This window comes from Proteiniborus sp. (genome assembly GCF_040308045.1).
Lineage (GTDB): Bacteria > Bacillota > Clostridia > Tissierellales > Proteiniboraceae > Proteiniborus.
In genome coordinates this window covers 57672-115342 of the sequence record NZ_JAWRHZ010000022.1, presented here as the reverse complement: position 1 = coordinate 115342, position 57671 = coordinate 57672, and the positions used below count along the sequence as shown (strand labels likewise).

The window sequence follows — 57671 nt, the reverse complement described above, 5'->3', positions numbered from 1 at the left end:
AATACTAGACTATTGATACTCTATTATTTTCTAGATATTCTAAAAGCTAGTATTAATCAGTTTACATATAAACTCAATATCCTTATCTTCTAAGTTGTTATATAAAGGTAGGCATAGGATTCTTCTTGAAATATTCTCTGCTATAGGCAAGTTGTAGGTACTGCTGGTAGATATTTTTAGATTATTTAACGACGGATAAAAATACCTTCTCGGGAAAATGCTATTTTTATTTAACTTATCTAGAACCGATAAGAGAATAGTTTCATCTGAAAATATCACTGGCATATAACTATAATTATATTGCTCAGTATTTATCTTTTGAAATTTAATGTTTTTATTATTTGATAGTAGCTTCTTATATATATTATATTTATCTTTTCTTTTTTTTCTAATTTCTTCGATGTATTTTAGCGATGCTAGCCCCATGGCAGCATGTAGTTCTGACATTTTCGCATTTATGCCAATATCAGTAACCTGGCCATTTTCATTAAATCCGAAGTTCCTTATTTGCCTAATCCTTTCAGCTAATTCCTTAGATTGAGTTATACAGGCACCACCTTCTACTGTATTAAAAAACTTTACTGCATGAAAGCTTACTACTGAAATATCTCCATAGTCTAATATCGATTTATCCTCATAATCTACAAATAAAGAATGAGCTGCATCGTATATGACCTTTAAATTATGTTTTTTTGATATGTTATTTATCGATTTGACATCACAGGGATTGCTAAAAACATGTACACCTAATATTGCAGAAGTTTTTCTTGTTATTTTAGGTTCAATTTTGTCTGAATCAATGTTAAGCGTTTCAGGATCTATATCAACAAATATTGGTGTACAGTTTTGCCATATAATAGATGAGCAAGTTGCAATAAAAGTGAACGGGGTAGTAATTATTTCTCCTACTAAGTCAAGAGCTTTTATTGCAATTTGAATCCCTAGTGTCCCATTAGCTACTGCAATTAGATTACTTAACTTTAGGATGCTGGATAATTCTTTTTCTAATCGTTTCACTAACTCCCCATTATTAGTAACAATTCCACTTTCCCATATTTTCTTTAAATATATTATGTACTCTTCTATTGGTGGAAGAAAAGGCTTAGTAACATATATATTTTTTCCCATATTAGCACCTGCCTTATATTAAAAAATTACACTTAGTAAAAAATTCCTTTATTTATAATATTTTAAATATAAAGTTATGTTACAAAATAATATAATTAATCACTAAATTCTCATTTATTGTTTTATTCCAAAGAAAGGCTTATTAAAATTAATATTAATAAATATAATATGCACACTATTAATAGCTAAGCATATGATAATATTGAAAAGCTTTTGTACCTTGACACTCTAAAAATTTACTCCCTAAGTTTTAGAGCAGAAAAGAAAACATCTGGGCTAGAACCCAGATGTTTTAGTGAAGCAGCTGTTATACATGATTTTTTATTCATAATTAGATGGGCAAGTAGTGCCTCCTGTTGCTCCTATAGCTACTTGACGTTTTTGTAATATCTTTAATGTTATGAATATAACCATTTTTTCTTCAATGTTCTTAAATATTCTTTCTTCAAATGGAACTGTTACCTTATGAGGCTTAGTTGGATTTAGAAACTCATCAAACTCAACGATTCTGCTACTAATTAGTTCACAGAAAGGTAGTTCGTTGAAAAACTCAGTTGTTGTTTGATTAAACTCAGAAAGATCACCAGATAATAACTTATCTTTATCTGCAAACTCTGGTCCAAATAGATCTCTTTGTCTGAAATACTGGAATTCTGATTCTGACCTGTTTCTAATACGAGCAGGAGCTATTCCATTAAATTTAACTGGTGTTGTAAATTTAAATGGTACATCTATTGTGCAATGCTTAATATCGCCACATATTCCTTTAGCATTTGAACAGCCAAGTGTAGCAAATTCAATATTCTTTCTGACAAAACCTTTTACAAATAGCATGTTAGTGTCTTGTAATAGTAAACATTGAGTAATCTTTAGATGCTTTTTAATATTTTTAATTTCTATAGCTGGCTCAGGTAGTTCGATAATAGAATCCACATTTACTTGTACTGTAAGCTCAGCTAAGACAACTGGTATCTTTGCTACTACTCCACTTACAATAGGTGCTAAGTCCACAGGATAGTTTTCAGCGTCAACTAGTGTTGTAGATGTAACATCTGTACATACTGATTTTCCAGGCTTACATACACTATTAGTTTCTTGTTTGCCATAGTTTACCTTTGATCCATATTGATTATTGTCTTGATAAGACATTAGTTTACCTCCTTAATACTATTTTCAGGTATGAGACTTATTTTCCTAGTCCCATTTCCTAGTACATAGTATTCAGGTGAATAATTTTCGTTACACTAGTTTTATAAATTATTATATTAACATTTGAAAAAGTTTCTTTTCCATTTAGTCTGTCTATTTTCATGATCAAGCTATTTTTATGGTGTCATAGGAATAGATACTATCTGGTTTTGCAGAATCCTAATTGTGATATATAAGATTCCTTCACCTTCTATTGCATAAATTCCCTTCCGTATAGACTCATTATCTGTACTTACTCTATTCTCTACAAATCTTTCAGCTTCTACTATTTTGCTACCAATAGCTTCGCAGTATGGTGCTTCGTTATAGTATTCAGTTACTATTTGATCAATATAATTAACATCCTCATATACTATTTCTTCGTTTTCTATTGTATCATTATTTAAATAATCACTCTTTCTAATACATTTAAATTCTTTTAATGTACTATTTATGGCTTTCTCTGGTTTAGTTATATTATATTCAAAAATGGTAGTACATTTAAAAGGAATATCAACTACTAGAGTTTCTACATCTCCATATGTTTCATTGTTTCTTAAAAAATTATTTACGTAATATTTAATATTCTTTCTTATGACACCTTTTATAAAGAGCACATCTGTATCTTGAATTAAAGTACATTGCTGAATTTTAATTCTTTTTATTATCTCTTTTATCTGAAATATAGACTCATCAAACTCAATTGAAGAGCTTATATTGATACGAACTGTAAAAGCCGCAAGAACAACAGGGATTTTTACCACTGCACCTGATGTTAGAGCTGTTATTTCCACCTTTTCATTAGGACAATTTTCTATAACTTTTTCTTCTTGCCAATTTACTTCTTCAAGTTCCTTATTGCCTAGCTCTTTTGACTCTTGTGATGTTGTATGTACGACATTTGGAGTCTCATATATTAATTTATGACCTTCTGGATATTCAGCTTTAACATTTACCATTATATTTCACCTCTTTCCATAGAAGCTAAATAATTAAAAATACTTTCTATATTTATAATATTCAATTATACTTATTAAGTTACAATTATTGCAAAAAAATAAATAAGGAACTATAGACCAGTTCCTTGTTCATTGTAAATTTATTTTTATAACAAACCTTCTAACCTTTCTTTTATAATTTTCTCATATCCATTTTCAGTTGGATTATAATATTTAATTCCTACAAGCTCATTAGGTAAATATTGCTGTGCAACAAATCCATTAGGATAATCATGAGGATACAAATAATCTTTGCTATTCCCTAATGAATCTTGAATATACTTATCCTCCATTTTTTTAGTAGTAGAATCTCTAAGATATGTAGGCACCTGTCCCATCTGACCCTTCTCAATATCTTCTAAAGCTTTATTAATTCCTAAATAACATGCATTACTTTTTGGAGCACATGCAACATATACCGCAGCCTGAGCAAGTGGAATCCTACCTTCAGGCATACCTATAGTATTTACTGCCTGAAATGCTGAAACGGCTAAAGTGAGAGCTTGTGGGTCAGCGTTACCTATGTCTTCTGAAGCACATATAATTATTCTTCTTGCAATAAATTTTGGATCTTCTCCTGCATATATCATTTTTGCAAGCCAGTATAAAGCAGCATCTGGATCTGAGCCTCTCATGCTCTTAATGAAAGCTGAAATAACATCATAATGCTCATCGCCATTCTTTTCATATCTTATTGCCCTTTTTTGAATACACTCTTCTATTACATTTATAGTGATTTTTATAATTCCCTCTTCATTGGGTGGTGTAGTTAATACTCCTAATTCTAAACCATTTAATGCGATTCTTGCATCTCCATTGCAAGCAATAGTTAAATGTTCAAGTGCATCACTTTCAATTTCAATATTAAATTCACCTAGCCCTTTGTCTTTATCTTTAATGGCCTTATCTAATATTATTTTAATGTGCTCGTTACTAAGAGGTTCAAGCTTAAAGACCATAGACCTAGAAATAAGTGCTTTATTTACTTCAAAAAAAGGATTTTCTGTTGTTGCACCAATCAATATTATAGTTCCATTTTCAACATATGGTAAAAGTGCATCTTGCTGACTTTTATTAAACCTATGGATCTCATCAATAAAAAGTATTGTCCTTTTATTATACATACCTAGTCTTTCTTTACTAATTTCTATAACCTCTCTAATATCTTTAATTCCTGATGTTACTGCATTTAATTGCTCAAAATATTTCTTGGTAGAATTAGCAATTATTTTAGCCAAAGTCGTTTTCCCAGTACCAGGTGGTCCATAAAAGATAATAGAGCTTAATTTGTCTGCAATAATTCCTCTATATAGAAGCTTTCCTTTCCCTACTATATGCTCCTGACCTATGAACTCTTCAAGTGTATTAGGACGCATTCTATTAGCAAGAGGTGCAGATTTTTTTAGGTTCATTTCAGCACTTATTTGAAATAAATCCATATACTTTCTCTCCTTTGTATATCTAGCTCAATTAATATTCTCTATAATATATAATTTTTAGTTGTAATTATCTACATAAGCAAATTACTTCTCTATGAATCCATATAAAAACTTAATATAGTTAATTTGTTCTTTAAGACCTTTATAAATGTCGGTTTTTCTTTCAACTGGTATTATTTCGTCCATTTTCTCTACAGATGCATGTGTAAATATCTGTTCTTCATTAATAGGATCGATATAGGCAATTTTGGCTTTTTTATTTGTTAACTCTTCAATTATTTCAATTGAATCATTTACACTTAAAGAAAATCCTCCACCTAGATTCATAATATCATATTTTTTATCATATTTTATCATCATTAAAATAACTTCGCAAATATCTTTTACATAGATAAAATCCCTTGACTGAGTTCCATCACCATATATTTTTATTTCTTCATTCATAAGTATATTCTTTATGAACTTATGAAAAGCCATGTCAGGTCTTTGGTGTGGTCCATAGACTGTAAAAAATCTAAGAATATCCACATCAATATTATATGAGCTCCCGTAATAATGACAAAGTGTTTCTCCCATTAGTTTCGATACTCCGTATAATGATATTGGTTTGGCATTATGAACCTCGGCCATAGGAATATGTTTACCATTTCCATATACTGTGGAAGAAGAAGCATAAATAAGCTTTTTTATTCCTTTATTCTTTATAGATTCTAATAATCTTTGCGTTGCTGTTATGTTATAAGTTATATACTCGTCAAAATTAACCTCGCTACATGCTGTTACTCCAGGTATATCTGCTAAATGAACTATGCACGTTATATTTAGTCCTTCAATTAATTTGCTTATGTTTGGATCTAATATATTATTTTCTAAAAAAATAAAATTAGGATTACCAGTGCAATTCCTAAGATGATAGTTTTTTATCCATTTAGGATAATTATTATAATAAGAATCTATACCCAATACTTGATGCCCAGTGTTTAATAACTGTTCGCACAGAATGCTGCCGATAAAACCTGCTGCACCTGTCACTATAATCATAAAAAATCCCCCTTCATATATTCTTATATCTAGTATATGAAGAAGGATTTATTTTGATATGAATAGTTACTAGATTTTTCTTACAATGCTACCTGAAATCGGATAAGAATAGTCTACTCCGTCTACTACCTTTATTATTGCTAGTATTGGAAAAACTACAGTTGCTATTCCAACTACTAATAATAAAGGTATTCCTATAAGAACAATAACTAGTAATCCAGAGATGATACTAGCTGCAATCATCATAATTTGAAAACCTAAAGCCTCTTTTGCTTGCATCTTTACAAAATCATCGTTTGAAACTAAAAAAGCTATTATTGGAGCTAATATTGGTATCGCAATAAATATACCAAGATGAGCTAAAGCACATAACAATTTTTGTTCAGTAGTTAGCATTCCATTATACCCTCCTTTAATGATTTTATTATATTACAATATTATGCTAATTAAAAGAAAAATAGTTAGATATCTATAAGGAAAGTAGGAATACTCAATTAATTACTTGTTAAATCAATATTTTCTTTACATATTCAGAGGTTAACGTACTTAAAATTCCTCCATAATTTAACCTAAAGAATACTTTTTCTCCAACTCTGTAATTATTTAAGCAATCTGTTACATCAATAATCAAGTGATCACTGCTACCGCCAAGAATAATGATATTATCATCTTCAGGGAATATGTTATCTATGCTTATGTCTTGTTTGCCAATAGCACAAATAGCTCTTTTCCTTATTCCTCTATCCTGGAAAACAGGCTTATTTCCAAAGGCATCCATGCCTATATCTCCAATAGGTAAAGATGGTTTCTCTTTCATTTCTATAATCTCTACTACTAATCTAAAACAATCTTCATATGTATCTTCAATTTTATTTCCATAAGCGGTTTCCCTACCTAAAACTATGGATTCTCCTAATCTAAGTTGATTTATTCCTTGAGGGATACCCTCTTTTTCTTCAAGAAGATATAAGCTACTTGAATTCCCACCAGAAACTATTTCAAGTTTTATACCAAGTTTGTTTTCAATGTTTTCTTTAATCCTTACTAGTCTATATAAATTTTCTTGATTCGGTATTACTCCACCGTAACATGTAAGATTAGTTCCTATGCCAATTAATTTTATGCCTTCTAACTTCAAAATTTCCTCTATACTTTGAAAGATCTCATTTTCATCAAAAATACCTTCTCTTAAATCTCCTAAGTCAATCATTAATATAATTTTATGTAGTAGGTCTTTTTCTATTGCTTTTTTTGAAAGCTCTTTTATAGTGTCTAGCTCAGAATTTAAGGATATATCTGCAAATTCTACTACTTCTTCAGCTTGGCTTATCATTGGAAGCCTGAGTAATAGTTTTGGAGCATCTATTGATTGCATACGCTTTAAGTTTTCAACTCTAGAGTCTGCAAGAATTGAAGCTCCAGACTCTACTAAAACTTTTGCTATTTCTGGTATTCCACAAAATACTTTAGTTACTACAGCTACATTAATACCATTATTATTACATAAAGTTATTAGTTTTTTTGCATTATGTCTTATTTTATTTAAGGATATCTCTACTCTTGGATACATTTTGTTCTCCTTTCTGTTAATGCTACTACACTAATGGCCACCCTACATTGGATTAATAGAGAACTAGCCTCTACTCAATTCCTAGACTATTTTTCATGAGTCTTATTGCAGCTTCTGGATATTTTTCTGATAGCACTCCTAATGATGCCATAATATAATTGTTGTCAACTAATATTTTTACATCTTTATTGGGCAATAGTTCATTGCCTTTATTATTCAAAGGTATACGCTTCATAATTTCTATTCTATTTGGTAATCTAGTTAGAGCTCCCCCTGTACCAACTACATATTTAACATTAGATAAATCCTTCCCCTCTGCAATTGTTTTCTTACCACTAGGTCCGTATAAATCTCTAAGTCTTCCAGCGTGTCTCTTCACTGCTGTTATTACAGCTTCAAATGTCAATTCTTCAATAAAACTTTTTTCAATATCTGAAATAGGAATAGGTTTATGGTTTTCAACTAAATTTTTAAGCTTTTCCGAATCAATATTAAGTCTACTAGCCAAGTTGTTTAATCCTATTCTTTCAACTATGTTATTTAAATTGACATATACCCCAAGATCTCCCTCTACCGTTCTTTTAGAAATTGGTTCAGGACTTACCAATATTCTATTTATTTCATCACTACCTTCTGTGACAGAGTGTACATCAGTTGTAGCGCCACCAACGTCTAAAACAAGAACATCCCCAATTTCTTCTTTTAGCAATTTTGCAGCTAGCATAACTGCTCCTGGTGTTGGAATAATTGGTCCCTTTACCATTTCTCTTACTTTCCCCATTCCTGGCGCATAAATAATGTGCTCTTCAAATACTTCTTGAATTATTTTTCTAGTTGGTTCAATATTCAGTTGGTCTATTTTAGGATAAACATTTTCAGTTATATATAGCTTCATTTTAGTGTCTTTAAATATTTCCCTAATTTCTTCTTGATTCTCTTTGTTTCCTGCATATATTATAGGAATATCAAGATTTAACCCTCTAATTAGTTCAGCATTATAAAGAGCAGTTTCTCGTTCACCATAATCTACTCCTCCAGCTATTAAAATAATATTCGGCTTAATTTCTTTAAGTTTATTTATATCAGATCTTCTCATTTTTCCTGCAGTTATTATATGAAGGTTTGCACCTGCACCTAAAGCTGCTTCCTTTGCCGCTCTTACCGTCATGTCATATACCAAACCATGAACGGTCATCTTTAATCCCCCTGCAGCACTACTAGTAGACATTAGTTCATCGTATTCTAGGTTATCTACGCTTAATCTTTCACTTAAGTCCTTAATAGCTGCCCTAAGGCCTATATTTACGTCTCCTTCCCTCACACTTGTAGGTGCTTGACCCTGCCCTATAAATATAGGGCAGTTGTCAAATATCTCATCAAAAGCATTTACTACTGTTGTTGTACTTCCTATTTCTGCAACTAAGACATTAATTTTCATTCAGCATTTCCCTTCTTTTTTTAACAAGAAAAGTAGCTACATGAACTCCTTTGGTCCCCCTACCAAATCCTGCATCTACACCTTGTTCTATAGCTAATTCATTAGATACTTGTGTTCCTCCACAAGCTAAAATAATTCTATCTCTAATTCCCTTCTCAACACAAAGCTCATGGATACGTCTCATATTCTTATAATGTATATCATCATGACTAATTATAGTTGAAGCAAGTATTGCATCAGCATTTAACTCTATAGCAGCATCTATTAGCTTATCAACTGGTACTGAAGTGCCAAGATAATGACACTCTATGCCATAGCCTTCTATCCCACCATGCTTAATATCAATAATTTCTCTCAACCCTACAGAATGCTCATCTTCCCCAACTGTCCCTGCAACTATTTTCATTGGAAGAGCCTCTATTTCTTCTCTTATTTCATCGTCTGACATAATCTCTGGTTTAGGTGGAATTACAAGTGTACTAGTGTCTATTGTAAATGGTACTTTTCCCTTTAGTTCAATCCGAGTACCTTCTGCTGCCTGCATTATTTCTTTATGAATGACTTCTACATCCTCAAGACCTAATTTCCTTCCTATTTCAATAGCAGCAAACTCTGCAGTTCTCTCTTCAGTTGGAATAAAAAGTGTTATTTGTATTATTCCATCGCCCTGCCATTCCATTTCTGGCTTAATTTTTGTACTTTCTCTAAGTTCTTTTGTCTCTTTCATTCTGACATTTACGTTGTCAGTTTCATCTAATTCATCAATATAAATTATCTTATCTGGATTTTCAAAAGTACATCCTCCAATAAGATTTGATGGATTATCTACGGCATTTCTATCATATTGTTCAATATTATTATAGCCAAAATGAGCTGTGACTGGAGCCATATAATCATCTTCTCTTTCGTATACAGTTCCTACGCCAATACCACCATCAATCTTTCTAACAATACCGTCTCCATTTCTTTCAGGGTAATATCCTGAGTCTACAAAAAATCCTTCTTCTACAGCTCTAAAATATCCACCTACTTCTAGCATTTCTTCCATAAACAATATAGCTCTTTCTTTTAATTCTCTAACCTTATCTGCTAACTCTCCTTTATCTCTTTTAATTTCAACCATTTCTGTAAGTCCATCCATACCTATTAAGGCTTGTTTTGCAGTATTAGTTCCTTCAATATTGTAAATATGCCATGGAACATTTCTTCCCTCATCAGGAGTTATGGTAGATTGAATATCTGCTCTTGTAAGCTTAGAAATCAGCAAATTAAGAGTATGGGTTACAGTAGCTTCTCTAGTTGAAGAACCCATATACTTAGTATTCTGTTGAGCTCTCATTTTATAATCCTTAAATAATTCTCTTAGTGCAACTGCATACGGTAAGTCTATTCTCATACAAGGTGCCGGTGGCGCTGTTGGCGGTACAGTAGAAAGACATATGTTTTCTTTTTTCATTCCTGCTTTTACAGAATACATCGAGTTTATAGCATGCTGCACCATTAGTTCTGGCATTACCTTCCATGCCTCTCTTGCAGTTGCATTTGCATTATGAGCGCCATCAATTTGAGCCATATCTGCCCACGTCATAACTTTCTTAGCTACTGCTGCATCTACAAACGATCTAATCATATTAATATTTCTATATAGTACATTATATTGTGGGTCTTGGTGCGCTCCATTTACTCCTTCTTCAGCAAACATAACGGCTATTTCAGGACCTGCCACTCCACTTACGTAAGAGTGATAATTTATTGGTCTTCCCACTTCATCTTCAATTAAATCTAAAGCCTTTCTTTGCGCTCTAACCTGTTTTCTAGTTATAGGTATACCACCTATACCCTGAGGTGTTCCTTCTATTAAACCGTCAAAGTGGCTTTGCCCTGCAGTTCTTATAACCATCAAATGATCTGCCCCATGCCATGCAGCCATCCTCATTCTTCTGATATCATCTTCAAATCTACCTGAAGCAATTTCTGTTGTAATAACTGAATCCGGCTGTGGATCAATATCATCAAAATAATGCGCTGATGGTAAAGGCTGACCTTGCTCTAAGTTTTCAGATGTGTCATAGTATTGGAATTTTCCTATATCTCTTTTCTGTCCTATTCCATCTCTCCAATGCCATCCTCTTCTTCTAGGTCTATAATTTTCAAGATTTTCTAATATATTTGTTATGTTTAGTTTTTCATTAGGCTTTAACTTCATTAATTATCACCTCCTGCAAATATCTTCATAACTTCATCCCACATCTGTCCTTCTACTAGTTTTAATCCTGCCTCTCTAATACTCATATCATAATCCTTAGACAATCTATATACTAAATGGCCAGCACCCTTACCTAATAAACCTCTGTCGATAGCTCCTTCAACAATAGAAGTAGCTTCTAGACTTGAAAAACCCATTCTTAGCAAAACTGATCTTTCTATTGAAGGGCTTGTTTGTTTATAAGCTAATTCCACTAATGGGTCAACTATTTTTTCTGCTAGTTCCCAAAACCTTGCTTCCAATTGATCTTCTGTTAAGTTTATTAAATGCTGTCTTCTAGTTTCAAAATCATCTTTTCTTTTCATCCTTGCACCTCCAAATTATAAAATAATCTTAGATTCTAATATTCAGACATAAATTCTAAGCTAATTACAAAGATACTTTCCGTGAAAATTTTTGCAACAATCATTACAAGCTTATACCTAGCTCTTTTAATATACTTATAACAAACTCTAGATTTGATTTGCTATCCTCAGCTAAAAATTCGATATCTTCTTTTGAAAGTGAATTTACATTCATTATTTCTATACTATTTTTAATATAGGATTTTCTAAGTTTGTTTAAATCAATATCCTTTGCCTTAATTAGGCCTGGATGCTCTGGTAATATTATGTTTTTTCCAGGAATTTCTTCATCAGGATTACCTATAATAATTTGGATATCATTTTCTCTTGCAAATGTAAGCTGAGGTTGTATATGTTTTCCTGCTCCAGTGTACTCTGTTTCTTGTACTAATACTATCTGGTCTTGATCTAACTCTTGAGCAATTGAAAATGCAGCTGCTAAGGATGTATTACCTGCAGGTCCCCTTTCTATACCTTCTATCTGTGCTAAAGCTTCAGTAATATAAAATACTTCTCCTTGATTTACAGTAACATACCTATCCATATATCTAAGCGGTCTACCAGCTGATCTAGGCACATCTGAACGATCTGGCCAAGTAGTAAAAGGTATTCCAAAACCAGTGTGTCCAGTAGTAAATGATTTTCTATTAAATTGTTTATCACTAGCCATATGAAGCCCCTTTAAGTTTACACTTGCACCAACAATTTGAGTATTTAACGCTCCTGCCTTTATAAGTCCTCTAGCAGTGCCTGTTAGATTTCCACCACCTGCATTTGTTGCAACTACTACATCTGGATCTTTTCCCTCTTTTTCCCTTAACTGCACAGCTATCTCATATCCTAATGTTTCTACCCCAGCAATTCCAAATGGAGTATATAAAGAAGCATTGAAGTACCCTGTATCTTCTAACATTCTTAAAAAAGTATAGAAAAGCTCAGGTCCTACAGATAATTGAGCTACTTCAGCTCCTAGTGCTTCACACTTTCTCGCTTTTTCAATTATTTCAGGCTGTCCTATACCTCTTGAATCATAACACTCTTGAACAATAATACATTTGAGTCCTCTCATAGCAGCTTGACTAGCCACTCCTGCTCCATAATTACCGCTTGTAGCAGCTATTACACCTTTGTAGCCAAGCTTTTTCGCATGATAGACACTCACTGCAGCTCTTCTAGCTTTAAAACTACCAGATGGATTAGCAGCTTCATCTTTTATAAATATTCTTGCCCCTTTCCCCTTTGGAGCTAACTGTCTTGCAAGTTTAGTAAGATTTTTAAGTTCTAGAATAGGAGTGTTCCCTACACCTGTCTCTCTTTGAATTTTTTGCATCTCTTCTAATGTATATCCTGTCTCTCTCATCATTCTTTCATAGTCAAATGCTATTCCACCAGTTTCAAATTCATCGTAATCTATGCCTATAGCCTGTTTCATAATCTCCTTTTTTCTTGCCATGACTCCATCGTAGCTTATATCTTTATTCATTTTTTTCACCACCTTTGAGAATATCTCTTAGTTGTCTACCTATAAATAATAGCTCTGGCATACATTTCCCAAAATCATGTCTAAAGTAAGGATTAACTTCTATAAGCTTTCCAGAGATTTTTCTTCCAATATAAGTCTCTACAGTTACTGTATCTCCAACTTTAGCTTCATCGTTAATAAGAAACCCTTTGTTCCACATTTCAAGTGGAACTCTTCTAGTATCTTCAGGAACCTGTGATGCTCTTTCATCAGGAGTTAGTATAATATTGTGTATTCTTACCCAATCACCTTTTTTTGCATATTCCACTTTTTTCACCCTACCTTTTTATTAAATCTCTCATGTCTCCCATTATTGCTCTAGGCACAGGTAAATCTATCATTGTTTTTAAGCCTGAGTCTGCATTTATAACATGAGGAATCATATTAACACACATGGCAATAGTACCTAATCCACCTTCTACTTCTGGCTTTATAGCCATATTTACTTCTGGCGTACCTTTTATTGTTATGTAGTCTCCAGTATAAGTACCTTCTGTTTCTGGCTCTATTTGCTGTGGATGTATCATATCTATCTTAACTTCTCCATTTACATATCCTTGACCTGTCATATTAACACCTGCTACATCTCCAGCCTTAGCAAATCCAAAAGGGGATTTTCTATCGACGCTAGTCACTATAGGCTTCATTTGTTGTTCAATTTTTTCTACTTTCCATCCTATTGCATTAGCAATCATTTGTATTGATTCTGGAAAACCAACATGTCCAGCCAAAGTACCATCTTCTACCCCTTTTTCAAATGCTTCAACAGTTAATCCAACACCTTGTTCCTCCATTACTGCAGGACCAAATGGTGATAAGCTATTTACTCTTTTTGCTTCTATATGCTCTACGTCAATCATACATCCTGTTAAACATACTACTAATAAATCCATTATTAATCCTGGGTTTATTCCAGTACCTAGTACAGTAACACCGTTTTCCTTTGCTATTTTATCAAGCTCTTTCGCTAGTTCTGGGCTTTGAGCATAAGGATAAGACATTTCCTCTGCTGTTGATATGACATTAACTTTCTTTTCTAGTGCATATTTTAATTTAGGAAATGCATTTTTAGTAAAGGAATCAGTGGCACATAGGCAAATATCACAGCTTTTTTCAGTTAAAACATCTTCAATATTACCTTTAATAATTACCTCTGGTCTGCCTTCTCTTTCAGCACCTAATACTTCATAAATGCTTTTACCTATTTTGCTTGGACTCATGTCACAAACACCGACAATTTCGACTCCTTTTTTCTTCAATAACATCTTTGCCATACCACTTCCCATTGCTCCAAAACCCCAAATTACTACCTTTACCATTTCCATAAAACCCACCTCCAAAATATTTTTGACATTAAATATATTCAAACAACTCTTATTGCAATATCCCTGCCAAAACGAACAAAAATAAGCAAATAACAAAACTGTATATTATCTACATTCTAGCCAACAAATATCATGAAAATTATGATGATATAATCAAAAATAAAATAACCGCAAAACTATTTGCGGTTATATGCAAATATATTTGCGGTTATAGTGGGATTCTATGTTTTTTTATTTTATGTTGAAGGGTTTGCCTTTTTACACCTAAGATTCTTGCAGCCTCAGAAATGTTATAACCTGATTCGTTAAGGGATTCTTGAATTAATCTTCTTTCCACTGTATCAATAATATCTGGCAGTGGATTACGTGAATGTATAACATCGTTATAATTAGGCTCATTTTCCATAAAATTAGGTGTAAATCCATAAAAATGTTCTAGCTTAAGTACATGCTCATCTTTAGAAATCAGATTCATAGCACCTTCAATTAAGTTTTCTAATTCCCTTACGTTCCCTGGCCAAGAATGTTTCATAAAAGCTAGCATCATGTCTTGTGATATCACCCAAACATCTCTATTTAAAACTTCATTATAACGTTTAATAAAATGTGCACATAATAGTTTAATATCATCTCTTCTTTCCCTTAGTGGAGGAACCTTTATTGAAATTACATTAAGCCTATAATATAGGTCTTTCCTTAGAGTTCCCTTATTCATTGACTCCACAGGTTCTTCATTAGTAGTAGCAATTATTCTAACATCAATAGGAATATCCTTTAATCCCCCTACTCTTCTTATATAGCCTTCTTGCAGTACTCTAAGAAGCTTTGCTTGCAATGATAAACCCATTGAATTTATTTCATCTAATAGAATTGTTCCCCCGTTTGCCTGTTCAAATAAACCTGGTCTATCTAATGCGCCTGTAAAACCTCCTCTGACCGTTCCAAATAAAATTCCTTCTAATAGGGATTCAGGCAATGCAGCACAGTTTTGTCCAATAAAGGGCTTATTTCTTCGACTTCCATCATAATGTATACTCTGCGCAAAAAGCTCCTTCCCAGAGCCAGTTTCTCCATAAATTAGGACACTAGAGGATGAATCCTTTGCTTTTCTAGCTATGTCTACAGATCTTATAAAACTTTCATTGTGACCTATTAAATCTTCAAAATTATACTTATTACCTATAATAGAAATTTCTTTTTCTTTCTCTCCGATAAGCTCCATCTGTAAATCTACTAGCTGCTCTGAAAGTTTTTGAATATTAGTCACATTTCTTGCAATTTCCAATGCTCCTAAAATGGTTTTATCTTTTTTTATGGGAATAGTTGTATTTACTGTAGTTATTTTTTCACCCTTATAATTTAAATATGTTTGGGTTCTATCAAAGATTTTTTGTCCAGTATTAACTACACTTAGTAAAGTGCTTGTATGCTCATTCAAACTAGGGAATATTTCTAGTAATTGTCTATTTATTACTTTTTCTTTTTCAATTCCCTCTAACTTAGCCATTGCCTCATTATATAATATAGTTTTACCATCTGAATCTATGACATGGATTCCTACATCTATATGATGCAAAATTTTTTGCAGTAAAAGTTTTTCAAACTCATGAGATCTCATACAATCATTCCTTTTTTCTTTGCTAGATTAAACAAGCTGTATTAAAGCAGCCATCCTACCAGTTCTACCATTTTCCTTTCTATAAGAAAAAAACTTTTCATTATAACAACTAGTACATAACCCGCTTACTGTAATATTTCTACTTAATATTCCATTTTCCTCTAATATATTTTGGTTTGCTTTCCATAAATCTAGTTTCCATACATCTGTTGACTCTTTCAAAAGCACTTCTTCTATTGAGGATAGGTTTGTGTGAAATTTATCATATACATCTTTTCTAACTGGATAACAACAAGAGCCAATAGATGGTCCTATCCCAACTAAAATGTCCTCTGGATTTGAGCAGAAAACTTTTTGCATTGTCTTTACCATTTTCTCTCCTATTCTTGCTACAGTTCCTTTCCATCCTGCATGGGCAACTCCGATTACTTTTTTTGTTTTGTCAAGAAAAAACAATGGAACACAATCAGCATAAAATGTTAATAGCATAAGGTCATTTACATTTGTTAAAAGTCCATCTACTTTGCTATAATCCATAGATTTAGTTAATCCTTTTCCTGCGTCCTCTTCTGTAACAATTCTTATAACCGTATCGTGTACTTGGTCTGATAAAACCATTTTTTCCATAGATACATTAAACGCATTCGAAACGCGCTCAAAATTTTTCATAATATTTTCTTTATCGTCTTCTGTCTTTAAGCCTAGATTCAATGTATTAAAGGGTTTAGGGCTTAGACCTCCAAATCTTGTTGTAAATCCGTGTTTTACAAGACCAGTTTGTTCAAAGCTAGGAATTATATAATACTGTAATCTATTTACTTCTCTTAGTTCAAAGCCTATATTTTCATTCAAGTTACCACCTCTTCTACTTTTTATACACATAGTAGCATGAAGCATAATAAAAAAACTAAGCGAACATTTGCAGGATATGACTATAATTCTTAGCGAACGTAAATTAAAAATCCGTTAAGTATCTTGCATGTTTGAGCGAAGCGAGTTTGCAAGATATAGGATTTTTAATTGGAGTGAGCTATAGAATTATTCATATCCGAAACCGAGAGCGTGTATTTCTATTATGCTTCCCTTATTCGAATATTCTAAAAGGACTCATAAGAGTCCTATTTTTCATCTAGTAATTTTTTTAGTTCATCCATAAATGTATTTATATCCTTAAATTGCCTATATACAGAGGCGAACCTGACATATGCAACTTCATCAATATTTTTTAACCTATTCATAACCATTTCTCCAATTAGCCCAGTAGTTATTTCTCTTTCCATAGAATTAAATAATGCTTTTTCTATTTCATCAACCATCTCTTCTATAAGTTTCATGGAAACTGGTCTCTTTTCACAAGCTCTGATTATACCATTCAGAAGTTTATTTCTATTGTATGATTGTCTATTACCGTCTTTTTTTATTACTACAAGGGGTATATCCTCAATCTTTTCATAAGTTGTAAACCGCTTACTGCATTTTATACACTCTCTTCTTCTACGAATAGCTTGTCCTTCATCTGTAGGTCTAGAATCAATTACCTTGGATTCATAATAATCACAGTAGGGGCATCTCATTTGTCTTCCTCCCTTTATGCCTAAGTCTTAATCAAATTATATTACATCTTTTATTTAATGTCCATATGTAGGCAATTATCATTCTCAAATAATAAATTACTGTAATGTAAAATAATCCTACTTTCTATCTTCCCTTCTGTCTTCACCTCCATAGTATAAGTAATCTTCAGTATTTAAATTAAGATCTACTAATATAACATCTGAACCTATTCTAATAATATTTTGCCATTTAATAACATAATCTTGATTTTTTCCAAAAAGGCCTAATATTCTTCCTGGTCCAGGGAGTACAATAGCTTCAACTATTCCTTTTTCCAAATTTACGTCTAAATCAGATATGTATCCGATTCTAGTTCCATCCTTTACATTTATTACTTCCTTCTCGCGCAAGTCAGTAGCCTTTACCATTGCTTCACCTTCTTTTCAAAGTTCTATATTATATATATAATACGAACATATAGTAATATTCCTAATATTTATTCTTTAAGGCAATGGTAAAGGTAAAATTACTCTATATTAACTTTCTCATGTGTTTCAGTGCTGTTTTTTCTAATCTTGACACTTGAGCCTGTGATATCCCAATTTCCTCTGCAACCTCCATCTGAGTCTTTCCTTCATAAAATCTCAAATTAAGAATTAACTTTTCTCTATCATTAAGCTTTCTAAGTGCCTCTCTAAGTGCTATGCCCTCTAGCCAAGTTTCATCTTCACTTTTTTCATCACTAACCTGATCCATAACGTAAATTGCATCTCCACTGTCATGATATATAGGCTCGAATAAAGAGATAGGATCTTGAATTGCATCTAATGCAAAAACTACTTCTTCTTTAGGTAGTCCCAAGGCTTCAGCTATCTCAGATATAGTTGGCTCTTTTGAGTTTTTGTTTACCAAATGATCTCTTGCCTGCAATGCCTTATAAGCAATATCTCTTAGTGAACGACTAACCCTTATTGAATTATTGTCTCGTAAATATCTTCTTATTTCTCCAATAATCATAGGAACAGCATATGTAGAAAATCGAACGTTTTGTGATAAATCAAAATTATCTATAGCTTTAATTAAACCTATACAGCCTACTTGGAACAAATCATCAACATGTTCTCCTCTTTTACTAAATCTTTGAATAACGCTTAATACTAATCTAAGATTCCCTTTTACAAACTCTTCTCTTGCACTCATATCTCCTGCATGTATTCTATCAAACAATGCTCTCATTTCTTTATTGGTAAGTACTGGCAGTTCAGAGGTATTTACTCCGCATATTTCCACTTTATTTATATGCATTTAAGTAATTCATTCCTTTCATGATGTTTTGCCCCTTTTCATTAAAAATTATTGCCTTTTTGTAACCTTATTATTCAGTGATTAATGTAAATAGATTAAGTTAACAAAAAAAAATCAGACCCTTTATAGAACTAAATTTATTCGAAGAAATATTAATTAATAGTACTATTTCACACTTATTTTGGATACAAAACATATCATCAGGTAGCGAAATGAAGCAACAAAAGTTAATTAGAGTCTCAAGCAAAAACGGAGCGTATAAATCCGCTCCTTACAAAATTGTTTTATATATTATTTCATATCATTTTATTAATCTCTTTTTTAAGCCTTTTAATGATCCTTTTTTCTAATCTTGATATGTAAGATTGGGAAATACCTAGTAAATCAGCTACTTCTTTTTGTGTTTTCTCCTCTCCGTTCTTTAACCCAAATCTAAGCTCCATTATTTTCTTTTCACGAACTGATAATTTGCATATTGCTTGATTTAATAAATCTTTATCTATTTCTTCTTCTAAATATTTAAATATTATATCATTATCTGTCCCTAAAATATCTGATAATAACAATTCATTTCCGTCCCAATCAATATTTAAAGGCTCATCAAAGGATATTTCTGTTTTAGCTCTACTATTTCTTCTAAGATACATTAGAATCTCATTTTCAATACACTTTGAAGCATATGTTGCGAGTTTAATTTTTTTATCTGGTTTGAAGGTGTTAACTGCTTTAATCAAACCTATTGTTCCTATTGAAACCAAGTCCTCTACTCCTATGCCTGTATTCTCAAATTTTCTTGCTATATAAACAACAAGTCTTAAATTCCTCTCAATCAATACAGTCTTTATAGTTTCATCCTCATTAAGCTTAGAAACAAGGTAGTTTTCTTCGTCTGGTGTTAATGGTGGTGGAAGTACCTCACTCCCACCAATATAAAATATCTCTGACTCGTCATATAGTTTTAGCTTTTTTAATATCTTTATGTAATATATCCTTATTAGCATTTTGAATTTATTTATTATTTTTCTCATTTAGACTACCTCCTTTTCAGTAAACATTTCGGGATGAAGTAAAGCAGCATAATTATTATCATTTGAAAGATTATTATTATAAATTCCTACAATAATATCACAAAAAGATTTATCTTCATCATCCTTAACTATAACATTGTCTGGCTTAAAGCCTATTAACATTCCATTCTCTCTTCCTAATGACTTGAATGGAATTAGCCTAAATTTCATATTAGAAACATTCTCAATCATAATTGCTGAAATAGCTTCAAGGTCGTTCTCCTTATATTTTTCAAAAATACTTTGTACCTGTTCAGGCAATAAGTCTTTTATGGCAGAAAATTGAACAATAATCACCGGTGTCTGGGTTACAGGATCTCTTAAAAGATTTCCTGTATCAAGTAGGCCTATTACTTCTACTTTTTTATTATTTAAACCAACTATAATAGGCATATAAATCTTATTCTTTGTCAAAATTGATTGTACATATCCCCATACTATTTTGATTAATATATATGAAATAAATACAGCAAGCACTAGTACTTTCACGGGAAAATCTCTTATATAGAATATACCATTGCCTGCATAAGCTTCTACATCTGCTAAATAAAATAATGCTAATGAAGCACCAGCAAAAATGAAAGCCATTACATAAAAAGTTGCTATAAGCCTAATGAATTTTCTAATTTTAACAGGATTAAATGCAACTATAACGATAAGAATAGAAATAGAAATTTTAATAATAAATTTAGTCATGAATTTTAAAGAGGGAAAGAATATTACTAATGCATAAATAGCTCCAATAAAAGAAGCCAATAATACTCTGATATTATTTGCTTCTGTTTTAGTAAATTTTCCTGTTAAGTACAATAATATATAATTAATAGCCATGTTTTCTAATAAAAGATACTCAGCATATATGTACAAATCCTTGCCCCCTTTTTTGTACATCCATATTCTAATAAACCTTTATTCACCTACCTTCATTTTTATGTCTATTATAATACAAGAAACATTAGAATTATGTCACATGCTGAAGTCGAAAAAAAACCCTTTCTATAAAATAGAAAGGGTTATTTATCTCTTCTCCTTAAAAAAGTTGGAATATCTAAATCATCAGTATCAAATGATTTTGTTTCAGATATATTTTTATCTTTAATTTTGTCATTGGGAACAGTTAGTGACGGCTTGTCTATAGGTTTTTCCTGCTTGACATTGTCAAATCCTGTAGCAATTACAGTTATCTTTATCTCATCTTTTAGATTTTCATCTAGTCCTGCACCAAATATTATGTTTGCATCAGGGTCTACTGATTGTCTAATTAGGTCCGCTGCTTCATTAACCTCAAAAATACCTAGATTTGGACCACCTGTTATGTTTAACAACACTCCCTTTGCTCCTTCAATTGAAGTCTCAAGTAATGGACTATGTATTGCCTGTTTAGCAGCTTCAGTTGCCCTATTTTCACCACTTGCTTTCCCAATTCCCATATGTGCAAGTCCTTGATTTAACATAATGGTTTTGACATCAGCAAAGTCTAAATTAATTAGAGCAGGTACAGCTATTAAATCTGATATACCTTGAATACCCTGTCTTAAAACATCATCGGCTATGCAAAAAGCTTCAACAATAGAAGTTTTTCTTTCTACCACTTGTAATAATCTATCATTTGGTATAGTAACTAATGTATCAACTCTTTTTTTAAGCTCTTCAATTCCTTTTTCTGCATGCATCATTCTTTTTCTTCCTTCGAACATAAAAGGCTTAGTTACAACTCCAACAGTTAAAATACCAAGTTCCTTAGCTACTTCTGCAACTATAGGTGCAGCTCCAGTACCGGTTCCTCCTCCCATACCAGCAGTAATAAATACCATATCAGCACCTTTTAACACTTCTAGTATTTCATTTCTACTTTCCTCGGCAGCTTTCATCCCAACTTCTGGATTGGCCCCTGCTCCAAGGCCTCTTGTCAGCTTTTCTCCTATTTGAACTTTAGTCTCTGATTTAGAAGAATGAAGGGCTTGTCTGTCAGTATTTATGGTAATAAATTCTATTCCCTTTACTTGACTATCTATCATTCTATTTACAGCGTTATTTCCTCCACCGCCAACTCCAATGACTTTAATATGTGCAAATTGTTCTACATCTACTTCAAAATCGAACACTTTATAACCCCCTTATTTAATACTAAAAATAGTCATTCCAAAGTTTTTTTACAAAGGTTATCACTTTATTACTTTCCTTATTTTTGCTTTTGCTTCTTGTTTTTTTCTTTTCAACATTATTATATTCTATATAATAATTAAATTTCCTCTTTAATGAATAATTTATCATACCTACTGAAGCTGAAAATGTTGGATCCTTTACTCCTAATCCATTAGGTTGTCCTATACGCATAGGTAAGCCAAATAATAGCTTTATAATCTCTTTTATACCTCTTAGATAGCTCACTCCTCCCCCAGTTACTACTATGCCTGTTAATATTTCCTTCTTTAGTCCTACATTAATAAGTTCCTTGTTAATAATTTCTAATATTTCACATACTCTTGCTTCAATAATTTCAGCTAATTGGGTTTCAGAAATATTAACTTTATCATTAATCCCAATAGGACTTATCTGAAATGTATTTTCACTTTTTGCTAGGCCTGTATAAGCTAGCCCAAATTTTTTCTTTAAATCTTCGCTATCATTAGATGTAAGCTTAAACCCTATAGAAATATCATTAGTAATATGGTTACCTGCAACAGGAATAAGCCCCGAGTGCATGAGTCTGCCATCTTTAAACACTGAAAAATCGGTAGTCCCTGCTCCAATGTCAATAAGAAGTACTCCAAGTTCCATTTCATCCTTAGTCAAAACAGATTGCGCTGTAGCCAAAGGCTCCATAATAATCCCTAATACTTCAAGTCCAGCCTTATTTATACTCTTAACTAAGTTTTGAATTGTAGTTAGTGATGCAGTAATAATATCCACATCAGCTTCAAGCCTAACTCCAAACATGCCCGTAGGATCTTTAATTTCATCGTATCCATCTACTATATATTGTTCTGGAACTATATCAATGATCTGTCTATCAGGGGAAATAGAGATTATAGTAGCTGAATTTAACACTCTCTTAATATCTTCTGTCCCAATTTCTCTATTTTCATTTGAAACTGCTATTATGCCTTTGTTATTAATAACGCTTGCATAGCCACCAGGAATATTAACAAAAACTTGATCAATTTCAACATCTGCCATATTTTCAGCTTGTTCTACAGATTCACAGATAGCTCTAGATGTTGATTCAATATCTACAACAACGCCTTTCCTAATACCCTCGCAATAAGTTCTTCCAATTCCTAAAATCTGAATCTTACCAAACTTATCAATCTCACTAATAATAGTGCATATTTTCGATGTACCTATATCAATAGATGCGATATAGTCACCCATTATTTTTCCCCCTCATATAAAAACAAATAGTATTATATATAAGTTCAATATATCTACTTTTTTTCCTCTTTTTTTGCTAAAAATGATAAAGTTTGATACTTATTATCTAGTCTATTTCTTTTTTCCTAAATAATAATCTCCTTATAATTGCAAAGTTTTGGAATAGTCTACCTCCAAAGGCAAAAATTGCTGCATAGTAGAGAGGTACTCCTAATCTATCTCCAACATATGCTAAAAATGCTGCTAGTATTGCATTACCAAAAAAACCAGATATAAATATTTCCGTATTGAATGTTTTCTCAAGTGTTGCTCTTAAACCCCCAAAAACTGAGTCAAGACATGCTAGTATAGCCACTGAAACGTATAATGAGTAACTAGCCGAATAAGTTATAGGTAGATATATACCTATTAAAACTCCAATTATAATTCCTATTAACGCTAATATAACCATAATTATTCACCTTCTTTTTTTGGTTTTGCATATTTAAATTCTTGATCTGCCCAGTAATATTTAGGCACTTTAACATTGTCCTTCATAACTGTTTCTACTCTAAGTTTGTAAACTTCCCTCATAGCCCAGCCGTGGGAATTTGGTGCATTGATAGCTGCATATAACAATTTAGGATCTCCTATTGCTTTTATAACAAAAGGAGGTGCAGAACTCCTGCTATTAACTCTAATTGTAGGTCCACCACATTTAATCTCTGATCTTGACATAACCCTTTGGCCATTAATACTTATGGCCTCTGCTCCAGCTTTTCTTAAATCATTTAGGATATTTTGGATATCCGCATCATGTATAACGTCATCATCTATTCCAAAACCTACAATTTCTTCATCTTGATTATCATTTAATATTACCCATATTCCTGGACCTTGAACATCTTCCATTCCTGCAATTAGTTTTAACTCACTTATCTCATCGATTAAAAATTCAGAAATATCTGCCTCGTCATCATTAATTACACTTTCAAGTTTTACTAATTCTTTCTTTCTTTTTTCTGATGACTCTTTAATGTCTTCAATTTCTTTACGAATATTGTTTATGTCATTTTTCATAATTTGTATAGATCTTAATGAAACTAAATCATAATCATCTATATTCTGCTTCATCTGAAAAGACAATAGCACTCCTAGAAAAACAGAAAGGATTATGAGCCATGCCATTCCTCCATTTTTTTTCTCGCTCATTATCTAACCCCTCCAAAGCCTAATTTGATATTTCTTCTACTGGTTTAGCATATCTAAACTCTTTTATTTTTCTATATTTTGGAATAACTATATTTGGTTCCTGTTTTATGTGTATTTCTAAATTAAGAAGGTTTTCCATACGCCAAATGAGTCCATGCTTGATACGAAGTGAATTTTCAAGGTCATCTGCCTTCCCAATCGCTTTTATTACAAAAGGAGGACCAAAAGATGTACCGTTTATTTCAAGGTGGCCAGCAGCAGGGACTATTTCAGTAAAGCTAGTATATCTCTGATCATTAATAGATATTGCTTCTGCATCTGTAGCATTAATGACACTGATTACTTGGAGAAGAAAATCATAATTGTCTACAATAATACTGGAATCATCACCATATACAAGTTCTGCTGGAGGTTCATTGATTTCAATAACAATTCCAGGACCTTGAACATCTTCATATCCAGCTAAAATCCTATATTTTTCAATATCTTTGTATAAATTTTCTAAATATACATCTTTCTCTGCTTCCCCTTTTTCGTATTGCTTTAGTTTAGATTCCAGATTATCTAATTCATTTCTCATGCTATCTCTTTCATCTTGAAGTTTTTTATAATCAATAGCCAACTGTTGAGTCCTTTGAGTAGATATAACTCCTGAACCTACAGTATTTTCAACTGTTTTAAACTGAATAGCTAAAATTGCCCCTAACACAATACAGACTAAAATGATAGCTACTTTACTTTTAGTATCTTTCATTGTCCCACTCCTAATTCTTATCTTTAATTATGATTGCATTATTACCTTTATCTAAATGAATTCCTTTATAGCTTTGGTTTTTACTTTTTAATTCTTCTAATATAGACATAAGAAATTTCAATTTATATTTTACATCATCTAAGGTGCCAAATGCAACCTCTGCTCCATTGTCTAAATAAATAGTAAGTTTACCATTTTCGTCAATACTAACAGTGTCAAAGGAAACTGATAATCCTAAATTTATACTATCATCAATAAATTCCAGCATTTTTTCATAAGTTTCTTCATTATTAAAATCTATTTTATTGCCTATTTCTGGCTTAATTATTTCTATTCCATTTATCTCCATAATTGTTTCATCGTTTTTTTCAGAAAGAATATTGAGAATAATACCCTCTTCGTCAATGTATACATATGAGCCAATATAGGTAAAAATAGCAACTTCTTTTCTCTCATCAATATTAATAACTATCTTATTTGGTAATCTTCTTCTTAGTTTAACATTTTTTGCATAAGGATGTAACATAATGTTCTCTTTTGCCATTTTCAAGTTTATTTTAAATATATTCTCGTCTATCATTATACCTGAAGCAAGTATTAACTTTTCATCAGTAATTTTACTATTCCCATTAACTTCTATGCTTGAAATATGAAAAAAGCTTGTCTTTGTATAGAGAATAAGAAAAACTGAAGTCAGCAATAAAATAATAATAAAAATAAGTCTACTTTTCTTCTTTTTAATTTTTCTATCTATTTTGTTATTTCTGCTCATGTTATTCCTCCGATGGAGCTTGTCCTCTAGGCTTTAAGCAGCATATGCTGCCTAAATCTTCTTAATATCTGCATTTAAAGCAAGTAATGCTTTTTCTAGACCATCATAACCTCTTTCTATATGAAAAGTATCTTCTATAATTGAAGTTCCATTAGCTGCTAAAGCTGCTAAAACTAAAGCTGCCCCTCCTCTTAAATCTTTTGATGTCACTTTAGCCCCTGTAAGTTCTTTTACCCCTTTAACTATAGCAACTTTCCCTGCAATCTTTATATTTGCACCCATTCTAACAAGTTCCTCAACATGCTTAAATCTATTTTCAAAAATAGTTTCAGTAATAATACTTGTTCCATTTGCAATACTAAGTAGAGCAATTATTTGCGCCTGCATATCTGTTGGAAAGCCTGGGTAAGGCAATGTTTGAACTGTTTCTATAGCATTAGGCCTTTTAGGTCCAATTATTTTCAAAGTAGTACAATTATTATATATCATACATCCAGTTTCTTTTAGTTTTGCAATTATAGATTGTATATGCTCTACCTCTATATTTTTTAATATAACTTCTCCGCCAGTTATTGCAGAAGCAACCATATAAGTACCTGCAACAATTCTATCTGGTATAATAGTATGCTCCACGCTAGTAAAACTGTCTACTCCATCTATTCTAATTACACTTGTTCCAGCACCATGTATTCTAGCGCCCATTCCATTGAGGAAATTCTGAAGATCAATTATTTCAGGCTCACGGGCAGCATTTCTAATTATTGTAGTACCTTCAGCTTTTACGGCTGCAAGCATAATATTCTCTGTAGCACCTACACTTGGAAAATCCAATTGTATATCACAACCTCTTAGCTTTTCGGCCTTACAGAAAAGAAAACCATGTGATTCTTCAATAGTAGCACCTAACTGTCTAAGCGCTTTTAAATGCAAGTCAATAGGTCTAGGTCCAATTTCACATCCTCCAGGATAACTTACTTCTACTTCTCCACATCGTGTTAACATGGCTCCCATTAATATAATTGAAGAGCGCATTTCTCTAACAAGCTCTTCTGGTATCTTAATCTTAGAAATATTTCTTGAGTCAACAAAAATTACATTGTCTACTCTATTGACCTTGCATCCTATAGATACTAAAATCTGTTCCATAATCTCTACATCTCTTAGATTTGGAGTATTGAAAATTGTGCTTGTATTATTATTTATAACTGTAGCTGCTAATATAGGTAGCACTGCATTCTTAGCTCCAATTACTGGTACCTCACCAACTAGTCTTCTGCCACCTTCTATGACATACTTACTCATTCTTACACCTCCAGAATATGCTCCAAACTATATGTAAAAAAACAGTATATAATTATCTTATGCATATTCATAAAAGGTGTTACAATTACAAAATTTCTATCTAAGTAGCTCTCTTATTATATTAAGTATTCTCTCGTCTGCATTGATGATACCCATCTTTTTGCTTTTTAAAGCCATCATTTTTAATTTTTCTTTATTTGATATAAGTTTAATTATCTCATCATTTAGTAAGTCTCCGCTCAAGTCCTTTTCTAGTATAACTACACTTGCTCCATTTTTTTCTAGAGCTCTTGCATTGTACTCTTGATGATTTTCAGTTGTATAAGCTTTTGGTATCAAAATACTAGGTATGCCTACTGCAGTTATTTCTGCAATAGCAATCGCTCCACCACTTGTTATGATTAAGTCAGCTATAGATAAAGCCTTTGGGACTTCAAAGAAATATGGGTATATTCTAATATGGTTCTTTAGCTCATTAATACCTTTTTGCTTTAGCTCTTTCATGAAATTATCGTATAACCTTTTACCGGTAACATGAACTATTTGTATTTTATCATTATCTTTATTTTTTACTATTACATCTATCATGGCATCATTTAATTTTTTCTGACCACCACTTCCGCCAAATGATAAAATAAAGGGTATACTTGGATTAATAATCAAATCTTTATAAGCAGTTTGTTTATCAAAGCCTATAATATCTTGGCGTATAGGATTACCTGTAATAACTAGCTTTTTAGTATCTTTAAAATATTTTTTAGATTCGTCAAAGCTACCTGCTATTTTATCAACAAATTTTGAGAGTATTCTATTAGTCACACCTGGAAAAGCATTTTGCTCATGAATCATTGTAGGTATTTTCTTAAGTGCTGCCAATAAAACAATAGGACCACAAACGTATCCACCTGTTCCTATTACTATATCCGGTTTAAAATCATTTATTACTTTCTTAGCGTCGTTAAAGCCTAAAAGCAACTCCTTAACAGATTTAAAAGTATCTTTTGAAAGCTTTCTACTAAAACCCTTTACTCTAATGGTCTTAAATCTAAGACCTTCCTTTGGGACTAATTCTGCTTCAAGACCTTTTTCTGTTCCTACATATAATATATCTGCGTTTTTATATTCCATTTTGATCTTCCTAGCAATGGAAAGGGCAGGGTAAATATGACCACCTGTACCTCCACCTGTAATTAATACTTTCATTTTTTCAGCTCCTATCTAATTCCGTATGTCTTGATATGTTTAGCAAAATCCCTGCAGCTCCCATATACATCATCAATGATGTTCCACCAAAGCTAATAAATGGTAAGGTAATTCCTGTTGTAGGCATAGAAGACGTTACAACTGCAATATGTATCAAAGACTGAACAGTAATAAGCGCAACTATCCCTGATGCAAGATAACATCCAAATAAATCCTTTGTACTTAATGCAGTTCTTATGCCTCTCCAAATAATAAGTAAAAGTAATAACATTACAGTTACACAACCTAAAAAGCCGAGTTCTTCACCAATAATTGCAAATATAAAGTCGTTTTGAGGCTCTGGAATATAAAAGAACTTTTGCCTACTCTTCCCTAGCCCAAGTCCAAATAATCCACCTGATCCTAAAGCAAAAAGTGACTGAATTGCCTGCCATCCTGCATTATCTCTTACTTCTGCTGCAAAAGGATCTAAAAAAGCCATAATTCTCTTCATTCTGAATTCCTCACCGATTATAGCTATAAAACCGCCTATTGCACCTAGTATAGCAAGGAAGGAAAGATGAAAAACATTAGCCCCTGCAATAAACAAAAGTATAAAAAGAGTCAGTCCTACTGTAGCACTAGTTCCTAAATCTTTTTGAAGAAGTATCAATCCACAAGAAATTCCTATTATAATCAACGAAGGAATAAAACCTTTAAAGAATTTCTTAACATTATCTTTTCTTTTAGCAAGAAAATAAGAAAAATAAATTATAGACCCTAATTTAATTGCATCTGATGGCATAAACGTAGTAAATCCCAAGTCAATCCATCTTCGGGCTCCCTTAGCCTCCATCCCTAGTGGAGTAAATATTAGTAAACCTGTGATTATTGATACAATAAATATTAATTTTGCTAATTTTTCGAGTTTCCAATAATCAAAGTTCATGAAAAACAACATAGCAAATAGCCCCAAACCACTAGCAATAAGCTGTTTCTTTAAGAAATAATAGCCATCATTCATTCTATATAAACCATCTGGCCAGCTAGAGCTAAAGACCATTATTATTCCAATAAAGACAAGTAAAATCACAGCAATCATCAAGGTAAAGTCACTGGCTCTTTTTTTAGCCATTATTAGTCCTCCCTTAAATTCTTTACAGCCTGCTTAAATATTTTTCCCCTCTCTTCATAACTCTTAAACATATCCCAGCTAGCACAGGCAGGGGAAAGAAGAATGTTGTCACCAGGCACTGCTAATTCAAAGCTTTTATTAACTGCTCCTTCTATATTATCTACTATATATATATTACTAAAACCTTTACTTATTGCAGTATCTTTTATTTTTTCTTTAGTTTCTCCTAAAAGGATTAATGCCTTTACCTTATTATTAAAACTTTCTATGAAATCTTCAAAACCAGTTCCCTTATCTATGCCTCCAGCAATTAGTATTATTGGAGCTTTTAGGGCTTCAATAGCCTTAATGGAGGCGTCTGGATTTGTACCTTTAGAGTCATTATAGAAGCTTATACCTGATATACTGTCTACATATTCTATTCTATGTTCTACTCCTTCAAACTCCTTAAGTGTTTTAGCAATAACTTCTGTATCAATATCTAAAGCCCAACCTATAGAAACCAAAGCTAATGCGTTTTCAAGGTTATGCTTACCAGGTATTTTTATTTCTCTGCAATCCATTATTCTTTTAGTCTTTAGACCATCATTAATAATTATTTGACAATCATCGACATAAACTCCCTTGTCTAATTTATTACTGGCACTAAAAAATATCAAATTTGATTCTATATCTTTGCCAATTTCTCTTAGCAATAAATCATCATAATTCATAATTGTATATTCGCCTTTTTGTTGATTTATAAATACTTTTTTCTTTGCCTCAACATAGTTGTCAAAGGTTTTATGCCAATTCAAATGATCAGGAGTAATATTTGTTATAACACTTACTTGAGGTTTAAAATTTTTTGTGCTTTCTAGCTGAAAACTGCTAGCTTCTATAACAAAAATATCTTCCTCTCCTGAGTTTACAGCTTCCCACAATATCCCTACTCCTATATTTCCAGTAACGTGACAGTTAACACCTGTATTTTTAAGTAGTTCACCCGTTAGTGCTGTAGTAGTAGTTTTACCATTTGTACCAGTTATTGCAATAAACTTATTATTAGTTATTCTATAAGCTAGTTCTATATCAGTAATTACTTCAATTTCTTTTTCTAAAGCTGCTTTTATAATCGGAACGTCAACAGGAATACCTGGACTTTTCACTATAAGATCTATATTACCTAAATCTACGTCATTGCTTCCTAATATATAATTTATATCTATATCCTTCAATCCTTTTAATTGCTCTTTTAGTTCCTCTTTAGATTTCATGTCAGTTACTGTTATCCTTGAACCTAATTTATCCAAAGCTTTTGCAGTAGAAACTCCACTAACTGCTAATCCTAATATTAATACATTCTTATCTTTTAATTTCATATTTTTCACCTGCTCCTATTAGATTAACTTAAACTATAAATGCCTATTAAACACAAAACTACTGTGACTGACCAAAATACTACTACGACCTTAGTTTCCTTCCAACCCTTCTGTTCATAGTGATGATGTAGAGGAGCCATAAGGAAAACTCTTTTCCCAGTGAGTTTAAATGAGAATACTTGAATAATAACTGATAGTGCTTCTGCAAAATAAATCCCTCCAACTAATGGGATTATCAGAGTCAAATTGAGAAGCACTGCTACTGCAGAAACAGCTCCTCCTAAAGCCAAAGAACCTGTATCTCCCATAAAAACTTTTGCTGGATAAGAGTTATGCCTAAGAAATCCAAGACATGATCCCGCTAAAGCAGCTGAAAATATTGCTACGCTGTTCATGCCAATGTTTATAGCTATTAAGCTAAAAAAAGATAATACAATAAGAGTAACACCCGAAGCTAATCCATCAAGACCATCTGTTAGATTAACGCTATTTACTATACCAACTACTACAAATGCTATAAATGGAACATATAACTTGCCTAGATCCAAGTAAACATTGTCAAAAAAAGGTATTATCAGCTTAGTTCCCAAAATTGAATTATTAGATTGATATATTGCTAAAATCACTGCTAATATAAATTGTCCTATAAGTTTTTGATAAGCTCTTAAGCCTAGTGATCTTCTAAGTACTACTTTAATAAAGTCATCTATAAATCCAATAAATCCAAAGCCAACTGTTGCTAAAAGTAAAACAATCATATCTCTATTCAGTATGCCAGATGATATGGTGGTAATTAGAAGTGCGATAATCATTATAATTCCTCCCATAGTAGGAGTACCGCTTTTTTTGTAATGTGTTTTGGGACCTTCCTCTCTAATGCTCTGACCTACTTTTAGTCTTTTAAGTATAGGTATTAAAATAGGACCTAAAAGCAAAGTTATTGCAAAGGAAATAATGATTACCCTTATTATATCTTTATAGTTTGACATGTTTCTTCTCCTCCAAATGCAAATTAAATATTTATCTCTAAGTTTTTTTATAATATTTCTAAAGCTTCTTTTACAACATCTCTTTCATCAAAGGGTAATATTTTATCACCAATAATTGTGTAAGTCTCATGACCTTTACCAGCTAATAATATGATATCCTTTGGTTTACTATTCTTGATAGCATACTCTATAGCTTCTTTTCTATCAACAATGGCTATATAATTACCATTGACCTTTTCTACACCGTTTATAATATCATCAATAATTTTTTGTGGATCTTCTGTTCTTGGATTGTCTGAAGTTACAATACACAAATCACAATGTCTTCCAGCAACTTCTCCCATAGGAGCTCTTCTAGATATATCCCTATCTCCTCCAGCACCAAAAACTGCTATTTTTCTCCCCTCTGCAAACTGATCAATAACACAAAGCACTTTTTCAAGAGCATCTGCTGTATGTGCAAAGTCTATAATAATTGTAAAGTCTTTATTGTTTGGTACTACTTCAAATCTTCCTTTTACTCCTTTTATTTCCTCTAAGCCAATTTTAATATCTTCGAGAGCTATGTCATAAACATAGGCACAAGAAGCAGCGGCCAAACCATTATATACAGTGAAGATACCTGGAATATTCATATTTACATCAATGCTTCCCTTTGGTGTATGTAATTTAAAACTAACACCTGTAGCCATAAAAGTTAATTCTGATGCATAAATATCTGCTTTACATTCAATACCATAAGTTAATAAAGGTGTATTTAATTTAGATAATTCTTCTATAAGCTTTTTACCATATTCATCATCACTATTTATGATGTTATACTTATTTGACATATAAAAAAGTTTCTTTTTTGCATTAAAATAATTTTCAAAGGTTTTATGGTAATCTAAATGATCCTTAGTAATATTAGTAAAGATTCCAACATCAAAATTGCAATAGGCTACTCTACTTAATTCAAGAGAATGAGATGACACTTCCATAACACAACTCTCAACGCCAGATTGTAACATTTGGTCAAATACTTGTTGAAGTTCTAAGGATTCTGGCGTTGTGTTTTTCGTTTCTACATGCTTTCCATTTACTTGACTTCCTATAGTTCCAATAACTCCAGTTTTTTTACCACTTGCTCGAAAAATGGACTCCACAATATAAGTAATACTAGTCTTGCCATTTGTTCCAGTTACACCTATTAGGTTAAATTTATTAGATGGATTATCAAAAAATTCAGAAGACACCTTAGCTAAAGCTTGTCTTGTATCTTTCACTTTAATTAAAGTAACTTCTGAATTATATTGCACATCTTTTTGGACAATAATAGCTTTTGCACCCTTTTTTATTGCTTCATTAATAAAGTCATGACCATCAACTTTAAATCCTTCAATGGCAACAAACAAATTTCCCTTTTCAATTTTCCTGGAATCATATGCAATTCCAGAGATATCAATGTCTGTCTTTCCATTAATAATATCAGTTTCAAGACCATAAGTAAGTTTATTTAACTTCATATATTACACCTCACAAATAAAAGTTTACCTTATATGATAATACCATAAATTTATAAATGAATACAGTCTACTTAAAAGGCAACTTTCAAACAATTTGCTTGAAGTTGCCTCTTAAGTCAATTTTAGTTTACATTGTCAAATCTTACATTTACTAGAGAATTAAAGTCTACTTCTGTTCCAGCCTTTGGTATCTGTCCAACGACTACTCCTGACCCAGAGAATTCAAATCTTAGATTTAATTGATTCAATACTTCTGTCGCCTCTTCACGAGTGGTCCCTGTCAAATCTGGCACTACAATTTTTTCTGTTTCTTGCCTTTTTGACTCTACATATAAATCTATACTGGAACCTCTCCTAACAACATTTCCAGGTAGAGGAAATTGATCTAAAACCACTGAACCTTCCTCAATAAAGTAAGCATCAGTATTATACTTTAACCCTAATGATAAAACTATTTTACTAGCCTCTTTTATGTTTTTGTTTCTCACGTCTGGAACAGTAATATTTTCCTTTTCATTATTTTCTTTCTCTTCCTCAGTAAATTGAGGCTCTACATCAAGATAACTTAATATGTCTTTTACCACTTCACCAGCAACAGGTGCAGCAATCTGTCCACCATAATATGCTCCATTACTAGGCTCGTCAATTATAACAGATACAACAATCTGTGGGTCATTTGCAGGTGCTATAGCAACAAATGATGCTATGTACTTACCATCAGCATAGCGTCCATCAATTACTTTTTGTGCAGTTCCAGTTTTTCCAGCTATACGATATCCAGCTACATAAGCACCTTTTCCTGTGCCATCTGAAACAACACTTTCCAAAATTTTCATTAAATTCTTCGATGTCTCTTCAGAAATAACCTTTCTCTTAACCTCAGGTTCATATGAATGTACTATGTTTCCTTCATTATCTACCAGCTCTTTTACAACTCTAGGAATCATAAGATTCCCTCCATTGGCCACAGCAGATACAGCTGTAGTAAGCTGTATAGGAGTAACTGCTACTCCTTGCCCAAAAGAAATAGTAGCTAGATTAACATCCTTTATAGCCTTGGGACCACTCGGTATTATTCCAGGTGATTCGCCTGAAAAAGGAACTCCAGTTAACTCTCCAAATCCAAAAGCTCTTAAGTATTCATACATTTTCTCTGCACCTAATCTCAGTCCAACTTCAACAAAGACTACGTTACATGAGTTCTGTACTCCTTCTACAAAAGTTTGACTCCCATGCGGATTATAATATCTCCAGCATTTTATAGGCTTACCACTTTTAATTTGCCTTACATATCCACTACAATAAAATTGACTACCTGGATTTACAACATTCTCTTCAAGACCTGCTGCTGCAGTGATTATTTTAAAAGTAGAACCTGGTTCATATACATCATTAATGGCAAAGTTTCTCCACATTGCAAACCATTTTTTCTGAATTTCTTCTTGTGATAGACCTTCCCAAGACTTGGCCTCATCTTCATTGCTAGGCGTTGTAGGTGTATTAGGATCATAATCAGGTTTATTAGCCATTGCTAGCAAATCTCCCGTTTTAGGATCCATTACAAGAATTGAAACATTTTTAGCTTTATTTTTGACTTGCACTTCTAGCGCTGCTTTTTCAGCAAAATGCTGTATAGTTTCATCCATAGCCAAAACTACATTTAGACCATCCTTAGCCTCATAAAGGATTTCATTATCATAAGGAAGCTGTCTCCCTGCAGCATCTGTAGTCTTTACCCATTTTCCTGTTGTTCCGGTTAAATATTTATTGAATGATGCCTCTATTCCATATTGTCCTACTTGATCTATATTATTATGGCCAATTATATGTGATGCAAAACTTCCAAAAGGATAGTATCTTTTATTATCTTCAGCAATCTCAATACCTTTAATTTTAGCTTTTCTTAAGGCTTCACTTTCTTCTTTTTCAATCCACTGTTTAATCTTTACTATACTTTGCTTGCTAGTAATCTTATTAAATACCTCTTCCTCATCAAGCTCTAATATTTCTGCTATTTTCTCAGCATCCTCCTTAGGATTCTTTATATCAACTGGTCTACACCACACAGTATCTCTACTAATGCTTATAGCAAGTTTTTTTCCATTTCTATCTAGTATAAGTCCTCTCTTAGCTTTTACAGGAATCCCTCTGGTCCATTGTTCCAATGCTTGCTTTTTTAATTCTTCACCTTGAACAATCTGTATTACTCCCAATCTTATAATCAAAGCGAAGACTCCTATAGATATTAGTAGCAAGGAAATAATAAGTCTTCTTTTCGTTGATAAAGTGGGTAACGACACAAGTCTGACCTCCTAAAACTTATTAGATAATTTACTTACTGCACTACTGAATAACTTTAAAATACCTAATTTCTCTGACTTATCTTCTTCAATAGCATTGATGCCTATATTGTTATCATTCATGTTCACGCTAATGTATACAATTTGATCTTTAGCTGGATATACCATTCCCAACTTACTTTCAGCTTCTCCCTCAATCCATCCAGATTCTTTAATCCTTTCTAGCTCTAGAGATATATCTGTTTTATGCTTACTTAGCTCATTTATCTCCTTATCTAGTTTAGAAACTTCCATTTTTATCTGAGTCATTTGAGCATATCTAAATAGAACTCCAAGACAAATAAATAAAGTTAACAAAGCAATGCCAAAGGCTTTGAGTTTTAGAGAAAAGTTGCTTTTTCTACATGGTTTTAATTTTTTTGTTTGCCTTACATAATTTTCCTCATTATATGAAAACACTTCTCTTTTTGCTACTAACAAGTTTATTCACTCCTTCTAATGTTTAGAACATTAAACTTTCTCTCCAATCCTTAGCTTTGCGCTTCTTGCCCTTGGGTTAAACTCAATTTCCTTTTCTGACGGCAAAATAGGTTTTTTAGTAACAATATTCAGCTCTTTTTTCTTGTTGCATACGCAAATAGGCATCTCGGGAGGACAAATACAATCAAGGTTTAATTCCTTAAATGTTTCTTTAACAATTCTGTCTTCTAGTGAATGAAATGTAATAATACAAATCCTTCCTCCAGTATTTAATAATTTTACTGCTTTATTTATTGAGTCTTTAAGTATTTCAAGTTCTTTATTTACTTCTATTCGTATTGCCTGAAATGTTCTCTTAGCAGGATGTGGCCCATCTTTTCTAGCTCCGCTGGGAATAGCCTTCTTTATAACATCTACTAGATCACCTGTAGTATCAATGGCTTTGATTTGTCTTTCGGTTTCAATAAATTCAGCTATTCTAGCTGCCCATCTTTCCTCACCATATTCCTTAATAATCCTTTCAAGCTCTTTTTTTGAGTATTTATTTACAACATCCCATCCACTTAGATCTTGAGATATATCCATTCTCATATCAAGAAATGAATTCTTATTGTATGAAAAACCTCTATCACCCTCATCTAATTGATGAGATGAAACTCCTAAATCTAATAATAGTCCATCTATTCCACTTATATTTTGTTCTTTCATTATGACGTCTATGTTTTTGAAGTTATTATGTACTATTATTACTTTATCTTTAAACTCTTTAAGCTCCTCAGTGGCTTTCTTTATTGCGTCAGCATCTTGATCGATACCGATTAACTTTCCATTTCCCAACCTTTTCACTATCTCCTTTGAGTGACCTGCTCCACCAAGAGTGCCATCAACATATATTCCATCTTTCTTGATATTAAGTCCTTCTATTGCTTCATTTAACAACACCGATATGTGCTCAAACTCCATATCATCACCCCATACTTTTTAAGATTATTATTTACTAATCAAATTATATATATGACTTAAATACCAAGTTCACTCATTTTCTCAGCTATTGCATCATAGCTAAGGTTCTCATCGTCATTATATAAATCCCATTCTTCTTTGCTCCATATTTCAACTCTATTAGAAACTCCTATTACCACTGCATCTTTATCTATTTTACAATGTTCTCTTAGGTTGCTAGGAATAAGAACCCTTCCTTGTTTATCTAATTCACATTCAGTAGCTCCAGAAAAGAAAAATCTCACAAAAGCTCTAGCATCCTTGCGGGTAAGTGGTAAAAGTTTTAGTTTTTCTTCTAATATCTTCCATTCATCTTTTGGATAGACAAAAAGGCAATTATCTAGACCCTTGGTTATAATAAATATTTCTCCAAGCTCGTCCCTAAATTTTGAAGGTACTATTAAGCGCCCCTTATTGTCTAGTGAATGTTGATATTCTCCAATAAACATATATTACACTCCATTCGAGGGAATCGTCCCCACTTCGTACCACTTTACACCACTTTATAGTACTAGTTCTATATATTTTCGTAAATTCCTGCTAGTTTTTAAGAAATTTATATTTTTTTTAATAGGCCTATAGTACTAAAAAAACCCATTTTTCAACAAACTATTTACAGCATAAAAATAAAATTACCAAATTGTAACTAAGAAATAACAAAAAAAATCCTTCTTTTCGTCAGGAATGACAAAATATTAGTCATCCTGCGATAGGAAAGGATTTTATTAATATAAGGTTTAATTACTTAAATGCAAAAGTACTAAACTTACCTAGATATTTCTTTATCATTTATTGCTTGTCTTTTTTTAATAACAACAAAAACAACAATACTTACAATTATAGTTACGACACTAATTAACTGTGCAACTCTTATATTTCCATACATTAGACTATCAGTTCTCATTCCTTCAATGAAATATCTTCCAACTGAATATAGTGAAAGATACAGCAAAAATACTTCTCCATCTGCCTTTTTTCTTTTTTTATACCACAAAAGAAATAGAAATACTGCAAAATTCCATAGCGATTCATATAAAAAAGTTGGATGTACTTTTTGGCCCTGTACAATGATTCCCCAAGGTAAATCAGTAGGACCACCATGAGCTTCTCCATTAATATAATTTCCCCATCTACCTATTGCTTGCCCTAAAATAATACTAGGACCAGTCAAATCTGCAAGCTTCCAAAATTTTATTTTCTTTATCTTACAAAATATAACGCCAACTATTATTGAGACTATTAAAGCTCCGTGTATTGCTAGCCCACCTTCTCTGATATTAATCATCTTCATAAAGTCGCCTTTGTAATAATCTAAATTAAAAATAACATAATGAATTCTAGCTCCTATAATAGCTGCAGGCACAGCAACTAATAATAAGTCAAGGATATTCTCTTCTTCTATGCCTATTCTCTTAGCTTCTCTCATAGCCACTATGGAGGCCAATAATAACCCAAAGGAAATAATTATTCCGTACCATCTAACTTCCATACCAAACAATTCAAATGCAACTGGATCCATAATAATCCTCCTTCTTCTTATATAATTAAAGCTACTAAATTTTCTAGTAGCTTTAATTATATTTTTATTTAATTATAAAGTCAACAAACTACTTAGGATTTACAATAGATAAACAGCTACTCTCTTTTTTGAGAAAGCTTCTACACCTTTCTTCAATGTCACCTACATTAATTTTATCTAAAGTATTTAAGTATTCATGCATTGAATATTTTTTATAGAAATAATTTATAAAACTTGTAGCAACATTTTCAATAGAATTAAAATCCATAAGATGATATCCAATTAACTTTTTCTTAGTTCTATTAAAATCTTCTTCTGATATCCCTTTACTAATTATATTTTCTAAATTTTGTTTTATTCTGTTATAAACTTCCTTTGGAGAATTAGATTCACCGCCTAATATTGCATGCCCATAGTCTCTGTGCCCTATGTATTGAAAACCAAAGCTATCATTTATTAAACCTTCCTCATAAAGTTCCTTGTAGAAATCAGAGCTGTTGCCAAATAATATTTCAAGCAAAATGTTTGAACAAATCTCTTTATGTACTAGTTTTTCACCATCATACCCAACATCTAGGTCTTTATACCCTATATAAAATAAAGGTATGGAAACACTTAGTTTTTCCTCAATTATTGTTTCATTAATAGTACCAGGCTCCTTAACCTTTACTCTAAGTATTTCTTCTCCCAACTTTTCAGTCTTTTTTTGCTTTTCACTAATTATATTTACTGCTTTTTCCAAGTCAATATCTCCTATCATAAATAAAAGCATATTGCTTGGATTATAAAATGTATTATAGCACTTATACAGAAGGTCCTTGTTAATATCTCTTATGCTTTCTACGGTTCCTGCAATATCTATTTTTACTGGGTGCTTGACGTACATTCCAGAAAGACAGTTTGTATATACTTTCCAATCAGGAGAGTCGTTATACATTCTAATTTCCTGCTGGATAATACCTTTTTCTTTTTCTACATTTTCATCTGTAAAATAAGGGTCTTGAACAAAGCAAAGCAGCAGTTTTAAATTCTCATAAAACTTATCTACACATGAAAAAAGATAGGCTGTTTGAGTATTACTTGTGAAAGCATTTACATATGAGCCTAATTTAGCAAATTCGTCAAATATATTCACATCTGGTTCCTCAAATAATTTATGCTCTAAAAAATGAGCTATGCCTTCAGGAACTATGGTTTCTTTACTTTCTCCAATAGGAACAAAGTTATTATCAATAGATCCATAATTAGTTGAATATATAGCATATTTCTTAACATAATTTTTTTTAGGCATATAGAAAATCTTTAATCCATTATTTAATTCTACATTATATATTTCTTCACTTAATCTTTTACTCTTTATAGTATTAATCTTCAATATATCTCACCTCATATCCTCATTAGTTAAGAAATAAATTGTATCTAGCTTTAATTCCTGACAAGATTTGACAATATCTTCTTTCGTAACTCTTTTAATACTATTTATATATGTTTCAAATGATCTCATCTCTTTAGAGATAGCATTACTTAAATAAAACTCTGCTACAGAATAATTGTTATCTTGTAAGGATTTAATTGAAGTTGTTATTGAACTTTTAGCATCTTCGATATCTTCTTCTGTAAAATTACCTTTAATCATTTTATCTACTTGACTTTTTATTATTTCTTTTGTTTTCCCAAAATTTTCAATCTCAATTCCTGATGATATAAGCATTATGGACTTATATTTTAAAGTTTGAGAATATACATAATATGCTAGACTTTCTTTTTCTCTAACAAATGTAAATAATTTAGAGTTTGGTCCTCCTCCAAGTATCTCATTTGCTACAATAAATGCGTCAAACAAATTACTTTCATAAGGTATATTTATCCTATAACCTAGTATTAATTTTCCTTGACTTACATCCATTTTTTCAGTTATTATACTTTTCCCATTTAATTTTTTGTCTGAGATATTCTCTCTTGGAATATTAATAATTTCTTTTCTATTAAAATCTAACTTCTTACTTAAGACTTCTTCTATATCTAGTCCTGTAAATTTTCCTACTATAGTTATTTCAACAGGACTAGTTTCTAAAATATCCCTATAATGATTATAAAGACTTTTATTATCTATCTTTTTTACATTTTCCACTTTTCCAAATTTATATATACTAAATCTCTCACCTTTACACATTTCTTCTATAGCTCTTTCATAAGCATACTGTTTCTTATCATTTATTCGTCCTTCAATTCTTTTCACTAGATTCTCTTTTTCTTGAGAAACATATTTCTCAAGAAAAATCTCATTCTCTAACAGCGGATTAAATATTATATCTAGCAAAACGTCGAAAATTTTAGCATTATAGTTTTTTTCTCCAATAAATTTAGTTTCTGGTCCCTCTATAGAAAACCTTATAACTTGTTTTTCACCTTTTTTATTTACATCTAAGCTTAGATTTGCCCCGTAAAGCTCTTCAAGTCTTTTTTGAATGTCTATAGAAGTCTTATAGTTCATCGTACCTCTCTTTAACACTGCTGGTACTAAAGCATTTAAAGAAGCTTCTTCGTTAGATAAAAGCCTTATAAAACTAATACTAATAAGGATTGATTTAAATTTATCTGTACTTATTGTATTTAAATTTATACCTTTTCCAATTTCTTTTCTGTTGTATTCCATTCATGTACTCCTCCTTAATCTATTCCCATTTCTGTAGATTTGTAAATTCGATCCTGTTTTTAAGTTCATTTATGAAAAGAAAATCATTCAAAAAACCGTCAACAATAGTAACTTTAACACCTTCAGGAAAGTTTACCTTTGAAGCAATTTTCTTAGATATTGTAATATTTTCAATATTTGTTACTGAGGGTTTCGTGTAAATTAAAACTATTTTTCTAATACTATAGTCCAATAAATCAATTATCGATTCTTCATAATCAGGTTCTACATATTTAAACCAACCTATTTTAATTTTGTTCTCATTGATTCCGGTATTATTTCCCAGTTTTGCTTTAATTCTATTTCTAAACATAGAATCTTCTCTTACTGCTTTTAAATTATTATTTTTTCTATATCCTACCTGTCCTTCACCGACTAATATAATACCAATATTTGCTACACTTTCATCGTCTATATGTTGTTTTATTTTATTTTCATATGATATAGCAATGTCTTCGCTATTCCATAGGGGGTCAGTATATTTCACGTTAATGTTTAGGCTATATAATTTCATTCTTTCGATTCTAGATTTTAATATTCTAAGATTTTGCCCCTCAGTTAAAAATACTGGGACAATAATTACATCTCTGTAGCCATCATTGGCAATTTCAATCAAAACTTCTTCTACATAAGCAGTATCGTAAAGATATGATACATATACTTTGAATTCATTAGTCAAAAAAGTTTGAAGTCCCTTTTTTACTTTTATAGTATTCTCTTTATAATTACTTTTCCCTAAGAATTGATAATGTCTTTTATTCAACCATAAAATATAAGGCGAAATAATCTTGTCTTTTATACTTCCATTTATCTTAATATTTGTAATGCCCTTTTCAAAAGAATACATCTCAGGCTCACCTTCATATACTAGCAAAACTGCCTTCCCATCAATATCTTTAACTGTTCCTTCAACTGTTAATTCCATTGAATATCCTCTAGAAAATATAATTAAAGTTGAAATAAAAAAAGATAAAGTAAAGACTAATGTTAAATAATAAAAAGGAATTCCTGATAGTATTTTGTCCTTATCTTTTATAATTATTAGAAGTATGCTAATTGATATAGTAAGGCATACGCTTTCCTTTGGTTCTTCAAGTACAAGATATAATACACTGAAAAACACAAAGAAAAAAATATAAAATAAACCTTTACCTAAAAATTTTGCCTTCTTCATATATCTTCATTCCTCACAACAAAATAGTTATTATATTACTATATTATTTTTTAAGTCTTCGATATATGAAGAAATCCAATCATTTGACTGGATTCTATAAAAATTACTTTTTGTTGTTTATCTCACTTAATATATTCTTAATGTCTTCACTAATAGTTCTATTTTGCTCTCCCCTAATTAAAGATTGCTGGATGTCATCTAGCCGATAAAATAGGTTCTTGTCTGCTGTAATATTTATTCTGTTAATATTTTCATCATAATCCTTAATTGTATCTATTATTCTTCTTTTTAAATCTTCTGATATCTCGCCTTCAGATACAATAACTGCTACTATGGCTTGATTATCTGAAAACACCACTGTTGCATCGTCAATACCTGACAAATCTACTAACGCATCTGCAGCCACTTCACCTTTAATAACTTCTTGATTTGATTCAGTAACTTTTCTTTCCTTATCAGTTTTTTCTTCTTCAACACTAATATTAGGTCCTGGCTTTCTTGCAGTTTGACAGCCTGATGCTACTAAAATAATAAATAAAAAAGCTGTTATAATATGTAATAGATTGACTCTTTCTCTCATTAAAAACACCTCCTAAGCATTAGTTTTCCAATAATTATTTTTTTTATTAATAAAAAGTTTATTTTAATTTGAAGTGTAAAAAATATTGGTGTATAATTTACTCTAGTGTATGAATTTGTATAACATAATGAGTTGAAAGGAAGATAACAATGAAATTAGGAATTGTAGGGTTACCTAATGTAGGTAAAAGTACCCTTTTTAATGCAATAACTGCTGCTGGTGCAGAATCAGCCAATTATCCTTTTTGTACTATTGAGCCAAATGTTGGGGTAGTAGCAGTACCTGATAAAAGATTAGATGTATTGGCTGAGCTGTTTAATTCAGAAAAAATAGTTCCAACTGCTATAGAATTTTTTGATATTGCAGGTTTAGTAAAAGGTGCAAGTAAAGGAGAAGGATTAGGAAACAAATTCTTATCCCATATAAGGGAAGTAGAAGCAATAGTTCATGTAGTTAGATGTTTTGAAGATGAAAACATTACCCACGTAGAAGGTAGAATAGATCCTATTAGCGATATTGAAATCATAAATATCGAACTAATGCTTTCTGACCTAGAGATAATAAGTAGAAGAATACAAAAGACAGAAAAGCTAGCAAAAGCTGATAAATCATTGCAAAAGGAGCTAGAAATATTAAATATAATTAAAGATACTATAGAAGCTGGTAACTCAGTAAGGGCAATTAACTTTACTGACGAAGAAAAAGCCTTTGTTAAAGAATTGAACCTATTATCATATAAGCCAATTCTATACGTTGCAAATATATCTGAGGAAGATTTATTAGGAAATCCTGAAAATGATTATGTTAAACAGGTGATCGATTATGCTAGCAAAGAAAAATCTGAAGTAATTATAGTATCTGCACAAATTGAAGCAGAAATATCCGAACTTGAAGATGAAGAAAAGAAAAGCTTCCTAAATGATTTAGGACTTAATGAATCAGGACTTGATAAGCTAATTAGTGCAAGCTATAAGCTATTAGGCCTAATGAGCTTCTTAACTGCTGGTCCAAAAGAAACTAGAGCATGGACAATAAAAATAGGTACAAAGGCTCCTCAAGCAGCAGGTAAAATCCATTCTGATATGGAGAAAGGATTTATAAGAGCAGAAATAGTTAATTACGCTGATTTAGTTACTTGTGGTGGATATCCTCATGCAAGAGAAAAGGGATTAGTTAGACTTGAAGGAAAAGAATATATAATGCAAGATGGAGATGTAGTTGTATTTAGGTTTAATGTATAAGTACTTTTAAAGATTCAATATAAAAAAGGCATGAAAAGTTATATAAATTTTTCATGCCTTTTTATTATCAGTAAATTTTTTCTTTTGAAGATAAAGATTATTATTGACTTAGAGTTCAAAAATAAAACACACTATACTCCCATCATCCTACTAAGTGGTCCATCTTCCTTAATAATATCTTCTAACTTATAAATAGGAATCGGAAAGTATGGAAATCCAAATGCATATGGTGTAATTTCGTAAAGTTGAAAAAATATTATTAGGTTATTATCTACTAAATAATAATCTTGCTGTGGGCTTATGCTTTCAAATTCATTAATTATCAATATTTCTCTTTCTGCTATTTGTTCTTTAACCATATTAGATAATCTTTCAATATAGTCACTATTTGGTTCAAACAAGTCCTCTAGTTGATATATTTCTGCTGTAAATACATCTATGTTTAATGCTTTAATAATTGTCATAGGATGTGCTCCTCCAAAATCTCCTAGCTGGACTAAGGTGAGACTTAATAAATCTCTTTGGTTGGCTTTTATTTCATATGAACCAGTAATGTTAGTTAATAAGTCTGGTCTTCTTAATTCCGCTGCAATATCTAGCATAAGGTCATATATTTCATCATTTATTTCTTTCTGAACTTCTGGATTTTCCAGTCCATATACCATTGGATAAAGAATATCTGTAGTAGGAACGTAATATCTACAGGTGTGAATCATAACAGGTAGTTCGCTAAAATCCATATCCTCACCTTCCTAGTTTTCATATAAGTTTTGTTAGTACTAAATTATGAAACATGGAAGATTTGGTGACTGAGAGTATTTTACTCTCTTTCCATCTCATCTGTAAGCTCAATTATTTGGTCTATTAGACTACCAATGAATTCAATAGTATCTAATAATGGTTTATCTGTAGTTATATCTACTCCTACCATTTTAGCAAGTTCTACAGGAGTCTTTGTTCCTCCTGCCTTTAATACTTCCTTCCAGTCCTCTACTGCTCTTTCACCTTCAGCCAATATTCTCTGGCTAACTTGAGTTGCAACTGTAAGTCCAGCACTGTATGTGTATGGATAAAGACCCATATAGTAATGAGGTTGCCTCATCCAAGTCAGCTCTGCACCTTCATTTATAGTAACAGCATCTCCCCAGAATTTTTCTAATACACTTTTCTTAATCTCATTAAGTTTATTAGCATGTACGCTTCCACCTTCATCGATTATTTTATATACTTCTCTTTGATAAGCTGCTTCTAACAAATGTGTTACAAAATTATGATAATAAGTATTGCTAACCATTGAAGATAGAACCCATCTTTTAAACCTAGGGTCATCCTGCTGTTTAATTAAATAATTGCTTAAAAGCATTTCATTTATAGTTGAAGGTGCCTCAATAAAATAAAGTGATGGTGACTCATTAAACATATTATTGTGGCTTTGAGATAACATAAAATGTCCTGCATGACCTAGTTCATGAACTAGTGTAAATACTTCACTCATAAGTCCATTCCAAGAAAGCAAAATATATGCATGAACTCCATAGGGAGTTGCACAGAAGCCACCTGTAGACTTTCCAATGTTTTGAGCGAAATCTACCCATCTTTCATCATAAGCTCTCATAACTAAATTTAGGTACTCTTCTCCCATAACAGATAATGCACCTTTAATATATTTTTTAGATTCTTCTATAGTTACCTTTGGGTCATAGTCTGGATCTATAGATACTTTAAGGTCTGCAAATGTTACTTCATCTAAATTATATATTCTTTTTATAAGTCCTGCATATTTTCTCATATGAGGAGCTAGCTTTTCCATAATTAAATCTATTTGTCTATCATAAAGCTTCCTGTCTACTTTATGCTCAAATAACAAGTAGTCAAATACAGAATTAAATTTTCTCATTGTAGAAATTATTTTTTCTTTTTGTACTTGAGTTTGATATGCAGAAGCAATAGTATTTTGATATTCTCTAATTTTCCTTGAAAAGGCATCAAAAGCTGCTCTTCTTATTTCTGTATCTTTTTCTCCTTGATAGTTATTTTCAAATAACACGAAGCTAAGAGGATGTTCCTCGCCTTTTGCTATAAACTTTCCAAAATTCATATCTGCTAGTTTTGCTTGATTGTATAAATTATAAGGAGAATCTAATACTGGAGATAGACTTGCAAGAGATTTTTCTACTTCTGGATGAAGAGTATGAGGCTTGCTTCTTTTAATATCTTCAAGGAAAATTTTATACTTATCAGTATTGCTTATAGCTTTATCTAAAATATTATCATCTGTTTCCTTTAATTCGCTTTCTATAAAGGTTAGCCTACTAAAAACCTCTGAAAGTACCATTTCGTTCTTTATGGCTTTCATTTGATTATCTGAATCCGTTTGATCTACAGATAGTGCTAAAGAAGCATAAGTATTAGTTAGGTAGCCTTTAATGTATATTTTTTCAAATTCTTCAATGCATTTTAAGATAATTCCTGGATTACTTAACTTATCCTTATATGTACTTTCTAGCATCTTGGATTCTTCAATAAGCTCATTCATTGCTATTTCATATTCTTCGTCTGTTTTAAAAATATGAGACAAATCCCAAGTTAATGATACATCTATTTCTTTTCTAGGCTTTAATCCATTACTCAAATCTATCTACCCTCTTTCACAGAAATTTTATTATATATGTATTATTTTACCTTAATGGTTTAAAAAATCAAATCTTTTAAAGTTTTATTTGTAAATAGTAAGAAATGCTTTGATTAAAGATAATAACTAGGGTATTATAGCTTTTAGGACAAATATTTCATAAATAAAAATATTATATAAAGTGCAAAACTTTAACAGAAAAACAACAGACTATTTATTATTTTTGTTGTATAATTATTTGTAGTTTAATGAATTGTAGAGGAGCAAAAGGAAATGAAGGAAAACACAAAAACAGTAAACGTTAAAGAAATTAGAAAAAAAATATTATCAATGATTCTACCAATAACTATTGAAAATATCCTTCAAATGACTGCAGGCTTTGTATCTATGGCTATGATTGGAAGAATTGATGCTATAGCTATTGGGGCATTAGGAATAAGTCAAAGGATTACACAGATTATTTGGGCTCTATTTAAGGGAGTTACTACAGGTGCATCTGTCTTTGTGGCTCAGGCATATGGTGCTAATAATATTAAAAAGCTAAAAAGTGTTGTGCAACAAACACTTTTATCTACAGTAATCCTAGTGTTGATTTTTCAACAAATAGTTTTCTGGAACGCTACAACACTCTTAAAGATTTTTAATCCAACACCAGAATTAATGTCAAATGCCACAGCATTTTTGAGAATTGTATCGTGGGGTCTGCCTTTTATGGCTATATCTCTTGTAGTTACAGGAGTATTGCAAGGAATGGGTAATGCTAAGGTCCCAATGAAAATAGCATTTATAATGAATTTATTAAATATTATATTCGGATTTTTACTTATTTTCGGTAATTTTGGATTTCCAGCCTTAGGTCTTAGAGGTGCAGCTATTGCAACTGCTATTGCTCAAACAATATCAGCTTTAATTGGTCTGTATGTACTATTTAATAAAAATGGAGTTCTAGGTACTATGAATAATAGAAGCTTCTTTGAACTTGATTTTAAGGAAATTTTTTCAGTGTATAAAATAGGTATGCCTTCTGCTTTTGAATCTATATTTTGGCAGATATCAGCTATAATTTTGACAAAAATAATATTAACTTTTGGCGAAACTGCACTTGCAGCATATCAGTTAGGACTTCAAGCCGAATCAATTTCATTTACACCTGCAGCAGGATTTGGTATTGCAGCTACAGCATTCATTGGTCAAGCCATTGGCTCGAGAAGCAAGGAATTAGGTAAGATTTATTTAAGAGAATTAATAATTGGAACATTACTAATAACCATTTTCTGTGCAAGCATTTTAGTTTTCCTTCCTGGGGGAGTAATGAGACTACTAACTGATGACTATGAAGTAATTAAGCTAGGTTCAATATACCTTGTTATAATGGGGCTGGTACAGATTCCACAAAATATTTCCGGCGTTTTAAATGGTGCGCTTAGAGGAGCGGGTTTTACAAGAGTCCCAATGATAGTAGCAGGCGCTGGGATTTGGGGAATTCGAATTCCTTTCGCATTGATTCTAACTTATTATTTTAAGCTTGATATCAGAGCAATATGGATTGTTATGGGGATAGACTTAGTATTTAGATTCTTTTTAAGCTTAATAATATATAAAACTAAAGATATTTACGAACAGGAGCTTTTAATAGAAACCTCTAATGCATAATAAAAAACATAAAAGCAAAGTAATATTACTCTGAAGTTAAACTCATTGACAGTTCTGAATTTTACTTGATAACATAATAATTAATATGGTCTTAAATTAAGAAAAGAGGAATTTAAAATGAAAGTTTTGGTAGATGCTGATGCATGTCCTGTTAAAGAAATCATAGTTGAGATTTGTAAGGATTATAATATTGAAGTAATTATGTTCGTTGATACTAGCCATTTAATTAACTTAGACTGTACTATAATTACCCTAGATAAAGGCAGTGATTCTGTTGATATCGCAATAGCTAATTACTGTAGCAAAGGTGATATCATAGTTACTCAAGATTATGGTGTAGCTTCTATGGTACTAGGTGCTCATTGTTATGCTATTAATCAAAACGGTTTAATATATTCTAAAGATAATATTGACAGACTTATGTTTGAGAGATTTTTAGCACAAAAATCAAGACGCGCAGGTTTAAAAGGAGTAAAACATAGAAAAAGAGCTAAAGAAAATGATGATGCCTTTAAAGATTCTTTTATTTATTTGATAAATATGGCTAGACAAACAAACTGATACGTTCAAGACAAAAACAATGATGGAACGGTGCATACACCGTTCCTGCAGCACTAAAATATATATTTAATGATAATTCCTATGCCTATTGTAAATACTTGTATTAGGTTTAGGATGACGAAGTTCTTAACTGCTAAAACGAAAGTGTCTCGCTTTGTTTGTTTTTGGAAGAATATTTTGATGTTTCTACTTACAGGTATAAAAGTAAGCAATGAAATAACAGAGACAATTGGTGTAATTCTTAATATTACAAGCACAATTACATCTAAATATGCTATATAATACAATGTCTTAAATAGTTTTAAAGCCCTTTCCTTTCCTATGAAAATTGGCAATGTATATCTTTTGTTTACTATATCATCATCAATATCGCAGGTATTATTTGCAAGCATTATATTTCCGATACCAATAATAGCTGGAATACATAGCAAGAAAACAAATACTATTTCTTTGAGGTTGATGCCAAGGTTTAATATTCCATTTACGTATGAAAAAAAAATAACATTGCTATCATATATGTGTATATATATTGAAATAAACACTATTATGAAGCCCATAAATAATCCTGAAAATATCTCTCCTAAAGGCATATGTGAAATAGGAATTGGTCCATAAGAATATAATACCGATGCTGCAAATGATATAACCCCTAGTATTAGAACTATTAAATTAGTATTTATATATAGTAAAATACCAAATACTACTGCTATTAAAAATAATATTGCTATAGTAGCTACTACTACAGATTCTTTTAGTTCATATTTCACTATCGCATTATGCTTTTCATAATTATAACCATGTTTTTTTATAGCTTTTCTGTAGTCCATATAATTGTTTACAGCAGTAGTGCCCATGTCCACTGCTAACAATGATATGAACATTATAATAAAGTTTTTAAGGTTGAAATTATCAAATCTGTATAATGCATATACTGTTCCGAGAAAAAATGGAATCATGCTGGCTACTTTAGTTTGTATTTCAACTAGTTTAAGAAAACTAGACATTGTCATGTTATCACTCCTGTTGTTTTCAAATATATAAATAAATTATTTACCTCATACTAAAACCCTCCTGCTCCACCTCCACCAGCTCCTCCTCCGCCACCACCAGAAAATCCTCCTCCGCTACCTGTTGACGAAGATGTGCCACTGAAAGATCTATTAATACTCTTATTAAAGTCGTTGTTTTTATCATGAGCAAATAAGAAGTACCAATACAGCCATCCATTACTTTGGTTATTATATACATTATTAATATTAAATTTCTTTATTACCTTTTTATCTATGCCCAAACCCAATGCATATATAAGAGATATATCTAATGGGTACTTGGTTAAGTCGTCTATACCGTTATAGTTTTTATATTCATTCATATGTTTTTTAAACTCTAACCATTTTTTATATTGACTATATCCATAATCTGATTTTCTAGAATATAGAGTTATCCCATATATTAACAACAATATGGAAGTTCCAAGTAATATTAATCCAAATAAACTTTTAAATCCTAGTGTTATAAGACTAAAAACTAATGTTATTGATGAAATAATAATTAAAAACCCGGCATATTTTTTACTGCTCTTATCGAAATATCCCTTTTTAATAGCATCTTCCTTGATCTTTTTTTGCCAATCATAATAAGAGCTCTGGAATCCTGAATCATTATCTTTGCTATATTTTTCAATATCTCTAGTTGTTACAGATTTCCCATCTCCGATTTCATCTAATATCCAATGCATAAAATGTTTTTCATGGTTTAAGAGTATAACATCATCTTCTTTAACTCTCGTAATTGTAAAATCTCTGAGTTTTTTTCTCTTCATTGTATACTCTTGACCACCATCAATTTCTATGTAACCCTTTCTAAATAAATCTAGTATTGTAGCTATTATAGTATTTGAATCATCAGTCATTGTAACAAGATAGCTGGCTACTGCAGGAGTGCAATCCTCTGGTATTGCATTACTACGAGTAATCTCATAAATATTCTTTTCTCTTCGAAATTTTGATAATAGCAAAACAAATATAATTATTTCAAAAGCAGATATAACAAATGAAATATTCCCAAACAAATTACTTCTAGCTACATTTTTTGCTGCTTTTTCTTCTATTTTCTTTTGAAAAGAAGCTTCTTCGTCTAATATGTTTTTATAATTATTCTTATCTACAAGATTATTTGAGTTAAGAATAAAGTCTTTTGGGAAAAGAACTCTTCCTTCAATAAATGTACCTTTGGGAACATCCTTTACTTGCATATACACAATGTTATTAGTTTTTCTTGTTATATTACCATTTAAAGGACCATGAGCAAAAATTTTGACTTCATCATTTACATCATTTTGAGGAAGTCTTACTTCTACAGTAAAACTGTCTATAGGAGTCTCATTTTCACTACCTAAAAATTTATAATACAGTTCTCCAATATCATTGTATCTTATAGCTACATTTTTTACTGTATAACTTATTCTAAAGGTCTTCTGCTCATCTCTTGATGGTGAAAATATTTGCACTTTATCTACATCAGCATCTTGTATTACGACAAAAACCCCACTATCTCCTTTTTTTGCATCATTAACTCTTTTATATTGAGATTCACTACCCTCTGTTACCTCTGCTACATTAATGTCTTGAATCCCCGATGTCTTTTCTAATAAAATTTCTCTAAATACTCCGTTAAACTTATCATTGAATCTAAAGGTTATGTCTTCTGTTATTGATAAATCACCATTTTCTAGTAGTTGAGATTCGATTTGCCATTTTGGTATACTTAATGATTCTTCTGCAAAAGATATAGTAGAAAAACTTAAAATCATTATTATTGTAAACATTGTTAAATAAATGTTCTTTAAAAAGACTTTCATTATAAATACCTTCTTTCAAAAAGATAAATCTTTACAATCTTTATTAGCAATTCTTCCTACAAATCCATACTTTCTCCAAAAGATAGTACCTTAACCTTTGTCTCTTTAACTTTTTTCTTGAATTCAAGTGGGTCTGCCTTTATCACTGGAAAAGTATTATAATGAATAGGTACAACAGCTTTTGGTCTTATAAATTTCACAGCCTTTACTGCATCATCTATATCCATAGTGTAATTACCACCTATAGGTATAAATGCAGTATCTATTTCCTCGTCCTTTAGTAAAGACATATCTATTGTAAGTCCAGTATCTCCAGCATGGTATACTTTCTTGCCATTAATCTCAATTAAAAATCCACATGGATTCCCTCCACAAATGATTTCTGTTCCATTATATATACCTGAGCCATGTAGAGCTTGAGTCATTTTTACTTTTCCGAATTCAAATTCTACCCTTCCCCCGATATGCATAGTATGAACGTTTAGGTCAAACTTAGATAAGTAGTTTCCTATTTCAAAATTACATATTACGATTGAGTTCCATTTTTTTGCTATTTCTATAGTATCGCCTAAGTGATCTCCATGTCCATGAGTCACAAAGATATGAGTTATATCTCTTAAGCCGTCTACTTTTAGTGGACAGTTTGGATTTTCGGATATAAATGGGTCAATTATTGCCTTTACATCTCTGTCTTCAATAAGAACTGCTGAATGACCAAGATATTGAACTTTCATTAAATCACCCTTCCTTGTTAATAAATATGTTTAATCCATTATATAGTATTTTATGTCATACTTTCGAATTAAAGAATTGTCCATATCTATATAAATGAAAATATGCGAAAAATAGAGTAGCTAGTACAAATGTATACCTGCTACTCTATCCCTTAATAACTATTGTCTGTTGCTTTTAATCCCTTAACTATTTCCACAGAAGAACTTGCACCTATCCTTGTAGCCCCTGCATCTATCATTTCTTTAGCCTTTTTTGAATCTCTTATTCCACCTGATGCCTTGACTCCAATATTAGGGCCTACTGTCTTTCTCATTAGCTTGATATCTTCTACAGTAGCTCCACCAGTACTAAAACCAGTAGACGTTTTAACATAATCTGCACCGGCCTCTACAGCTAAATTACATGCTATCTCTTTTTCTTCGTCTGTTAATAAGCAAGCTTCAATAATTACCTTTACTAAAGCCGTTTTTTTAGCTGTATCTACCACTGCCTTTATATCTTCTCTAACTACGTCGTATTCTTTATTTTTTAATGCTCCTATGTTTATAACCATATCTAACTCATCTGCACCATCTTCTATGGCTTTATTAGCTTCAAAAGCCTTCACTTCCTTTGGAGTGCTTCCTAATGGAAAACCTATTACTGATGTAACTTTTACATTAGTGCTTTCTAATTGATTTTTTACAAATTTTACATAATACGGATTGACACAAACAGATGCAAAATTGTTGTCTTTTGCTTCGTCACAAACCTTTTTTATCATCTCTTGAGTTGTGTCAGGTTTTAATAATGTATGATCAATCATTGAGGCGACGTTATTCATGTGTTTACCTCCATTATTTTATTATCTCTACCATATAACCATTTTTTACTGCTGCTGCATTTCCTTCATCTACGTCAACATGCATCTCTAATGCATAATCTTTATGTACCCTCACTAATACATTTTCGAAGACTAAACCTCTTTCTCCATTTACTCTTACCTTTACTCTGTCTTTGTCCTTTACTCCATATTGTTCAGCATCTGAAGTATGCATATGAATGTGTCTTGCTGCAGCTATTACTCCTTCAGTAATTTCAACTTCTCCTTTAGGTCCAATTAGCTTAGCGCCTGGGCTTCCTTCTAAATCACCAGAATCTCTTACAGGTGGTACTACGCCTAGGGTAAAACCATCAGTTAAAGAGATTTCTACCTGAGATTTTTTTCTTGCAGGTCCTAATATTCTAACACCCTTTAATGTATTTTTAGGTCCAACTACATCAATTTTCTCTTCACAAGCATATTGACCAGGCTGTGATAAATCCTTCATTTTATTAAGTTCATAATCCTCTCCAAAAAGAATTTGGATATGTTCCTTTGATAGATGAACATGTCGATTTGATAATGCTATTGGAAGCATACTTTTCATTAAACATTCCTCCTGTAATTATATAATATTGACTTATTTGACTTATTTGATATATTTAACATATTTCAAATCTTTCATTAGGTAAATTATAATTCTTTTAGCAATAAAAATCAAATATTAATCCAAATAATATATTAGCTCTTTTCCTTTTTTAAATGCTAGCTTCATAAGCTCTTTTCTTTCCCAAACTGGTATTTCATCTGTATGAGAAGCAAATATATTATCTCTATATTCTGTATTTATTGCTTTGAAAAACAAGTCCATTACTGGGATACACGCATCAAAATGTCCCTCTCTTTTAGGAGCTCCTCCTACGCAAATAAACATTCCAACTCTCTTTTTATTCACGTCAATTGAAGGATTCTTAAGAACATATTTACTTGACCAATATACTTGGCATCTATCAATCATCATCTTAGTAAGACTACTGACTGTATTAAAATATAATGGCGAAGCTATAATAATAATATCGCTGCTATTAAAATCATTATATATTTCCCTCATGTCATCATTCATAAAACAATCACCAGTTTTTTCGCAATGGCCACATGATACACATGGTGAAAAATCTAAGTCTTTTAAATAGACCTTTTTCACCTCTACCTCATTTGTCTTAAGCCCTTCTAGTACTGAGTCCAGCAACTTATCTGTATTTTTATTTTTTCTTGGACTCCCCATAACAGCTAATATCTTTTTCATAAAGCCCTCCCTAACCATACAATTAAAGCTACTAGCTTAAACTAGTAGCCTATTTGTTATCTTACTTTAATGTGTTTAAAGGATTTTGATATTGTATAAACTATAGTTGTATGAAGAGGAATTATTATTAAACCTGCTAGAATTCTTCCAGGTAAAAGTAACAAAAATCCTTTCTCAAACATCATAGATAACCATAATGTATTTAGTCCTAGTGATATTATTACATATGGAACGGTTATCATAAAAGCAATTTTATCTACAGAATATATTTCATTTTTCGTGTTTCCTTTTCTTGTCAATATAAATGGTATCGTAATAAAAACCGCTACTAGTAAAACATAAAGTATGGCATATAATATAGGCATGGGTTTGTCGTACATATAATATGCCCCATTTTTTACAGCTAATACCTTATTATCAAATAGAACAAACACAATACCTGTAGCAATTAGGGTAAGCACTATTCCATTAATGACGTTAAAATTTATTCTAATCTTATTCTTTTTAACAAGTGAATATAATATCCCAGGTATAACACCCCATAGTATGCTACTTAAAGTGAAGCCAGGAAAGAAGGCTCCTTGTGGATTAATCATTACTCCAATTAAATCTGCAATAGCTCCAGTAAGTCCTCCCCAAAGTGGTCCATAAATAATTCCCGATATAATAATGGGAATCTCACCAAATCCAATTCTTAGTGCTGGCAGACCTGCTAAAGGTAATATTAATGAAAAAGCTCTAGTAAGAACTATACTAATTGCCGTAAGCAAACTAGCACCTACTAATGACCTAGTATTAATTAATTTTTTATTATTCACTTTTTCACCTCCCTCTCTTTAAAGTGACAGTAGTCTGCCACACTAAAGAGAAGTTAGGCTCTCTAATGTAACAGCGGACGCGGTAAAGTATCGCAGATTCATAGAACTAGTGAATCCTTCGTTTAAAGGCAACTTCCCATCCCTTAACACTTAACGTGCTTTACCTACTCTGTCGTTAACATTTATATATTACATCAATTCATTTGCTTTGTAAACATAAAACTTCACAAAACCTTATCCTCTTGTTTTTCCTCGTTTATTTTAAACATGTTAATTATTAATATTATCATTGATACTACTGCAATTAAAAAAATTATTATTGCAGCCACATTATAATAAGTAGTATAAGGTGTGAATTTTCCAAATATAAGCATTATTATTCCTAAAAAAATATATTTTATTATCTTCCCCTTTGATAAAACAATCTCTTTATAGCTCTTAAAATCCATTCTACTATCAGATATTTCATTTAATATTAATTTTTTTATTTCCGTTTCTGTAGGATATAAATTTGCTTTTTTCATGACTTCTATAAACTCTTCAATATCTATTAGCTGAATTTGTACATATTTTTTTAGCCTTACTATCAAATTATTAGCCTCTTGAGTAAATGATGATGTTGTAATGATTACGCCTTCTGATAATTCAAGTTTTCTTAATCCAACAAAAAAGTCTCTTACAATATCTACCCCTACTTTATAGTCGCTATCATATTGTATACATTTTATTCCGATTTTTTTATCCCATATGGTACCGATTATATCGATATCTTTTTTATCTACTTTAACGATACTAGTAAATCCGTAATTTTCTAAAATATTGATTACATATTCCAAAAAATCATGAGGTGTTTGATTTAGCATATCTCTAAGAGTCTTTTTTAAAAATACCTGCTGATTTACTAATGCTGTCTTTTTTCTCATCCTAGATTTGCTTATCTTATATGCTACTAGATTATATAAAAGAAAAGCTTGAACTGAAATTAGTATAGAAAACAAAAAGCTTTCACTGATGAAGAAAAAAAAGAAAATAAAAGAAACAAATACAAATATACTAAAGAATATCTTATCTAAAATTATTGCTATGTATGTTTTCCCATTTCTTGATTTTTCGTTATAATATCTCCTAAGTCTCATACTATTAAAAGCATTTACAAACTTCTTTTTTAGATTATTTTTCAATGTTACTGCTTTCATATTATTATCCTCCTTTTATTTGGATTATCTCCAATTCTAGAAGAATAATAACAATAATAACAACAATATAGATAAAAAGACTTTTATTCTTTAATAACAGAAGCTTTTCTTTTCAACAGAATACCGATTATCAGGATAAATAATAATTCTACTGCAAAAAGAAATAAAATTTTATAAGCCATGCTGCTAAAAAATTCTAAAGGGAGCATTTGAATAAGTATGTCGGTGTTCGGATCTAGGAGCCATAAATCATTTGCAAAAAAAATATGGTGAAAATAATTAAAGTATTTGTTAAAATCTATATACATTAACATGCCTAGAATAATCATTAGTATCATTGGCCATAGTGATGAAATAATTAAAGTTTTGTAAATTGCTTTTCTCTGAAAAAAAACTAACCAGCCTAATGAAATCATTGATAAGATTAACATAATATTTCTTATGATATATCCTTGTGAAAATAAACCTTTTACATCTATCATATGTAGTAATTCTCTTTCTTCAAATACTTGTTCGTCTTTCCCGTTAACTTCAGTAATGATGATTAAATCTACTCTTTTCCCTTTTAGGTAGTCTAGCATTTCTCTTGTCACTTTCAATAGATTTTTCATCTCTATACCAGTTACCTCTGGAATATTATATTCTTCATATTTTTCTTCATAAAAGTCTAATTTAAAAGTTGCAATCTCAACATCAGTCAATAATAATACAAATGGTAATGATATCGATAGAATTAAAATAAAAAATA

At 31.4% G+C, this 57671-nt stretch carries 55 protein-coding genes and 1 riboswitch (1 of these 56 only partly in view); of the genes, 3 read left to right on the top strand and 52 right to left on the bottom strand.

The window, feature by feature from the left end; translation table 11 throughout:
* Window positions 1-39: 39 nt before the first annotated feature.
* The 41 genes from ABV008_RS03890 to ABV008_RS03690 form a co-directional block, all read right to left on the bottom strand.
* The gene (locus ABV008_RS03890; RefSeq protein WP_352418505.1) at window positions 40-1128 is read right to left on the bottom strand and encodes a DegT/DnrJ/EryC1/StrS family aminotransferase; all 1089 of its coding nucleotides are present in this window, start codon (window positions 1126-1128) and stop codon (window positions 40-42) included.
* 321 nt (window positions 1129-1449) lie between these two features.
* A complete protein-coding gene (locus tag ABV008_RS03885; protein ID WP_352418504.1) occupies window positions 1450-2277 on the bottom strand; it encodes a CsxC family protein in 828 nt (275 codons plus the stop codon).
* Between the two features lie 176 nt (window positions 2278-2453).
* Window positions 2454-3275: a CsxC family protein gene (locus ABV008_RS03880; RefSeq protein ID WP_352418503.1), complete on the bottom strand. Its 822-nt coding sequence runs from the start codon at window positions 3273-3275 to the stop codon at window positions 2454-2456.
* 146 nt (window positions 3276-3421) lie between these two features.
* Window positions 3422-4753, bottom strand: coding sequence for a replication-associated recombination protein A (locus ABV008_RS03875; RefSeq protein WP_352418502.1), 1332 nt, complete (start codon window positions 4751-4753; stop codon window positions 3422-3424).
* Window positions 4754-4837: 84 nt separating this feature from the next.
* The gene (locus ABV008_RS03870) at window positions 4838-5794 is read right to left on the bottom strand and encodes an NAD-dependent epimerase/dehydratase family protein (RefSeq protein ID WP_352418501.1); all 957 of its coding nucleotides are present in this window, start codon (window positions 5792-5794) and stop codon (window positions 4838-4840) included.
* 69 nt (window positions 5795-5863) lie between these two features.
* Window positions 5864-6190 carry a DUF4870 domain-containing protein gene (locus ABV008_RS03865; protein ID WP_352418500.1) on the bottom strand — a complete coding sequence of 109 codons (327 nt, stop codon included), beginning with the start codon at window positions 6188-6190 and terminating at the stop codon, window positions 5864-5866.
* 109 nt (window positions 6191-6299) lie between these two features.
* Window positions 6300-7364, bottom strand: coding sequence for an ornithine racemase Orr (gene orr / locus ABV008_RS03860; RefSeq protein ID WP_352418499.1), 1065 nt, complete (start codon window positions 7362-7364; stop codon window positions 6300-6302).
* 70 nt (window positions 7365-7434) lie between these two features.
* The gene (locus ABV008_RS03855) at window positions 7435-8802 is read right to left on the bottom strand and encodes a GlmL-related ornithine degradation protein (protein WP_352418498.1); all 1368 of its coding nucleotides are present in this window, start codon (window positions 8800-8802) and stop codon (window positions 7435-7437) included.
* On the bottom strand, window positions 8792-11008 hold the full coding sequence (oraE, locus tag ABV008_RS03850; RefSeq protein ID WP_352418497.1) for a D-ornithine 4,5-aminomutase subunit OraE: 2217 nt from the start codon (window positions 11006-11008) through the stop codon (window positions 8792-8794). Before oraE ends, ABV008_RS03855 begins: the two co-directional genes overlap by 11 nt.
* On the bottom strand, window positions 11008-11373 hold the full coding sequence (locus tag ABV008_RS03845; protein WP_352418496.1) for an ornithine aminomutase subunit alpha: 366 nt from the start codon (window positions 11371-11373) through the stop codon (window positions 11008-11010). The genes oraE and ABV008_RS03845 overlap by 1 nt, the downstream gene beginning before the upstream one ends.
* Window positions 11374-11476: 103 nt before the next feature.
* On the bottom strand, window positions 11477-12895 hold the full coding sequence (ortB, locus tag ABV008_RS03840) for a 2-amino-4-oxopentanoate thiolase subunit OrtB (RefSeq protein ID WP_352418495.1): 1419 nt from the start codon (window positions 12893-12895) through the stop codon (window positions 11477-11479).
* Window positions 12888-13202, bottom strand: coding sequence for a 2-amino-4-oxopentanoate thiolase subunit OrtA (gene ortA, locus ABV008_RS03835; RefSeq protein ID WP_352418494.1), 315 nt, complete (start codon window positions 13200-13202; stop codon window positions 12888-12890). The genes ortB and ortA overlap by 8 nt, the downstream gene beginning before the upstream one ends.
* 10 nt (window positions 13203-13212) lie before the next feature.
* Window positions 13213-14259 carry a 2,4-diaminopentanoate dehydrogenase gene (gene ord / locus ABV008_RS03830; protein WP_352418493.1) on the bottom strand — a complete coding sequence of 349 codons (1047 nt, stop codon included), beginning with the start codon at window positions 14257-14259 and terminating at the stop codon, window positions 13213-13215.
* 208 nt (window positions 14260-14467) lie between these two features.
* Window positions 14468-15877: a sigma-54 interaction domain-containing protein gene (locus ABV008_RS03825; protein ID WP_352418492.1), complete on the bottom strand. Its 1410-nt coding sequence runs from the start codon at window positions 15875-15877 to the stop codon at window positions 14468-14470.
* Window positions 15878-15904: 27 nt separating this feature from the next.
* Window positions 15905-16729, bottom strand: coding sequence for a peptidoglycan editing factor PgeF (gene pgeF / locus ABV008_RS03820; RefSeq protein WP_352418491.1), 825 nt, complete (start codon window positions 16727-16729; stop codon window positions 15905-15907).
* 266 nt (window positions 16730-16995) lie between these two features.
* On the bottom strand, window positions 16996-17451 hold the full coding sequence (nrdR, locus tag ABV008_RS03815; protein WP_352418490.1) for a transcriptional regulator NrdR: 456 nt from the start codon (window positions 17449-17451) through the stop codon (window positions 16996-16998).
* 117 nt (window positions 17452-17568) lie between these two features.
* Window positions 17569-17859: a YlmC/YmxH family sporulation protein gene (locus ABV008_RS03810; RefSeq protein WP_352418489.1), complete on the bottom strand. Its 291-nt coding sequence runs from the start codon at window positions 17857-17859 to the stop codon at window positions 17569-17571.
* Between the two features lie 103 nt (window positions 17860-17962).
* The gene (sigG, locus tag ABV008_RS03805) at window positions 17963-18736 is read right to left on the bottom strand and encodes an RNA polymerase sporulation sigma factor SigG (protein ID WP_352418488.1); all 774 of its coding nucleotides are present in this window, start codon (window positions 18734-18736) and stop codon (window positions 17963-17965) included.
* A 296-nt stretch (window positions 18737-19032) separates the two neighbouring features.
* Entirely contained in the window at window positions 19033-19764 is a 732-nt protein-coding gene (gene sigE, locus ABV008_RS03800) for an RNA polymerase sporulation sigma factor SigE (RefSeq protein ID WP_352418487.1), read from the bottom strand.
* Window positions 19765-20694, bottom strand: a complete 930-nt coding sequence (gene spoIIGA, locus ABV008_RS03795; protein WP_352418486.1) for a sigma-E processing peptidase SpoIIGA — start codon at window positions 20692-20694, stop codon at window positions 19765-19767.
* 122 nt (window positions 20695-20816) lie between these two features.
* On the bottom strand, window positions 20817-21908 hold the full coding sequence (gene ftsZ / locus ABV008_RS03790) for a cell division protein FtsZ (RefSeq protein WP_352418485.1): 1092 nt from the start codon (window positions 21906-21908) through the stop codon (window positions 20817-20819).
* 22 nt (window positions 21909-21930) lie between these two features.
* Window positions 21931-23178 (bottom strand): cell division protein FtsA, encoded by a 1248-nt coding sequence (gene ftsA, locus ABV008_RS03785; RefSeq protein ID WP_352418484.1) that lies wholly within the window; start codon window positions 23176-23178, stop codon window positions 21931-21933.
* 106 nt (window positions 23179-23284) lie between these two features.
* Window positions 23285-23623 carry a small basic family protein gene (locus ABV008_RS03780; protein ID WP_352418556.1) on the bottom strand — a complete coding sequence of 113 codons (339 nt, stop codon included), beginning with the start codon at window positions 23621-23623 and terminating at the stop codon, window positions 23285-23287.
* Between the two features lie 8 nt (window positions 23624-23631).
* Window positions 23632-24369, bottom strand: coding sequence for a DUF881 domain-containing protein (locus ABV008_RS03775; RefSeq protein WP_352418483.1), 738 nt, complete (start codon window positions 24367-24369; stop codon window positions 23632-23634).
* A 19-nt stretch (window positions 24370-24388) separates the two neighbouring features.
* A complete protein-coding gene (locus ABV008_RS03770) occupies window positions 24389-25123 on the bottom strand; it encodes a DUF881 domain-containing protein (RefSeq protein WP_352418482.1) in 735 nt (244 codons plus the stop codon).
* A gap of 10 nt (window positions 25124-25133) precedes the next feature.
* Window positions 25134-25895 (bottom strand): cell division protein FtsQ/DivIB, encoded by a 762-nt coding sequence (locus ABV008_RS03765; protein WP_352418481.1) that lies wholly within the window; start codon window positions 25893-25895, stop codon window positions 25134-25136.
* 51 nt (window positions 25896-25946) lie between these two features.
* Window positions 25947-27197 carry a UDP-N-acetylglucosamine 1-carboxyvinyltransferase gene (gene murA, locus ABV008_RS03760; RefSeq protein WP_352418480.1) on the bottom strand — a complete coding sequence of 417 codons (1251 nt, stop codon included), beginning with the start codon at window positions 27195-27197 and terminating at the stop codon, window positions 25947-25949.
* Between the two features lie 96 nt (window positions 27198-27293).
* Window positions 27294-28400, bottom strand: coding sequence for an undecaprenyldiphospho-muramoylpentapeptide beta-N-acetylglucosaminyltransferase (murG, locus tag ABV008_RS03755; protein ID WP_352418479.1), 1107 nt, complete (start codon window positions 28398-28400; stop codon window positions 27294-27296).
* Window positions 28401-28404: 4 nt separating this feature from the next.
* The gene (gene ftsW / locus ABV008_RS03750) at window positions 28405-29514 is read right to left on the bottom strand and encodes a putative lipid II flippase FtsW (RefSeq protein WP_352418478.1); all 1110 of its coding nucleotides are present in this window, start codon (window positions 29512-29514) and stop codon (window positions 28405-28407) included.
* A gap of 2 nt (window positions 29515-29516) precedes the next feature.
* The gene (gene murD, locus ABV008_RS03745) at window positions 29517-30875 is read right to left on the bottom strand and encodes a UDP-N-acetylmuramoyl-L-alanine--D-glutamate ligase (RefSeq protein ID WP_352418477.1); all 1359 of its coding nucleotides are present in this window, start codon (window positions 30873-30875) and stop codon (window positions 29517-29519) included.
* A 23-nt stretch (window positions 30876-30898) separates the two neighbouring features.
* Window positions 30899-31864 (bottom strand): phospho-N-acetylmuramoyl-pentapeptide-transferase, encoded by a 966-nt coding sequence (gene mraY, locus ABV008_RS03740; RefSeq protein ID WP_352418476.1) that lies wholly within the window; start codon window positions 31862-31864, stop codon window positions 30899-30901.
* A 47-nt stretch (window positions 31865-31911) separates the two neighbouring features.
* The gene (locus ABV008_RS03735) at window positions 31912-33369 is read right to left on the bottom strand and encodes a UDP-N-acetylmuramoyl-L-alanyl-D-glutamate--2,6-diaminopimelate ligase (protein ID WP_352418475.1); all 1458 of its coding nucleotides are present in this window, start codon (window positions 33367-33369) and stop codon (window positions 31912-31914) included.
* A 122-nt stretch (window positions 33370-33491) separates the two neighbouring features.
* Window positions 33492-35669: a stage V sporulation protein D gene (locus ABV008_RS03730; RefSeq protein ID WP_352418474.1), complete on the bottom strand. Its 2178-nt coding sequence runs from the start codon at window positions 35667-35669 to the stop codon at window positions 33492-33494.
* Window positions 35670-35681: 12 nt separating this feature from the next.
* On the bottom strand, window positions 35682-36149 hold the full coding sequence (locus tag ABV008_RS03725) for an FtsB/FtsL family cell division protein (RefSeq protein ID WP_352418473.1): 468 nt from the start codon (window positions 36147-36149) through the stop codon (window positions 35682-35684).
* A gap of 30 nt (window positions 36150-36179) precedes the next feature.
* Window positions 36180-37112 (bottom strand): 16S rRNA (cytosine(1402)-N(4))-methyltransferase RsmH, encoded by a 933-nt coding sequence (rsmH, locus tag ABV008_RS03720; RefSeq protein WP_352418472.1) that lies wholly within the window; start codon window positions 37110-37112, stop codon window positions 36180-36182.
* 56 nt (window positions 37113-37168) lie between these two features.
* Entirely contained in the window at window positions 37169-37600 is a 432-nt protein-coding gene (mraZ, locus tag ABV008_RS03715) for a division/cell wall cluster transcriptional repressor MraZ (protein WP_352418471.1), read from the bottom strand.
* Window positions 37601-37917: 317 nt separating this feature from the next.
* Entirely contained in the window at window positions 37918-38670 is a 753-nt protein-coding gene (gene lgt / locus ABV008_RS03710; protein ID WP_352418470.1) for a prolipoprotein diacylglyceryl transferase, read from the bottom strand.
* Between the two features lie 88 nt (window positions 38671-38758).
* Entirely contained in the window at window positions 38759-40045 is a 1287-nt protein-coding gene (gene yfmH, locus ABV008_RS03705) for an EF-P 5-aminopentanol modification-associated protein YfmH (RefSeq protein WP_352418469.1), read from the bottom strand.
* 6 nt (window positions 40046-40051) lie between these two features.
* Window positions 40052-41326, bottom strand: a complete 1275-nt coding sequence (yfmF, locus tag ABV008_RS03700) for an EF-P 5-aminopentanol modification-associated protein YfmF (RefSeq protein WP_352418468.1) — start codon at window positions 41324-41326, stop codon at window positions 40052-40054.
* Window positions 41327-41345: 19 nt separating this feature from the next.
* Complete coding sequence (locus ABV008_RS03695) at window positions 41346-42539, bottom strand: CbiX/SirB N-terminal domain-containing protein (RefSeq protein ID WP_352418467.1); 1194 nt, start codon at window positions 42537-42539, stop codon at window positions 41346-41348.
* 103 nt (window positions 42540-42642) lie between these two features.
* Window positions 42643-43119 carry a YhcN/YlaJ family sporulation lipoprotein gene (locus ABV008_RS03690; RefSeq protein ID WP_352418466.1) on the bottom strand — a complete coding sequence of 159 codons (477 nt, stop codon included), beginning with the start codon at window positions 43117-43119 and terminating at the stop codon, window positions 42643-42645.
* A 149-nt stretch (window positions 43120-43268) separates the two neighbouring features.
* Between ABV008_RS03690 and ychF the strand changes: the two genes are divergently transcribed.
* On the top strand, window positions 43269-44360 hold the full coding sequence (ychF, locus tag ABV008_RS03685) for a redox-regulated ATPase YchF (protein ID WP_352418465.1): 1092 nt from the start codon (window positions 43269-43271) through the stop codon (window positions 44358-44360).
* Window positions 44361-44491: 131 nt separating this feature from the next.
* Here the strand turns inward: ychF and ABV008_RS03680 are convergent, their stop codons facing one another.
* Window positions 44492-45100, bottom strand: a complete 609-nt coding sequence (locus ABV008_RS03680; RefSeq protein WP_352418464.1) for a DUF3298 and DUF4163 domain-containing protein — start codon at window positions 45098-45100, stop codon at window positions 44492-44494.
* Between the two features lie 80 nt (window positions 45101-45180).
* On the bottom strand, window positions 45181-46992 hold the full coding sequence (pepF, locus tag ABV008_RS03675; protein ID WP_352418463.1) for an oligoendopeptidase F: 1812 nt from the start codon (window positions 46990-46992) through the stop codon (window positions 45181-45183).
* Between the two features lie 273 nt (window positions 46993-47265).
* On the opposite strand from pepF, the gene ABV008_RS03670 reads away from it, so the two are divergent.
* Window positions 47266-48645 carry an MATE family efflux transporter gene (locus ABV008_RS03670; RefSeq protein ID WP_352418462.1) on the top strand — a complete coding sequence of 460 codons (1380 nt, stop codon included), beginning with the start codon at window positions 47266-47268 and terminating at the stop codon, window positions 48643-48645.
* A 117-nt stretch (window positions 48646-48762) separates the two neighbouring features.
* Complete coding sequence (locus tag ABV008_RS03665; RefSeq protein ID WP_352418461.1) at window positions 48763-49206, top strand: YaiI/YqxD family protein; 444 nt, start codon at window positions 48763-48765, stop codon at window positions 49204-49206.
* Window positions 49207-49259: 53 nt separating this feature from the next.
* On the opposite strand, the gene ABV008_RS03660 is transcribed toward ABV008_RS03665, so the two are convergent.
* The 9 genes from ABV008_RS03660 to ABV008_RS03620 all read right to left on the bottom strand — a co-directional run.
* The gene (locus ABV008_RS03660) at window positions 49260-50216 is read right to left on the bottom strand and encodes a prenyltransferase (protein ID WP_352418460.1); all 957 of its coding nucleotides are present in this window, start codon (window positions 50214-50216) and stop codon (window positions 49260-49262) included.
* Between the two features lie 50 nt (window positions 50217-50266).
* Window positions 50267-52066, bottom strand: coding sequence for a DUF2207 domain-containing protein (locus ABV008_RS03655; protein ID WP_352418459.1), 1800 nt, complete (start codon window positions 52064-52066; stop codon window positions 50267-50269).
* A 56-nt stretch (window positions 52067-52122) separates the two neighbouring features.
* Entirely contained in the window at window positions 52123-52800 is a 678-nt protein-coding gene (locus tag ABV008_RS03650; protein WP_352418458.1) for a metal-dependent hydrolase, read from the bottom strand.
* A 152-nt stretch (window positions 52801-52952) separates the two neighbouring features.
* Entirely contained in the window at window positions 52953-53624 is a 672-nt protein-coding gene (gene deoC, locus ABV008_RS03645; RefSeq protein ID WP_352418457.1) for a deoxyribose-phosphate aldolase, read from the bottom strand.
* Window positions 53625-53637: 13 nt separating this feature from the next.
* Window positions 53638-54210, bottom strand: coding sequence for a phosphate propanoyltransferase (gene pduL / locus ABV008_RS03640; protein WP_352418456.1), 573 nt, complete (start codon window positions 54208-54210; stop codon window positions 53638-53640).
* A gap of 117 nt (window positions 54211-54327) precedes the next feature.
* On the bottom strand, window positions 54328-54909 hold the full coding sequence (locus ABV008_RS03635; RefSeq protein WP_352418455.1) for a flavodoxin family protein: 582 nt from the start codon (window positions 54907-54909) through the stop codon (window positions 54328-54330).
* Between the two features lie 56 nt (window positions 54910-54965).
* Window positions 54966-55727, bottom strand: coding sequence for a folate family ECF transporter S component (locus ABV008_RS03630; RefSeq protein WP_352418454.1), 762 nt, complete (start codon window positions 55725-55727; stop codon window positions 54966-54968).
* Window positions 55728-55796: 69 nt separating this feature from the next.
* Window positions 55797-55901: riboswitch (THF riboswitch) on the bottom strand.
* 50 nt (window positions 55902-55951) lie between these two features.
* Complete coding sequence (locus tag ABV008_RS03625; protein ID WP_352418453.1) at window positions 55952-56923, bottom strand: restriction endonuclease; 972 nt, start codon at window positions 56921-56923, stop codon at window positions 55952-55954.
* An 83-nt stretch (window positions 56924-57006) separates the two neighbouring features.
* A protein-coding gene (locus tag ABV008_RS03620; RefSeq protein WP_352418452.1) for a TIGR01906 family membrane protein crosses the window boundary here: on the bottom strand, window positions 57007-57671 show its 3' portion. 13 nt of this gene lie beyond the right edge of the window; only the last 665 of its 678 coding nucleotides appear in the window; the start codon falls outside the window, past its right edge; the stop codon is at window positions 57007-57009.

What these genes read in the sequence shown, in the direction of transcription:
- deoC (WP_352418457.1), bottom strand. Translation starts at nt 53,624, where the DNA reads ATGAATAACGTCGCCTCAATGATTGATCATACATTATTAAAACCTGAC.
- sigE (WP_352418487.1), bottom strand. Translation starts at nt 19,764, where the DNA reads ATGAGAAAAATAATAAATAAATTCAAAATGCTAATAAGGATATATTAC.
- murG (WP_352418479.1), bottom strand. Translation starts at nt 28,400, where the DNA reads ATGAAAGTATTAATTACAGGTGGAGGTACAGGTGGTCATATTTACCCT.
- ABV008_RS03890 (WP_352418505.1), bottom strand. Translation starts at nt 1,128, where the DNA reads ATGGGAAAAAATATATATGTTACTAAGCCTTTTCTTCCACCAATAGAA.
- orr (WP_352418499.1), bottom strand. Translation starts at nt 7,364, where the DNA reads ATGTATCCAAGAGTAGAGATATCCTTAAATAAAATAAGACATAATGCA.
- mraY (WP_352418476.1), bottom strand. Translation starts at nt 31,864, where the DNA reads ATGTCAAACTATAAAGATATAATAAGGGTAATCATTATTTCCTTTGCA.
- ABV008_RS03855 (WP_352418498.1), bottom strand. Translation starts at nt 8,802, where the DNA reads ATGAAAATTAATGTCTTAGTTGCAGAAATAGGAAGTACAACAACAGTA.
- ABV008_RS03735 (WP_352418475.1), bottom strand. Translation starts at nt 33,369, where the DNA reads ATGAAGTTAAATAAACTTACTTATGGTCTTGAAACTGATATTATTAAT.
- mraZ (WP_352418471.1), bottom strand. Translation starts at nt 37,600, where the DNA reads ATGTTTATTGGAGAATATCAACATTCACTAGACAATAAGGGGCGCTTA.
- ABV008_RS03880 (WP_352418503.1), bottom strand. Translation starts at nt 3,275, where the DNA reads ATGGTAAATGTTAAAGCTGAATATCCAGAAGGTCATAAATTAATATAT.
- ABV008_RS03775 (WP_352418483.1), bottom strand. Translation starts at nt 24,369, where the DNA reads ATGAGCGAGAAAAAAAATGGAGGAATGGCATGGCTCATAATCCTTTCT.
- ortB (WP_352418495.1), bottom strand. Translation starts at nt 12,895, where the DNA reads ATGAATAAAGATATAAGCTACGATGGAGTCATGGCAAGAAAAAAGGAG.
- ABV008_RS03765 (WP_352418481.1), bottom strand. Translation starts at nt 25,895, where the DNA reads ATGAGCAGAAATAACAAAATAGATAGAAAAATTAAAAAGAAGAAAAGT.
- ftsA (WP_352418484.1), bottom strand. Translation starts at nt 23,178, where the DNA reads ATGGGTGACTATATCGCATCTATTGATATAGGTACATCGAAAATATGC.
- ABV008_RS03885 (WP_352418504.1), bottom strand. Translation starts at nt 2,277, where the DNA reads ATGTCTTATCAAGACAATAATCAATATGGATCAAAGGTAAACTATGGC.
- ABV008_RS03870 (WP_352418501.1), bottom strand. Translation starts at nt 5,794, where the DNA reads ATGATTATAGTGACAGGTGCAGCAGGTTTTATCGGCAGCATTCTGTGC.
- ABV008_RS03665 (WP_352418461.1), top strand. Translation starts at nt 48,763, where the DNA reads ATGAAAGTTTTGGTAGATGCTGATGCATGTCCTGTTAAAGAAATCATA.
- ord (WP_352418493.1), bottom strand. Translation starts at nt 14,259, where the DNA reads ATGGAAATGGTAAAGGTAGTAATTTGGGGTTTTGGAGCAATGGGAAGT.
- ABV008_RS03650 (WP_352418458.1), bottom strand. Translation starts at nt 52,800, where the DNA reads ATGAAAGTTCAATATCTTGGTCATTCAGCAGTTCTTATTGAAGACAGA.
- murD (WP_352418477.1), bottom strand. Translation starts at nt 30,875, where the DNA reads ATGAAATTAAAAGATAAGAATGTATTAATATTAGGATTAGCAGTTAGT.
- ABV008_RS03680 (WP_352418464.1), bottom strand. Translation starts at nt 45,100, where the DNA reads ATGGATTTTAGCGAACTACCTGTTATGATTCACACCTGTAGATATTAC.
- ABV008_RS03825 (WP_352418492.1), bottom strand. Translation starts at nt 15,877, where the DNA reads ATGAGATCTCATGAGTTTGAAAAACTTTTACTGCAAAAAATTTTGCAT.
- pduL (WP_352418456.1), bottom strand. Translation starts at nt 54,210, where the DNA reads ATGAAAAGTATGCTTCCAATAGCATTATCAAATCGACATGTTCATCTA.
- ABV008_RS03770 (WP_352418482.1), bottom strand. Translation starts at nt 25,123, where the DNA reads ATGAAAGATACTAAAAGTAAAGTAGCTATCATTTTAGTCTGTATTGTG.
- spoIIGA (WP_352418486.1), bottom strand. Translation starts at nt 20,694, where the DNA reads ATGTACAAAAAAGGGGGCAAGGATTTGTACATATATGCTGAGTATCTT.
- ABV008_RS03670 (WP_352418462.1), top strand. Translation starts at nt 47,266, where the DNA reads ATGAAGGAAAACACAAAAACAGTAAACGTTAAAGAAATTAGAAAAAAA.
- sigG (WP_352418488.1), bottom strand. Translation starts at nt 18,736, where the DNA reads ATGCATATAAATAAAGTGGAAATATGCGGAGTAAATACCTCTGAACTG.
- ABV008_RS03810 (WP_352418489.1), bottom strand. Translation starts at nt 17,859, where the DNA reads ATGGTAAAGGCTACTGACTTGCGCGAGAAGGAAGTAATAAATGTAAAG.
- lgt (WP_352418470.1), bottom strand. Translation starts at nt 38,670, where the DNA reads ATGGATCCAGTTGCATTTGAATTGTTTGGTATGGAAGTTAGATGGTAC.
- ABV008_RS03635 (WP_352418455.1), bottom strand. Translation starts at nt 54,909, where the DNA reads ATGAAAAAGATATTAGCTGTTATGGGGAGTCCAAGAAAAAATAAAAAT.
- murA (WP_352418480.1), bottom strand. Translation starts at nt 27,197, where the DNA reads ATGAGTAAGTATGTCATAGAAGGTGGCAGAAGACTAGTTGGTGAGGTA.
- ABV008_RS03660 (WP_352418460.1), bottom strand. Translation starts at nt 50,216, where the DNA reads ATGACAATGTCTAGTTTTCTTAAACTAGTTGAAATACAAACTAAAGTA.
- ABV008_RS03690 (WP_352418466.1), bottom strand. Translation starts at nt 43,119, where the DNA reads ATGAGAGAAAGAGTCAATCTATTACATATTATAACAGCTTTTTTATTT.
- ychF (WP_352418465.1), top strand. Translation starts at nt 43,269, where the DNA reads ATGAAATTAGGAATTGTAGGGTTACCTAATGTAGGTAAAAGTACCCTT.
- yfmF (WP_352418468.1), bottom strand. Translation starts at nt 41,326, where the DNA reads ATGGAATACAACAGAAAAGAAATTGGAAAAGGTATAAATTTAAATACA.
- rsmH (WP_352418472.1), bottom strand. Translation starts at nt 37,112, where the DNA reads ATGGAGTTTGAGCACATATCGGTGTTGTTAAATGAAGCAATAGAAGGA.
- ABV008_RS03865 (WP_352418500.1), bottom strand. Translation starts at nt 6,190, where the DNA reads ATGCTAACTACTGAACAAAAATTGTTATGTGCTTTAGCTCATCTTGGT.
- ABV008_RS03655 (WP_352418459.1), bottom strand. Translation starts at nt 52,066, where the DNA reads ATGAAAGTCTTTTTAAAGAACATTTATTTAACAATGTTTACAATAATA.
- nrdR (WP_352418490.1), bottom strand. Translation starts at nt 17,451, where the DNA reads ATGAGATGCCCCTACTGTGATTATTATGAATCCAAGGTAATTGATTCT.
- ftsW (WP_352418478.1), bottom strand. Translation starts at nt 29,514, where the DNA reads ATGGCTAAAAAAAGAGCCAGTGACTTTACCTTGATGATTGCTGTGATT.
- ABV008_RS03625 (WP_352418453.1), bottom strand. Translation starts at nt 56,923, where the DNA reads ATGAAAGCAGTAACATTGAAAAATAATCTAAAAAAGAAGTTTGTAAAT.
- ABV008_RS03695 (WP_352418467.1), bottom strand. Translation starts at nt 42,539, where the DNA reads ATGAAGAAGGCAAAATTTTTAGGTAAAGGTTTATTTTATATTTTTTTC.
- ABV008_RS03845 (WP_352418496.1), bottom strand. Translation starts at nt 11,373, where the DNA reads ATGAAAAGAAAAGATGATTTTGAAACTAGAAGACAGCATTTAATAAAC.
- oraE (WP_352418497.1), bottom strand. Translation starts at nt 11,008, where the DNA reads ATGAAGTTAAAGCCTAATGAAAAACTAAACATAACAAATATATTAGAA.
- ABV008_RS03875 (WP_352418502.1), bottom strand. Translation starts at nt 4,753, where the DNA reads ATGGATTTATTTCAAATAAGTGCTGAAATGAACCTAAAAAAATCTGCA.